Source organism: Ideonella sp. A 288 (assembly GCF_002198735.1).
GTDB lineage: Bacteria > Pseudomonadota > Gammaproteobacteria > Burkholderiales > Burkholderiaceae_C > Pseudaquabacterium.
Map to the genome: position 1 here is coordinate 1 of NZ_MWLO01000148.1, position 57,671 is coordinate 57,671.

The window sequence follows — 57,671 nt, forward strand, 5'->3', positions numbered from 1 at the left end:
CCCTCCTGCCCCCGCCATCGCCAACCCTGCCGGCCGACACGCCCGCACCGCTGCTCATCGGCGTCGACTTCTCGTCCAGCCCGACGCGCCGCAAGCCGGTGGTCGTGGCCATCGGCCAGCACCGCGGCCCGGCGCTGCAACTGCAGCGGCTCGAGCGCTTCGAGTCGCTGGGCGCCTTCGGCGACTGGCTGCGGGCCACGCCGGCCTGGGTCGGCGGCTTCGACCTGCCCTTCGGCCTGCCGCGCGAACTGGTGCAGACGCTGGGCTGGTCCACCGACTGGGCGGCGTGCCTGGCCCACTATGCGGCGCTGTCGCGGCCCGAGATCCGCGACACCTTCGCCGCGTTCTGCGATGCGCGGCCGGTGGGCGGCAAGTTCGCGCACCGCGCCTGCGACGGCCCGGCGGGCTCGAGCCCGTCGATGAAGTGGGTGAACCCTCCGGTGGCCTACATGCTGCATGCGGGCCTGCCGCTGCTGCGCGCGGCCCGGGCCTGGTGCCCGGCCCACGAGCCGGCGCCATCCGCACCGCCGCCGCGCGTGGCGCTGGAGGCCTACCCCGGCCTGCTGGCGCGCGAGGTGCTGGGGCCGCGCTCCTACAAGAGCGACGACCGCGCCAAGCAGACGCCCGAGCGCCTGATCGCCCGCAAGGACCTGGTCGATGCGCTCGAGCAGGGCCGCAGCCGCCTGGGCCTGCGCCTGAAGCTCAGCGCCGCGCAGCGCGACGCGCTGGCCGGTGACGCCAGCGGCGACGCGCTGGACGCGGTGCTGTGCCTGCTGCAGGCGGCCTGGGCGGCGGCCCAGCCCGGGTGGGGCCTGCCCGCCGACGTCGACCCGCTGGAAGGGTGGATCGTCAGCGCCGCGCCGCTGCCCGCGCCACATCCGGCGACCGCGCTGCGGCAAAAGGCTCGGGCCAGCCGTTCGGCGTCCGGCTGACCGGCCTCATGGCGGTGCCATGGCGTCGGGCGCCAGGCGGGCCACCTGCTCGCCGAAGGCGTCCACAGCGGCCCAGTCCGTGAAGTCGACGCAGTCGTGGGCACCGGTGGGCCCGCCGGTCAGCCACATGATGAGCCGGATGACCTGGCGGTCGACTAGGCCATAGCGCGCGTAATCGATCTTGCCGGCGAACACCGCCATCAGCGGCGGCCGCCAGGAGGTCGCGCGATGGAAGCCGCGCATGTAGGGGTTGGTCTGCGGCGAGGCCTTCGCGGGCTTGCGGGCGACCGCGTTGACCGAGAAGAACGCGCAGGGACGGTCGTCCAGCGCGCGGCGATGGCGGCCGATGAACTCGTACAGCGCCGGGCGATGCTTGCCGTAGCGGATGCTGGCCCCGACGACGACGCGGTCGAAGCGCTGCGGGTCGGGCACCGGCGCCTCGCCCAGCGAGGCCAGCGTCACCCCGTGGCCGCGGGCTTGCAGGAGCCCGCGGAGCCGCTCGCAGATCGCCTGCGTGTGACCGTCGACGGTGGAAAAGGCGATGAGGATGCGCGCCATGGCTGGGGTGACCCGTGTGCTGGCGCACAGCGTACCTCCAACGCCGTGGGTCACCGGCGCTGGCGCGCGCTGGCGGGCCGGGGCCCGACCGGCCTCGGCGGCAGGGCCGGACTTCGAGACTGCCTGCTGTGCGAGCGCCTGTTCGCGTGCTTATTCCACGCCTCGGACAGGCACCGGTGACTAGCATTGCATGGTGCGACACGCCGGATTCCGCCAACTTGCCCTCGCCACGGGATGGGCCCTGGCGTCGATGTCGGCCGCCGCCCAGCCCTTCAGCCTGCGGCTCGGCGTCTGGGAGGTGTCGACCTCGCTGGCTGGCAGCCGTGCGCCGACGGTCGTGCGCGCCTGCATCACCAAACCCGACCTGACACCGTTCGTGCACGGCCCCGACACGATCGAGGACGACCCGTGCCGGCCGAAGGACGGTGGCCGGTCGAGCGAGAAGCGCTGGTCGATGGACCTGACCTGCCAGGACGGCAGCCTGATGCACGCCGCGTTCACGCTGGAGCGCCCGGACCGCATCAAGGGGTCGATCGTGCGCATCGGCGGCAGGAAGACGCTGACCCACCGGGCCGAGGTCACCGGGCGGTGGCTGGGGGCCGACTGCAGCGGGGTGCGCTGACGGCGCCCCGCGCCGCGCGTGCCGGGCGATGGTCTGGCCGCGCCCTGGCGCCCGGCATCGCATCCTGACGCCTCAACGGAGCGTCCAGCACTGCGGGTCTGCCGACCGCACGGCCACGCGTCGGCCCTCGCCCCCCCCCCGGCTGCCGATGCCGTCGGACACGCCATTTCAAGCCCCCGACATTCGGGTGCACAGCCTAATTTCGACGCCGGTTTTGGGTTTCGCTGCCTAGAACTCTGTCGCCACACTGTCGTCATCGCCCTGCCCCGCGCCGCCCACCGTGGCACGCCGCAGGCTCCGGTTTCGCTTCAACCCGTTCCACGAAAGGTCCATCATGGCCCAAGCCTCCCTCCGCAGCGTCACCCTGCAGACCATCGAGAACTATCGCCACGCCGCCGAGCAGACCGTCGAGGCCTATCGCGCCAGCGGCATGCGCCTGATCGGTGCCGTCAACAAGCGCCTGGACCGCAGCGTGTACCCGCGCGCCGAGCGCTTCGCGCCGGCCGTCAGCCAGCGCCTGCAGAACGTCAATGGCCGCGTCACCGAGCTGGCCACCAAGGGCCTGGACAAGGTCACCGCCAAGACCGACGAGGTCATCGAGTTCGGCTCAACCACCGCCGCCACGCAGGTGAGCAAGGCCGCCGACCGTGTCGCGCGCTTCGAGCAGCCCGTGGTCGCCAACGGCCTGAAGGCCGCCGCCCGCCTGAGCATGGCCGGCGCGCAGGTGGCGCTGGCGCTGTCGGCCCGCTTGGCCGAAGGCGCGGTGATGCTGGCCACGGCCGCCACCGGCCCGCAGCCGGCGGCCAAGGCCCGTCGTGCCGCCAAGGTGGCCGCGCGCAAGCCGGCCGTGCGCGCCCGCCGCGCGGTGGCCACGATGAAGGAAGCCGCCGCCGACCTGGGCGAGGTGATCGCCTCCAAGAAGACCCGCGCCGTGCGTGCCGCCCGCAAGGCCACGCCGCAGGCCGCGGTGAAGCCGGCCACGCGCAAGCCGCGCGTCGCCAAGGCCGCTGCCGGCGCCGAGGCCTGATCGCCACGACCGGCGCCACGACCGGTGCCACGACGGCATCGCTGGCCACCCGGTGGTGACCCCACTGGTGGCCGCCGTGACGCCTGCTAGGCTCGCCTGATGCACCAGCTCAGCGGTCACGATGCCGGCGTGCTGTGGTCCGACACCACGCACGCCAATGCCAACGTCAGCCTCCTGCACATCTACGACCAGTCCACGGCGCCGGACGGCAAGGTGCGCTTCAAGAGCATCCTGGCGCACATCGCCGGCCGGCTCGACCGGGCGCCGATGTTCCGGCAGAAGCTGCTTCGGGTGCCGCTCGACCTCGACCGGCCCTATTGGGTCGAGGACGACCAATTCGACCTCGAATACCACGTCCGCCACATCGCCCTGCCCAAGCCGGGCGACTGGCGGCAGTTCTGCATCCAGGCCTCGCGCATCCACGCGCGCCCGCTCGACCTGAACCGGCCGCTGTGGGAGATCTACGTCATCGAGGGCCTGGACAGCTTCCTCGACCTGCCCGAAGGCAGCTTCGCGCTGCTGGTGAAGACGCACCTGGCCGCCGTCGGCGTGGCCCACGTGGGCGAGCTGACCCCGCTGCTGCACGACACCAGCGCCACGCCGCCGGCGCCGCCGCCGCCGGCGCCCTGGTTCGCTGAGCCGCCGCCCAGCCGCATGGCGGTGACGCTGCGCGGCGCCCTGCGCACGCTGCGCTCGCCCTCGCGCTGGTCCCGGCCCGTGGCCCACGTGATGCCGTCGGTGCTGGGCCTGGTGCGTGGCCACCTGCTGGCCGATGCGGCCAACGTCACCCGCTTCAATTCGGTCGTCTCGCCGCACCGGGTGTTCGACACGCGTCGTTTCCTCGTCAGCGAGTTCGACGAGATCCGCGCGCTGGTGCCCGGGGCCACGCTGGACGACGCGGTGCTGGCGGTGTGCGGCGGTGCGCTGCGCCTGTACCTGGACGCGCAGGTGGAACTGCCCGAGCACAGCCTGGTGGCCAACGCCCCCCGGGCGTTGCCGGCCGGCAGTGCCATCCACCTGCGCGACCGCACCTGGCTGCGCGTGGCCCTGGGCACCGACCTGGCCGACCCGGTGCAGCGGCTGGCCTCGATCCAGGCACAGACCTCGGCGCCGCCCGTGCCCAAGGGCCGCCGTGGCCGCGCGCCGGTGCCGCCGCTGGCCCACTGCACGCTCACCCCGCTGCCCGGCCCGGCCGGGCCGCAGTACCTGTGCGGGGCGCGCATGACCTACCAGTCCACCATCCTGCCCATCGCCGACGGCATGGGCCTGGTGTTCGCGCTCACCGTGTACGACGGCCGCGTGGTGCTGTCGCCCACCTCGTGCCGCGAGCTGATGCCCGATCCCGAGGTGTTCGCGCAGGCGCTGCGCGACAGCTTCCAGGAACTGCTGGCGCTGGCTCGGGCGGCTGCCACGACATCGGCGAGCCAAGCGCCGCGGTCCAGGGCCCCGCGGCCGGCCCGCACTGCGACCGCCGCGCCTAAACGGGCGCCGCGGCCCCGGCCACCCAGCGATAAGCCGCCCCGGCCAGCCCGCCCGGATTGAAGGGCTTCCACTGGCCTTCGGGCTGGGCCAGCCGGTCGGCCACCACGCACAGCACCATCGCGTTGAAGCCCAGGCCGGTGTGGCTGCCGATGACGCGGATGTTCTCGTGCATGGCCGGGTCGCCGTCGATGGTGGCCTCCTGCGGCGGCACCACGCCGTCGCCCAGCGAATAGAGGCAGCTCGTCGGCACCGGCGGCACCACGCGCTCGCGCAGTTTCTTGGCGCGCGGCTGCATCACGTGCACCGACGGGCCCATCGGGTGCGCCACCATGCGGTACAGCGTCTTCAGCAGCGGCGGCGACTGGCTGCCTTCGGGGTCGACGCTCACCGGGCTGCCCAGCGTGATGACCGAGCGCACGCACTCGCTGGCCTGGTGCGCCGCGTACAGCGCGAACACCCCGCCCAGGCTCCAGCCCACCAGGCTGACCTTGCGGCCGCTGCGGTGGTGCAGGTAGCGGATCTTCTGCTCCAGCGCCTGCGCATGCTTGCGGTGGAAGCCGGTGTTGCGGCCGAAGCCCCAGCTCTGCACGTCGTAGCCGCGGCTGCCAAGAAAGAGCTTCAGCGCCAGCAGCGTGGCCTCGTCGGCCATGAAGCCGGGCATCAGCAGCACCGGGTGGCCGTCGCCGTGCGGTGCCGTCAGCAGCAGGGGCGTGGCATAGGGCAGCACGGCCATCTCGGCCAGCGCGCGCCACTCCATCAGCGAGTGCAGCCGGTGGGGTTCTCCGCGGTGAGGGTGCCGAGTGGCCATGGCCTGTGCAGGGGCGCGGCGACGCAGCCGCAATGCCCATTCTCCGCGCGCCGCCGGACCGCCGGCGTCGCCTGCGTGCCACCGGCGCTGAGCGTGCGCAAATAATCGGCACATGCAGCCGCCCTGGGCCGAGGCCGAACGCTGGTTTGCCAGCCGGGGCTGGACACCGTTCGACTTCCAGCGCGAGGTCTGGCAGGCCATGGCCGCCGGCCGCAGCGGCCTGCTGCACGCCACCACCGGCGCCGGCAAGACCTACGCCGTGTGGCTGGGCGCGCATCGGCGTGAGCCACAGCACGCCCAGCGGCGGCGCGCTGGCCGCCGACACGCACCGTGCGCTGGCCCTGCCACTGCCCGAGCTGGCCCCGCGCTGGACCCTGGGCCTGCGCACCGGCGACACCGCCAGCGCCGAGCGCGCCCGGCAGGATCGCCGCCTGCCCACCACGCTGGTCACCACGCCTGAATCGCTGAGCCTGCTGCTCACCCGCGCCGATGCGCGCGATCGCCTGGGCACCGTGCACACCGTGATCGTCGACGAATGGCACGAGCAAGTGGGCAACAAGCGCGGCGTGCAGGTGCAGCTGGCGCTGGCACGGCTGGCGCGCTGGAACCCGCGGCTGGTGGTGTGGGGCCTGTCGGCCACGCTGGGCAACCTGGAGGGCGCGATGGCCATGCTGCTGGGCCCGAAGCGCCACCGACCGGCGCCACGGCTGGTGCGCGGCCGCATCGACAAGGCCCTGGTCATCGACACGCTGCTGCCGGCCGACCCGGGCCGCTTCTCGTGGGGCGGCCACCTGGGCGCGCAGATGCGCGAGCCGGTGGCCGCCGAGATCGAGCGCAGTGGGCCCACGCTGGTGTTCACCAATGTGCGTTCGCAGGCCGAGGCCTGGTACCAGATGCTGCTGCAGTCGCGGCCCGAGTGGGCCGGCCAGATCGCGCTGCACCACGGCTCGCTCGACAAGGGTGTGCGCGAATGGGTCGAGGCGGGCCTGAAGGCCGGCAGCCTGCGCGCGGTGGTGGCCACCTCGTCGCTGGACCTGGGCGTGGACTTCCTGCCGGTGGAGCGGGTGCTGCAGATCGGTTCGGCCAAGGGCGTGGCGCGGCTGCTGCAGCGCGCCGGCCGCTCGGGCCACCAGCCCGGCCGGCCCAGCCGCATCACGCTGGTGCCCACCCACACGCTGGAGCTGATCGAGGCGGTGGCCGCCCGCCGCGCCGTGGCCGCCGGCCAGGTCGAGCCGCGGCACGCCCCCGCCAAGCCGCTGGACGTGCTGGTGCAGCACCTGGTCACCGTGGCCCTGGGCGGCGGCTTCTTCGCCGACGAGCTCTTCGACGAGGTGCGCAGCAGCTGGAGCTACCGCGAACTCACCCGCGACGAGTTCCAGTGGGCGCTCGACTTCGTCGTGCATGGTGGCCGCTCGCTGGGCGCCTACCCCGAGTTCCACCGTGTCGTCGAGCAGGACGGCCGCTTCACCGTGGTCGACCGCGCCATCGCCATGCGCCACCGGCTGCAGGTGGGCACCATCGTCGGTGAATCGTCGATGCTGGTGAAGTGGTGGTCGCAGGCGGCCAGCGGCGGCGCCTCGCTGGGCCAGGTGGAAGAGAGCTTCATCGCGCGGCTGAACAAGGGCGACCACTTCGTCTTCGGCGGGCGCGTGCTCGAGTACGTGCGCACGCAGGACATGGTGGCCTACGTGCGCAAGGCCACCGGCCGGCGCGGCATCGTGCCCAGCTGGGCCGGCGGCAAGATGCCGCTGTCCAGCGAGCTGGCCGAGGCCACGCTGGCGGTGCTGGCCGGCGTTCAGACGGTGGACTGGGCGGGCGACTCGGTCGACCCCGAGCTGCGCTCGGCGCGGCCGATGCTGGACGCGCAGGCGCGGCTGTCGCACCTGCCCACGCCGACGACGCTGCTGGTGGAACAGTTCCGCTCGCGCGAGGGGCACCACCTGTTCGTCTACCCCTTCGCCGGCCGCCACGTGCACCTGGGGCTGGCCAGCCTGCTGGGCTGGCGGCTGGCACGGCACCGGCCCAACACCTTCAGCATCGGCATCAACGACTACGGCTTCGAGCTGCTGGCGGCCGAGCCGATCGACCTGGCCACGCTGGTCGACGGCAGCGCCTTCGACGGCGGCCCGGCGCTGCTGGTCGACGTGCTGGCCAGCCTGAACAGCAGCGAGCTGGCGCTGCGGCGCTTTCGCGAGATCGCCCGCGTGTCGGGCCTGGTGTTCACCGGCTACCCCGGAGCGCCCAAGAGCACGCGGCAGGTGCAGGCCTCGTCGGGGCTGTTCTACGAGGTGTTCCGCAAGCACGACCCCGACAACCGCCTGCTCGGCCAGGCCGATGCCGAGGTGCTGGCGCAGGAACTGGACCTGGTCCACCTGGCCGCCAGCCTGACCCGCCTGCGCGCGCTGCGGCTCGACGCGGTGCAACTGCGCGCGCCCAGCCCGGTCGCGCTGGCGCTGATGGTCGAGCGCTTCCGTGAGCAGCTCAGCACCGAGAAGCTGGCCGACCGGCTGGCGCGCATCGTCGCCGACGCCCAATCGGTGCTCGACGAGACGGAATCGGCCGACGCGAAGAGAATGGGCGCCACCCCGGCCGGCCGCCGCCGTCGCCGCCGCCCCACCCCACGGGCCACGCCAGAGCCCAAGCCAGGAGACCTGAAATGAAACGACCCCAAGCTCACTGCGTTCGCTACCCCCAAGGGGCGCGACAGTCCCTTCGGGCGGCCGGGCGGTACTGACATGAACATCCCCTCCCTGCAGGACAAGGTCAGCCCCGAAGAGTGGCGGCTGCGCGTCGACCTGGCCGCGGCCTACCGCCTGGTGGCGCTGTACGGCTGGAGCGACCTGGTGTTCACCCACATCAGCGCACGCATCCCCGGCCCCGAGCACCAGTTCCTGATCAACCCCTACGGCCTGCTGTTCGACGAGATCACGGCGTCCAGCTTGGTCAAGGTGGACCAGGCCGGCAACAAGCTCAGCGATTCCCCGTTCCCGGTGAACCCGGCCGGCTTCGTCATCCACAGCTGCATCCACCAGGGGCGCGACGACGCCGGCTGCGTGCTGCACACCCACAGCCGCGCCGGCGTGGCCGTCAGCGCGCAGAAGTGCGGCGTGCTGCCGATCAGCCAGCAGTCCACCTTCGTGCTGCACTCGCTGGCGTACCACGACTACGAGGGCGTGGCGCTGCGCGACGACGAGAAGCCGCGCCTGCAGGCCGACCTGGGCCGCGCCAACTTCCTGATGCTGCGCAACCACGGCCTGCTCACCGTGGGCCCGACGATCGCCGACGCCTGGCTGTCGATGTACACCTTCGAGAACACCTGCCGCATCCAGGTGGATGCCCAGGCCGGTGGCCCGCTGCACCAGGTCGACCCACGCATCGTGGAAGGCCTGGGCGCGGTGATGAAGGTGGCCACCGCGGGCATGGGCGCCAACATCGCCTGGCCGGCGCTGCTGCGCAAGCTGGACCGCACCGATCCGGGCTTCCGCAACTGATCGGCACGGCCACCCGCGCCACGAGCCGCCGCGTCCCATGCCCACCTTCGACGGCGTTCGGCTGGCCACCGCGCGACTGCTGCTGCGCCCCTTGCGCGACGGCGACGCGCCGGGCCTGTGGGCCATCTTCTCCGACGCCCGGGTGATGCGGTACTGGAGCACCCCGCCCTGGACCACGGTGGAGCCGGCGCACGAGATGATCGCGCGCGACCAGGCGGCGATGGCCAACGGCGAGCACCTGCGCCTGGGCATCGAACGCGTCGACGACGGCGCCCTCATCGGCACCTGCACGCTGTTCAACCTGGTCGCCCCCTGCCGCCGTGCCGAGGTGGGCTATGTGCTGGGCTCGGCCGCCTGGGGCCAGGGCTGCATGCACGAGGCGTTGACGGCCCTGCTGGACCACGGCTTCACGTCCATGCACCTGAACCGGGTGGAGGCCGACGTCGACCCCCGCAACACCGCCTCGGCGAGAACCCTCGAGCGCCTGGGCTTCCTCCGCGAGGGCCACCTGCGCGAGCGCTGGATCGTCGGCGACGAGGTGTCGGACAGCGCGCTGTACGGCCTGTTGCACAGCGACTGGCAGGCGCGCACCAGCCCGGGATAATCCGGGCGATGCATTCCCCAGGACCACGACCCTGGCCGACGGCGCTGCGGTGGTCCGCCACCCTGGCCACCGTCCTGGCCGCCGCGCTCGCCACCGCGCCTGCCGCGGCAGCCTTCGACCTGCCGCCGATCGACCGCATCGTGCACTACAGCCCGAAGCTGCCGCTGCAGGTGATGACGGCCGATGGCGTGGAGATCGCGCAGTTCGGCGCCGAGCGGCGGCAGTACGTGCCGCTGGCGCAGACGCCCCGGCTGCTGCAGCAGGCGGTGGTGGCGGTGGAGGACACGCGCTTCCGCGAGCATTCGGGCGTCGACCCCCGGGGCATGGCGCGCGCGGTGTTCAAGCTGCTGTCGGGCGGCCGGCTGGAAGGCGCCAGCACCATCACGCAGCAACTGGTGCGCACCATGCTGCTCACCCGCGAGGTGTCGGCCGAGCGCAAGGCCAAGGAGATCGTGCTGGCGCTGAAGGTGGAACAGGCGCTGTCGAAGGACCGCATCCTCGAGATCTACCTCAACGAGATCTTCCTCGGCCAGCGGGCCTACGGCTTCGCGGCGGCGGCGCAGACCTACTTCGGCAAGCCGATGGACCGGCTCACGCTGGCCGAGACGGCGCTGCTGGCCGGTCTGCCGAAGAACCCCTACTACGCCAACCCGGTGGCCAACCTCGAGCGCGCCCAGGCGCGCATGCGCACGGTGCTGGACCGCATGCACGCCACCGGCGTGATCGACGACCGCCAGCTGGCGGCCGCGCGGGCCGAGAAACTGCACATCCGCTCGCCGCTGCAGCAGACGGTGGCCGCCGCGCACGTGGCCGAGATGGCGCGGCTGGCGGTGGTGCAGCGCTTCGGCACCGACGCCTACTCCACCGGCCTGCGCGTGGTCACCTCGCTGCGCGCCGCCGACCAGCAGGCCGCCCATGCCGCGCTGCGACGCGGCGTGCTGGCCTACGACCGCAAGACCCCGTGGCGCGGCCCGGAAGACCACGAGCGCCTGCCCTCCGGCGACGGCCCCGACCTGGAACGCGCCGCGGCCCAGGCCCTGAAGGACCACCGCGACGACGAGACGCTGCGCGTGGCCATCGTGCTGTCCGCCTCGCCCACCGAACTGCGCGTGCAACTGGCCAGCGGCGAGCGCGTGAGCCTGTCCGGCCCCGGGCTGCGCTGGGCGCTGCCGGGCTTGCAGCCCAAGGCCAAGGCGCCGCTGAAGCTCGAGCGCGGCTCGGTGCTGCGCGTGGCGCAGGACGGCAAGGGCTGGACCATCGCGCAATGGCCCGACGTGGAGGCCGCGCTGGTGGCGCTGGACCCGCAGACCGGCCGCGTGCGCGCGCTGGTGGGCGGCTTCGACTTCACCCGGCAGCCCTTCAACCACGCCACGCAAGGCTGGCGCCAGCCAGGCTCGAGCTTCAAGCCGCTGCTGTACTCGGCCGCGCTGGAACACGGCGTGATGCCCGCCACGCGGGTCGACGACCTGCCCTTCACCGCCGCCAACGGCTGGAGCCCGCAGAACAGTGACGGCCAGTTCGACGGTGCGCTCACGTTGCGCGAGGCGCTGGCCCGCTCGCGCAACCTCGTCAGCGTGCGACTGCTGCAGCAGGTGGGCGTGGGGCCGGTGCGCGACTGGGCCGGCCGCTTCGGGCTCGACCCGGCGCGCCAGCCCGACAACCTGACGTTGGCGCTGGGCTCCGGCAGCGTCACGCCGATGCAGATGGCCCAGGCCTATGCCACCTTCGCCAACGGGGGCTGGCGCCTGAACCCGGTGGTCATCGAGCGCATCACCGACGCGCAGGGCAAGGTGCTGTTCGAGGCGGGGCCGCCCGCCGCGCTCACCGACGCCACACGGGCGATCCCCGAACGCAATGCCTTCGTCGCCGCCAGCCTGCTGAACGAGGTCACCCGCAGCGGCACCGCCGCCCGCGCCCAGGCCCTGCTGAAGCGGCCCGACCTGTACGGCAAGACGGGCACCACCAACGACGCGGTGGACGCCTGGTTCGTCGGTTATCAATCCACGCTGGTGGCCGCCGTGTGGATGGGCCACGACGACCCGCGCAGCCTGGGCGAGCGCGAATCCGGCGGCGGACTGGCGCTGCCGATCTGGATCGACTTCATGGGCGCGGCGCTGAAGGGCGTGCCGGTGGCCCCGCCCGCCGAGGCGCCGAGCGGCGTGCTGCGGCAGGGCAGCGACTGGCTGTATGCCGAATGGCTGGCCGGTGGCTGGGTGGAGCGCATCCCGGCCGACGGCGCCGTGCAGATGGCCGCACCGCCCGCCGCGCTGGCCAGCGCCCCGCCGGGTGCGCCGGCCCTGGCAACCGACGCCCCGGCCGCGTCAGCGCCCTGACCTGCCCGGCTCGGCCACCTGCATGCGGGCGCGGCCGGCGGCCGTCGTCGGCGGAGATCGACCCCTCAGTTCACCTTCACCCAGCGCAGTTCCATCGTGTCGTTCGGCCATTGCACGGCCTTGACGGACTTGGCCATGCCCCAGCTGAGTGTGCGGCGGTACAGCGGGATGTAGGGCAGGTCTTCGGCGATCAGGCGCAGGGCCACGCCGACGCGGGCGCGTCGCCGGGTGAGGTCGGGCTCGGTGCGCACCGCGTCGATCAGCGCATCGAGCTGGGGGTTGCTGTAGCGGCCGGCGTTGAAGGTGCCGCCGCCACCCGAATCCCAGGTGCGGAACAAGGCGTTCAGCGTGGACCACGCGTCGCTCGTGGGGGTCCAGCCGAACTCGATGAAGCTGGCCGTGCCCTGGCTCAGCTTGGGGAAGAACTGGTTGGTGGGCGAGCTGCGCAGGCTGGTGCGGATGCCCACCTGCGCCAGCATGGCCGTCGCGGCCTGGCACACCGCCTCGCGGTAGAAGACGTTGACGCAGTCGAGCGTCACGCCGAAGCCCTGCGGGTAGCCGGCCTCGGACAGCAGCGCCCTCGCGCGGGCCGGGTCGTAGGGGATGCGCCTGTCCAGCTCGGGCAGGTGGCCGTCGACCAGCGGCGACACGAACGAGCCGGTGGGCACGGCCTGGCCGCGCAGCACCTTCTGCACGATCAGCTCGACATTCAGCGCATGCGCCACGGCCTGGCGCACACGCCGGTCCTTGAAGGGGTTGCGGTGCTTCACGTCGCCCTGGACGAGCTCGTCGCGTGCCTGGTCGAAGGTGAAGTACTGGGTGCCGATGTCGGTGACGGACAGCACGGTCAGCCGCGGGTCGGTCTTCAGCCGGGCGACGTCCTGGAACGGCGGGTCGAGCACCAGGTCGACCTCGCCGCTGGTCAGCGCCGCCAGGCGCGTGGCGTCGGACTTGATGGCAATGTACGTGGCCCTGTCGACATTGCCGGTGCGCGGATCGGACGCGCCCCACCAGCCGGCATGGCGCTCGAGCACGGTGCGCACGTCGGGTTCATAGCGGGCCAGCCGGTACGGGCCGGTGCCCATGGCGTGGCGCACGGCATGGGTCTCCTGCTTGGCGTTGAAGTCCTGCGCGCGCTCGACGCCATGGGTGCTGGCCCAGGCCTTGCTCATCATCGCGACGTAGATCAGCTTGTCGGGCCACACCGCATCGGGCGTGGCCAGCTGGAAGTCGATGGTCAGTGCATCGACCTTCTTCACCGCCACCAGCCCCTTGAGCGTGAACGAGCGCTGCGAGCCCGGCCCCAGCGCGCGCTCGATCGAGAACACCGCATCGTCGGCGGTGAAGGCCGATCCGTCGTGGAACTTGACGCCGGGTCGCAGCTTGAAGCGCCAGGTGGTGGGGCCGACGGCCTGCCAGGACACGGCCAAGGAGGGCTCGATGGCAAATCGCTCGTCGCGGTTGACCAGGCATTCGTACACCTGGAAGGCGATGCGCGAGTGGTACAGCAGCGCCAGCGCGTGCGGGTCCATCGTCTGCGGGTCGAAGGCGCTGGCCACACGCAACGCAGCGGCGCGGGCCCCGCCGACCCACGGCCCCGCGAGCAGCAGGGCGAGCATGAGCCCTGTCACGAAACGGCGGCTGTCGGTCATCGGTGCTCCCGGAGGCGCCCCGTCGGGCGTGCTGGCCATTGTGCGTGCGTCCTCAAGTCGGCCCGTGGGAAGGTCGATAACCCTCCGAAGTGGCACGCACCTGCCAGGCACCGGCATCTTCCTTTCAGGCTCACGATGAACATGAACAACGACCAGGCGGTGTTCGACGCCGAGGCGATGCTCGATGCCGAGCGCAGCGCCCGCAGGGCGGCCGAGGCCGATGCCATGCGGCTGCGCAAGGAGCTGTTCGACACCAACGTCGAACTGCAGACGCTGATCGTCGGGCTGGACACGGCGGTGGCCGAGCGCACCGCCGAGATGCTGGCCGCCCGCGACCAGGCCATCGCCGCCGACCGCGCCAAGAGCGCCTTCCTGGCCAACATGAGCCACGAGATCCGCACGCCGCTGACGTCGATCATCGGCTTTGCCGAACTGCTGCTCGACCGTCGCAACACCGCCATCGGCCGCGGCGAGGCGCTGAACACCATCCTGCGCAACGGCCGCCACCTGCTCGACCTGATCAGCGACATCCTCGACCTGTCCAAGATCGAGGCCGACGGCCTGGAGCTCGAGGTGCAGGACGTCTCTCTGGCCGAGCTGCTGGACGAGGTGGAATCGATGATGGGCCCGCGCGCCCGCGAGAAGGGCCTGCAGTTCCACGTGGTGCCGCACCTGCCGGTGCCCTGCTGCGTGCGCGGCGACATGGTGCGGCTCAAGCAGATCATCGTGAACTTCTGCAGCAACGCGCTGAAGTTCACCGAGACCGGCGCGGTCGAGATCGAGGTGCTGTACGACGTGCCCGGCCGCCGGCTCGAGATCGCCGTGGTCGACAGCGGCATCGGCATGACGGCCGACGAGATCGACCGGCTGTTCCGCCCCTTTGCCCAGGCCGACGTGTCCACCACCAGGCGCTTCGGCGGCACCGGCCTGGGCCTGTACATCTGCAAGCAGCTCGCCGAGCGCATGGGCGCGACCATCGAGGTGCGGGCCGTGCCCGGCGAGGGCAGCCGTTTCGCGCTGTGCCTGAGCGTCGAGGGCGACCCGCCGGACGTGCCCCTGATCGACGACCCGGGCGTGTTCACCCGCTCTCGCGATGCGCATGCGGCTGAGCAGGACGGCTGGATCCCGTCGCTGCAGGGCCATGTGCTGCTGGCCGAGGACGGCCTGCACAACCAGCGCCTGATCGGTGCACTGGTCGAGGCCACCGGGGCGCAGCTGACCATCGTCGACGACGGCGAGAAGGCCTTCGAGGAAGCGCTGGGCGGCGACTTCGACCTGGTGCTGATGGACATCCAGATGCCGGTGATGGATGGCGTGGCCGCCACCGAGCTGCTGCGTGCATCGGGCTACTCGGGGCCCATCGTCGCGCTCACGGCCAACGTCATGCGCTCTGACCTCGAGCGCTACCGCCGGGCCGGCTGCACCGACGCGGCCGGCAAGCCAATCGACCGCCGCCGCCTTTACAGCCTGATGGCACGCCACCTGAAAACCCTGGCCGACGGCGACCATGCGCCGCAGACCCACGACAAGACGACCGCAGTGCTGCAGCGCCTGGCCGCCGAGTTCCGGGCCGATCTGCCCGGAGTCATCGACTCGATGGAGAAGGCCCTCGCCGGCCAGCAATGGGCCGTGCTGCGCGGGCAGGTGCATGCCCTCAAAGGCTTGGCCGGCTCGGTGGGCTTTCCGCAACTCACGCGGCTGGCCCAGCCCGTGGAAGCGGCCATTGCCGCCGACTGCTTCGACGAAGCCCAGCTGCGCTGCGCGATGCTGCTGGACGCGGCACGCCAATCCCTGGAGAACACAGAATGACCACGGCCGCCGACCACCCCCTGGTCGCGCACGGCGACCCGGCGCCGGAAAGTGCCCCGACACACCGCTGCGATGTGCTGATCGCCGACGACACCGGCGCGTCGCGCGAGATCCTGGCGTCGCTGCTGCGGCAGTCGTGCCCCGAGATCACCATCCGCGAGGTGCGCGACGGCACCGGGGCGCTGGCGCTCTGGCGCCAGCTGCTGCCGCGCGTGACCTTCCTCGACATCGACATGCCGGGCCAGAACGGGCTGACGGTGCTGGAGACCATCCGCTCCGGCCATCCTTCAGCCTTCATCGCGATGGTCTCGGGCAACAGCTCGCCGGACAACGTGCGCAAGGCGCTGTCGATGGGCGCCAGCGGCTTCATCGTGAAGCCCTACAAGCCCCAGCGCGTCATCGACGTGCTCGAGCGCTACGGCAGCCTCAGCGGCCACAAGCTCGTGACCAGCGGTTGACCAACAGGCCGGGCCGGCCAGCCGCAAGCCCGCTCAGGTGTGGCGCGGCGGCAGGCTGCCCACCGGCGCGCCGGCGGCCTTCCAGGCGCTGAAGCCGCCGCCGACGTGGGACACGCCCTGCAGCCCCATCTGCTGCAGCGTCAGGGCCGCCAGTGCCGACCGCCATCCACCGGCGCAGAACAACACATAGCGCGTCCCCGGCCGGTTGAACACCGGCTTGTGGTACGGCGACTGCGGATCGACCCAGAACTCGAGCATGCCGCGCGGGGCATGGAAGGCGCCGGGCAAGGTGCCCTCGCGCTCGAGTTCGCGCACGTCGCGCAGGTCGACGAACACCACGTCGTCGCGGCCGTGCAGCGCAAGGGCCTGGTCCACCGAATGGGTGGTGATCTGGGCCAGGGCCTCGTCGACCATGGACTTCACGGACTGGATCGTCGGCATCGTCTGCTCCTGCACACACGGGGACGGCCACCCGCCGCCCTGCTGTCGATTGTGGCGGTGCGGCGGGCCGGCGCCCAGGCCCGGCGGCGCGCCCGGCGATGCTGCGCTGCCGCGCGACCGAGGCGATAGACTTCGCCGCACCCAACCCCTGACCCCAGACCCGGGAGACCCGCCGCCCATGTCCACCTTTCGATTCCAGCGCCGTGCCATCGGCGCGCTGCTGAGCCTGGTGCTGGCCGCGCTGCTGCCGCTGCAGGCCGCGCAGGCCCAGACCAAACCCACGCGCACCGACCCCGGCCCCGCGCCCGAGTCGCTGCTGTGGGTGGGCAACAGCTTCTTCTACTTCAACAACAGCATGCACAACCACTTCGGCCGGCTGGTCAGCTCGGCCGGCACGGGCGCCCGCATGCGCAGCACCTCGGCCACGCTGAGCGGCGCCGGCCTCGATTGGCACGACATCGAATCGCTGCTGCGGCCCGACGGCCTGGGGCGCTACTCGTTCGTCGGCGACAACGAGATCCGCTTCAACAAGGCGGGCCGCCAGTACGACGCCGCGATCATGATGGACTGCAGCCAGTGCCCCGTGCACCCGAAGCTGAAGGACGCCTTCCACGGCACGGTGGCCAAGTTCTCCAAGGCGCTGGTGCGCGACGGCGTGCGCCCGGTGCTGTTCATGTCCTGGGCCTACAAGGACAAGCCCGAGATGACGGCCACGCTGGCCGAGCAGTACACGCTGGCCGGCAACGCCAGCGATGCGCTGGTCATCCCGGCCGGCCTGGCCTGGGCCAAGGCCATCTCGCGCCGCCCCGACGTCGAGCTGTACGACCCCGACAAGCGCCACCCCAGCCTGGCCGGCACCTACCTGTCGGTGTGCACCGTGTACGCCACGCTGTTCCGCAAGTCGCCGGTCGGCCTGCCCTACACCGCCGGCCTGCCGGCCGACGTGGCCACCGCGCTGCAGACGGCCGCCTGGGACACGGTGCAGGAGTACCTGGCCAAGCCCTGATCACCGGGCGCCCGCCGCGCGCCGGCGGGCGGCCTGCGCTCAGCCACCCAGGGTGAAGTCCACCAGCTTCGGCAGGCAGTGGCCCTGCAGGTCGAAGCGCTCCACCACCGTGCGGCGCGCGGCTTCGCGCAGCGGCGCCATCTGGGCGCGGTGCTCCAGCGCATGGGCGATGGTCTCGGCCAGCGCCTGCGGGTCGAAGAAATCGGTGAGCAGGCCGTTGTGGCCATGCTGGATGACCTCTTCCACCGGCGCGGTGCGCGAGCCGACGATCAGGCAGCCGATGCTCATGGCCTCGAGCAGCGACCACGACAGCACGAAGGGGTAGGTCAGGTACACGTGCGCGGCCGACACCTGCATCAGCTGCGTCAGCACCGCATGCGGCAGTCGGCCGACATAGTGCACCCGGCCCATGTCCAGCCCCGCCGCCACCTCGTCGAGGAAGGTCTGGCGCCAGGTCTTGCCGTTGGTGGGCGCGGCGCCGTAACTGACCTGGTCGCCGCCGACGATCACCACCCGCGCATGGGGCCGCAGCTTCTGCAGGATCGGCAGCGCGCGCATGAAGATGTGATAACCCCGATACGGCTCGAGCTGCCGGGCGACGAAGGTCACCGTCTCCTGGCCCACGGTGAGCGCCACGCCCTGGCGCTGCAGGTGCACGCTGGCCTTGGGGTTGGGCGCGAACTTGGCGGTATCGATGCCGTCGTGCACGACGCTGATGCGCGGCCAGGCCCAGGCCGGGTGCTGGTCGCGCTGGAACTCGGTGGGCGAGAGGTTGGCGTCCGACACGCTCAGCGCGTGCAGCAGGTGGGTGTTCTTCAGCCGCGCGCGCTGGCGCGCCTCGGGCGTGGGGCGGCTGAACTCGGGGTCGAAGGCCAGGTCGCCGGTGTCACCGCCGTAGTAGTACTCGGCATAGCTGAGCAGCCGCGCGGTCGGGAACACGTCGCGCAGGAACATCGCCTCGCCCCAGCCGGGGTGCGAGAACACCACGTCGGGCACCTGGCCGTCGGCCTTGCGCTGCTCGAGCAGCGCGGCCACCGCGCGGCCGCGCACCAGCTTGGTCTCCAGTTCGGCCAGGCCCGGCTCGGTCTTGGCCACCGCGCTGGCCCCGGCCTTGGGCTGGTGCAGCAGGTGCTCCACACCGGCCAGCAGGTGGTCGGGCTTGTGGCTGCCCAGGCCGGTGACCTGGTGGCCGCGGCGCGCCAGTTCGGGCGCGAGGTGGCGGAACTGGCCGGGGAAGTTCTGGTGGACGAACAGGATCTTCATCGTCGCGGGTGCGAGTGCGGGGGGTGGCCGCACATCATGGCAGCACCAGGATGTCCAGCCCCAGCGACCCCGGGTGCGTGCCCACGCCCAGCAGCGCGATGACCACGCCCGCAGCGCCGACGCCCTCGCCGTCGGCGTCGTAGGTGATCGCCCCGCTGGCCGGGTTGTAGGCGGTGAAGGCGTTGGTGTCCGGATCGATGGCGGTGCCCACCGCCCCGGCCAGCGCCGTGAAGGTGGCCGCCGACAGCGCCAGCTTGTCGGTGCCGGGCGCGAAGTCGGTGATGGTGTCCACCGCCGTCAGCGCGCCGGCCCCGGCGAAGGTGAAGCGATCGCCGCCGCTGCCACCGGTGAGCGTGTCGGCACCGTCGCCACCGGCGATCAGGTCGTTGCCCTCGCGGCCGTCGATCTGGTCGTTGCCGGCCAGGCCGCTGAGCACGTCGCCGCCCAGGTAGCCGATGATCGTGTCGTTGCCCGCGGTGGGCGCGACCACCATCGACCGGATCACCACCGAGGACCACTGCGTGCCGTTCGGGAACACGACGCGCTCGATCGTCGGCACGCCGTTGGCGAAGTAGTCCCGCACCTCGATCTGGTCGGTGCTGCCGCTGATCTTCAGCAGCAGTGCGTCGCCCACCCGCGAAGGCAGCAGGTTGGCCGTGGTCACGCCCGCCTCCAGCAGGATCTGGTCGACGTCGACATTGGCCGGCAGGTCGCCGCTGCCCACGGCGTAGACCGGGCCCACGCCGCTGACCAGCGCCGTGCCCCAGGTGGCCGCCGGCAGGGCCTCGAACACCGTGTCGGCACCGCCGCCCGGGCCGAAGCGGTAGACATCGCTGCCGGCGCCACCGCTGAGCATGTCGTTGCCCGGCCCACCGGCCAGCGTGTCGGCGCCCTCGCCGCCGGCCAGCCAGTCGTTGCCGGTTCCGCCGACCAGGCTGTCGGTGCCCGCGCCGCCGAACAGCGTGTCGGCGCCGCCCAGTCCCGACAGGCTGTCGGCCCCGCCGCCGCCGGACATCCAGTCGGCCGCATCCGCAACAACCTGGTCGCCCGTGTGGGTGTCGTTGACGGCCTGGCCGACAAAGACCCGGCCACCACTGTCGAAAACCGCCGCCTTGGCAGCCATCTCCGCCTGCGTGAAGACCTGGCCAGAGGCCAGGCGCAGCTGGTCGATGGTGCCCGGAGCGATGCCGTCGCCCTGGAAGAAGCCGGTGACCACGATCTGGTCCACCGAGGCGCCCACGCTCACCTGCACCACCAGGTCGTCGAAGCTGTAGAAGCCGCGCGAGAAGGCCACGTTGGCGTCCACGATGCCCGCACCGAGCACGATGCTGTCGATGCTGCCGACGAGGGTGTCGTTCTGCTCGATCAGGTCGAGCCCGCCGCCCAGGCCGAAGGCGTAGGTGTCGCTGCCCGCGCCGCCGTCGAGCACGTCGGTGCCCGGGCCACCGGTGAGCGTGTCGTTGCCCGCCTCGCCGGCCAGCGTGTCGCTGCCGGCGCCGCCGGTCAGGCTGTCGGCGCCGGGCGAGCCGATGGTGGCGATCAGGTCGGCCAGGGTGACCGTAGCGTCGTTGAACTGCACGCTTTCGACCCCCGACACGAGCACCCGGCCGGCGGCGTGGGTGAACAAGGTCTGCGTGGCGCTGGGACGCGTGACCACGCATTCCACCGCCTCGACGGAGGACAGCAACAACGTGTCGATTCCTTCGCCGCCGTCCACCGTGTCGGAACCTCCTTCCGGGAAGAAGCCGTCGTCGCCGCCGGCACCACTCATCGAGTTGTTGCCACCGTGGCCCTGCAGCGTGTTGGCCAAGGCATTGCCGAGCAGGTGGACGGGCACGGCGTCGTCCGCGAACACGGCAATGTTCTCGACGCCCGCCGGCAGCGAATAGGTGGCAGTGGCGATGGGTTGGAAGATTACGACGTCGACGCCGTCGCTGCCCGGGGCGGTTTCGTTGACGATCTCGGTGGGCAGGGTCAGGAAGTAGCGGTCATTGCCACTGCCGCCGGCCATGTTGTCGATACCGTCTCCGCCGTCCAGCAAGTCGTTGCCTGCGCCGCCGACCAGCAGGTTGGCTGCGGCATTGCCGAAGAGATTGTTGCGCAAGTCGTTGCCGATCAAGCCGACCGGGATCGCGGCCGCAGCGGTGACCACTGCGTGGTCGACATTCGGCGGCAGCGTGTAGGCGCCAGCGGCACTGAAGCGCACGTTGACCGTATCGAAGCCTTCACCGATGGCCTCCACCACCAGGTCGCCGGCCACGTCGACTTCGAAGGTGTCGTCGCCCTTACCGCCGACGAGGCTGTCCACGCCCGCGCCGCCGATCAGCGTGTCGTTTCCGTCCAGCCCCAGCAGGGTGTCGTTGCCGGCCAGGCCGTCGATCGAGTCGGCGTCGGCGGTGCCGGTGAGTGTGTCGTTGAAGGGGCTGGGCGCGTTGGCGATGAGCGTGGCCAGGTCGCGTGTGCCGTCGGTGAACTGCACCTGCTCGATGTTGCGCACCAGCGTGTCGCGCACGCCCGCGGCCTGGCCGACGGGCCGGAACAGCGTGTCGGTGACCGTGGGGCGCAGGATGAGGTAGCCGGCCAGCGCACTGTCGAGCACCAGCAGGTCGGTGTCGGCGCCGCCGTCGGCGGTGTCGTTGCCCTTGCCGCCGACCAGGGTGTCGTTGCCGGCGCCGCCGACCAGGCTGTCGTTGCCCTTGCCGCCCGAGAGGCGGTTGTCGTTGCCGTCGCCGGTGAGGACGTCGTTCAGGTTCGAGCCGTCGAGGTGCTCGAGGGCCGACAGCGTGTCGGTGCCCTGGCCGGTGGCGGTGCCGGTGGCCAGGTTGGCGGTCACCGCGCTGCCCAGACGAGCGAAGCTGGCCGTGTCCTGGCCCTTGCCGCCGTTGATCGCATCGTTGCCGGCGCCACCGTCGAGCAGGTTGTCGGCATCGCTGCCGGTGATCGTGTCGTTGAACGGCGATCCGGTGACCTGCTCGATGCCCGCCAGCGTGTCGGTGTCGCCGCCGCTGGTGGCCACGCCGCCGGCCAGGTTCACCAGCACAGCGAAAGGCAGGTCGTCGAAGCTGATGCGGTCGGTGTTGGTCCCGCCGTCGAGCAGGTCGCTGCCCTTGCCGCCAGTGAGCAGGTCGTCACCGCCCTCGCCGCGCAACGTGTCGTTGCCCTGGCCGCCCTGCAGCGTGTCGTTGCCGCTGCCGCCGAGCATGGAGTCGTTGCCGGCATCGCCGTCGACCGAATCGGCGCCGCTGGAGCCCTGCACGGTGTCGTCCAAGCCGGTGAGGGTGAAGGCTTCGATGCCCGACAGGGTGTCGATGTCGGGAGCGCTGGTGGCCAGGCCGGTGACCAGGTCCAGCGCCACACCGTCGGTCGATAAGCCCATGAAAACGCGGTCGAATCCGCCACCACCGACGACCGAATCGCTGCCGCGATGGAGGGTGAATTCGTTGCTGGCGCCATCGCCGACCAGCGTGTCGTCGCCGTCGGTCCCCACCAGCGCCTCAATGCCCACCAGAGTGTCGTTGCCCGGACCGGTGGCCAGGCCGCTGACGAGGTTGGCATTGACGCCAGCGAACAAGAAGACGACCGTGTCGAATCCAGGACCGCCCTGAAGCAGTTTGTCGCCCAGAGCGGCTTCCAGGCGGTCGTTGCCATCACCGCCATCCAGGGTGTCGTTGCCAGTGTCGCCATCCAGCGTGTTGGGGCCCGCATCGCCCACCAGGACATCACCGAAGGTTGTCCCCACCACGCGCTCGATGCCCACCAGCGTGTCGATGCCCGACCCGTCGGTGGCCAGACCGGTGGCCAGGTTGACCGTCACCGGCTCGCCGTTGCCGAGGTAGTCCGCCGTGTCGAGATCAGCGCCACCGACCAGGCGATCGCTGCCGGCGCTCCCGGTCAGGTAGTCCGACCCGGCGCCGCCGTCCAGCGTATTGGCACCGGTGGTGCCGATCAGCCAATTGTCGAGGGCATTGCCGATGATGCTGAGCGGCACTGCGCCGGAAAGGTTGGCATGGGCATACTCGACACCCGCCGGCAGCACGTAGGTGCCCGCCGCAGCGAATACCAGGAGCACCCCGTCGTTGCCGTCGCTGCCCGCCGCGGTTTCGTTGACCACGTCGGTCGGCACGTTGACCCGGTAGCTGTCATGGCCTGGACCGCCGGCCATCACATCGCTGCCCAGTCCGCCGTCCAGTACGTCGCCCCCAGGCCCACCCTGCAGGTTGTTGGGCATCGCATTGCCGATGAGCACGTTGTTCAGTTCGTTGCCCACCAGATTGACGGCCACCGCCGAGGTGACGCTGGCACGCTCCACGTTGGCCGGCAGCGTGTAGGTGCCGGCCACCGCGAAGCCGACCTCGACCCAGTCGGTGCCGCTGCTGCCGACGCTGGTCTCGTCGACCACGTCGGCCAGCACGTCAATGCGGTAAACGTCGTCGTCCGCCCCGCCCACCAGCGTGTCGATGCCGGGGCCACCGACCAGGGTGTCCCTGCCACCCCGGCCTTCGATGCGATCGTTGCCGCCCAGTCCGTCGATCAGGTTGGCGGTGTCGTCGCCGATCAGGGTGTCGGCATTTGCCGTGGCGTTGGTGTCGAGCAGGAGTTGCAGGTTGCGCAGCGCATCGGCAAACTGCACGTCCTCGACATTGCGCACGGTGACGGTCTGGCCCGCGGTGGCATCGATGAAGGCCACGTCGGTGGCGTTCAGGCGGCTGATCGCGTAGCGGGCCTGTGGCTGCGGCAGCACCAGCGTGTCGGTGTCCAGGCCACCGTCGACGGTGTCGTTGCCGAAGGCCGCGTCGAGCGTGTCGTTGCCCGCCTCGCCGACCAGGCTGTCATGGCCCTTGCCGCCGATCAGGCGGTTGGCCAGGCCGTCTCCGGCGAGGGTGTCGTCACCGCTGCTGCCTTCGAGGTTCTCGATCCCGAAGAGGCTGTCGGTGTCGCCGCCCAGGGTGGCCACCCCGGTGGCCAGGTCGGCATGGACCGCCTGCTCGAAGCTCGCCGTGTCGATGCCACTGTCACCGATCAACTGGTCGCTGCCCTTGCCACCGGCGAGCGTGTCGTCGCCCGGATCGCCCAGCAGCGCGTCGTTGCCGCCGGAGCCTCTCAGCCAGTTGCCACCCGCGTTGCCCCAGAGGGTGTCGTCGTGGCTGGTGCCGATGACGTTCTCGATGCTCGAGAGCGTGTCGGTCTCGCCGTTGATGGTGGCAGAGTTGAACAGCAGGTCGACATTGGCAAACGCCGGAGCGCCGCTCAGGTCGAGCCAGTCGCTTCCAGGGCCACCGTCGAGCAGGTCGGCGCCGATGCCGCCGTTGAGGGAGTCGTCACCCTCGCCGCCACGCAGCGTGTCGGCGCCCTTTCCGCCAGTGAGCTGGTCCGCGCTGCCGAAGCCCTCGATCGAATCGTTGCCATCGCTGCCGTCGAGCACATCGGCGTTCGCGCTGCCCGCCACCGTGTCGTCGAAGCCGGTCAGCACGACCTGCTCGATGCCGCTGAAGACATCGTTGCCGCCACCGCCGCTGGTGGTGCCGGCGACCAGGTCGACGGACACGCCGGCGCTGGCCCAGCCCAGGTTGAGCATGTCGAAACCCAATCCGCCGACGATGATGTCGTTGCCCGGCCCGGGTTGGAATTGGTTGGGCTGGTCATTGCCGGTCAGCAGGTCGTCGTGGAACGATCCCTGGATGTGCTCGATGCCCACTAGCGTGTCGGTGCCTTCGCCGGTGGCCAGGCCGGTGGCGAGGTTGACCTGCACGCCCTGCGGGGAGCTGCCGTACACCACCCAGTCCTCGTCGAGCCCACCCACCACCCGGTCGTTGCCGGCGCCCGGCGACAACTGGTCAGGCCCAGCACCGCCGTCGAGAGTGTTGTTGCCGGCATTGCCGTACAGGGCATTGGACAAGGCGTTGCCGACGAGGCTGGCGGCCACGCCTGCCACATCCGTCAACATCGCGGCTTCGACCCCGGCCGGCAGCGTGTACGAGCCGGCCAGCGCCAGGTTCAGCTCGACGAAATCGTAGCCATCGCTGCCCACGGCCGTTTCGTTGACCACGTCGGCCACCACGTTCAGGCGATAGAGGTCGTTGCCCGCACCGCCGGCCAGGGTGTCGGTGCCTGCGCCGCCGTCCAGCGTGTCATCGCCCGCCGCGCCGGTGAGGCTGTTGCCGAGCGCGTTGCCGATCAGGTGGTTGGCCAGCCCGTTGCCGACCAGGTGCACCGCCACCGCCGAGGTGACGGTGGCGTTGTCGACGTTCGGCGGCAGGGTGTAGGTGCCGGCCAGCGCGAAGCCGACCTCGACCCGGTCGACGCCTTCGTCGAGGGCCTCGACCACCTGGTCGGCCAGCACGTCGACGCGGAACACGTCGTTGCCGGGGCCGCCGATCAGCGAATCGATGCCCGTGCCGCCGATCAGGGTGTCGTGGCCGCCCAGGCCACTGAGGGTGTCGTTGCCGCCGAGTCCGTCGATGACGTCGTCGCCCGCATTGCCAAACAGGTTGTCGGGCCCGCCGGTGGCCACGCCGCTGATCAGTATGTCGGACAGGTTGCGCAGGCCATCGGCGAACTGCACCTGCTCGACATTGCGCACGATCAGGCTCTGGCCGGTGGCCGCCTGGGCGATGACCAGTTCCGTGGCGCTGGTCGGGCTCAGGGTGTAGGCCGACAGCACCTGGGACAGCACGAGGATGTCGCTGTCGGCGCCACCGTCGACGGTGTCGTTTCCGCCATCCGGCTGCAGGATGTCGTTGCCGCCACCGCCGGCCAGGCTGTCGTTGCCGAGGCCGCCATTCAGCCGGTTGTCGGAGCCGTCGCCGGTGAGCGTGTCATTGCCCTTGCCGCCCTGCAGGGCTTCGATGCCCTGCAGGCTGTCGGCCTCGATCCCGGTGAAGGCCAGACCGGTGACCAGACTGGCTTCCACCGCGTCGCCGAAGCGCGCGGTGTCGAAACCTTCGCTGCCGACCAGCGTGTCGCTGCCGGCGCCGCCGTCGAGTGTGTCGTCGCCCTTGCCCCCCGTGAGCGAGTCGGCCCCCGACGAGCCGGACAGGTCGTTGGAGTTGCTGTCGCCGACGAGGGTGTCGTTGAACAACGAGCCACGGGCGTGCTCGATCGACGACAGCAGGTCGATGTCGCCGCCATGGGCAGACTGGTCGACCGCCAACTGCACGAGGACCGGTGCGGTGGCGTAGAAGTAGTCGACCGTGTCGACGCCGAAGCCGCCGTCGAGCAGATCGCCGCCAAGCCCGGCGAGGAGGTAGTCGGCGTCGTCGCCCCCTCGCACGGTGTCGTTGCCGGCGCCGCCGTCGAGGAAATCGAGGCCGATGGAGCCCGTGATCGAGTCGGCGCCATCGCCGCCGGCGAGGTCGTCGTTGCCCTTGCCGCCTGCCAGGGTGTCGGCGAAGCCCGACCCCACGACGGCCTCGATGCCGACCAGCGTGTCCTGCCCCTCGCCGACGGCCAGGCCGGCGGCCATGTCCACGTTCACCGCGGTCAGCGAGAAATCGAACAGGGCCCGGTCGAAGTCAGCCCCGCCGACCACCGAGTCGTTGCCCAGTCCGGGCCGCAGGTCGTCCGGGCCGGCGCCGCCGTCGATCGTGTCGTCACCGGCGGCGCCCATCAGCAGGTTGCCCGAGGTCGAGCCGACCAGGCTGTCGTCGAATCCGGTGCCAACGAGGTTCTCGATGCCGACGAGCGTGTCGTTGCCGGCGCCGCCGCTGGCCAGCCCGGTGGCCAGGTTGGCCTGCACCGCGGTGCCGGCGCTGCTGTAGTCGGCCAGGTCGGTGTCGGCGCCACCGTCGAGTCGATCGTTGCCCGGGCCGCCCACCAGCACGTCGCCTCCGGCCCCGCCGCTGAGCGTCTCGCCAGCCGGGCCACCGTACAGGAAGTTGACCAGGGCGTTGCCGGTGAGGTTGACGGCCAGCGCCGCCGCATGGGTGACGCGGGCCAGCTCCACGCCGGAGGGCAGCGTGTAGCTGCCGGCCAGTGCGAGATTGAGTTCCACGGTGTCGAAACCGTCGCTGCCGGCGGCGGACTCGTTGACCACGTCGGCCACCACGTTCAGGCGATAGGTGTCGTCACCCGCGCCGCCCAGCAGCGTATCGGTGCCGGCGCCGCCGTCGAGCGTGTCGTTGCCGCCATTGCCGACCAGACTGTTGCCGACGGCATTGCCGACGAGCAGGTTGTCCAGCGCGTTTCCGGTGAGGTGCACCGCCACCGCCGAGGTGACGGTGGCGTTCTCCACCTCGGCGGGCACCACGTAGGTCCCGGCCAGCGCGAAGCCGACCTCGACGCGGTCGGTGCCGCCGCTGGGCGCGGTGGTCTCGTCGACCACGTCGGCCAGCACGTCGATGCGGAACACGTCGTCACCCTTGCCGCCCACCAGCGTGTCGATGCCGGGGCCACCGACCAAGGTGTCGTTGCCGCCGAGGCCGCTGATGCTGTCGTTGCCGGCAAGGCCGTCGATCGAGTTGGCGTTGTCGTCGCCGGTGAGGGTGTCGTTGCCGGTGCTGGGGGTGTTGGCCACCGTCGCAGCCACCTGCGCGGCCGTGCGCGTGCCGTCGGCGAAGGCGAAGAACTCGGTGGTGCGCACCGTCACGTCCTCGGCGCTGGCCGCACGCAGCAGTCGGATGTCGCCGGCCACGGGCACGGAAATGACGTAGGCCGCCAGGCTGTTGGCCAGCACCACGGTGTCGGTGCCGAGGCCGCCGACCACGGTGTCGACGCCGGTGCCGGCGTCCAGGCGGTCGTCGTTGTCGCCACCGGTCAGCGAGTCGTTGCCCGGGCCGCCCAGCAGCGTGTCGTTGCCGATGCCACCGTCCAGCACGTCGGCACCTTCCAGCCCGAGCAGGCTGTCGGTGCCGCTGGCGCCGGTGAGCGTGTTGCCGGCGGAGTTGCCCTCCAGCGTGTCGGCGAAGGCGGAACCGATGGCGCTCTCGATGACGGCACCGTAGGCGATGGTCAGCGTGTCGCGCACGCTGCTCTGGCCGTTGGAATAGGCCACGCCGATCTGTGACCACTTGCCGGGGGTGAGGTAGATCGTGGTGGACTGGGCTTGCGTGCTGGCACTGATGGTGTCGGCGCCGCCCGCGTCCCAGATGGTCTCGAACACCGACGCGCCGGCCGCCCACGAATAGACGTCGTTGCCGGTGCGGTAGGTGGTGTTGGCACCGTACATGAACTGCAGGGCCAGGATGTCGTTGACCATCAGCGTGGACGGGTACACGGCATTGGTGTAGCCGGCATTGACGGGCTGGCCGTCGTAGCCGCGGTAGCTCATCACCGTGTACTTCATCTGGTCTTCGCCGGGCACGGCCGCCAGGTTCGCAGGCGCATCGTGCGGATGCAGCAGCCCCACGGCGTGGCCCAGTTCGTGCAGGAAGGTGTGGTAGCCGTAGTTGCCCACGGCAGGCGTCAGGTAGCCGGCGTTGTTGGGGCCGAACCAGATGTCGCCGCCACTGGCCGCGCTGAACGGATAGTAGGCAAAGGCCGTGCCGACCCCGGCCGAGCTGGTGTTGTTGAAGCGGATGTCGCCTGCGGTGGTGGCATTGTCCGCGAGGGCCGAGAACGTGAGCTTGCTCACCGCTGCGTAGCTGGCCATCACCGCCAACGCCGCCGTGGCCTGGGTGGGGTTGAGCGTGGTGCGGTTGACAACGGTGCTGCCATCCTCGTAGTTGTAGGCCGACGCGCCGGCCCCCAGGCTGTAGGTCAGCGCCACGGCGCTGCCCATCGTGACGCCGCCCCACTTCTGGCCGACCAGCAGGTTCTGGATGCTCAGGTCGGTACCGCCTTCGGTGGTGGCGCTGAACGAGGTGTAGGCCACCCGGGACGCGGTCACGCCGTTGCCACCTCCGCCGAAGCTGGACGCGTCGGTCCCCGGCACCACCAGCGATCCGTCCGACTGGCGTGCGTCGTCCCCCAGGGTGGGCCCCGCCTCGGCGCGGGTGGCGCCGGTGGCCAGCGAAAAGCATCCGCCGCACGCGCAGCGCAGTCCGATGTAGGGTTCTGCCGCGCCGTCGGCGGTGCCGAGCGGTGCACCGAGCTGCCAGCCCTGCACCGATCCGTAGTCGATCGACAGGATCGGGTTGAGGTCATCGGCCACTGTGGTGGTCGTGGACGCGTTCTGGCTGCTCATGCGGGCTCCCTGGTGTTGGATGGTGCGGCCTCCGCGGGGCCGGTCACCGATGCCGGCCGTTGGGCCGGACGTGTGATTCTCAATGGGGTGCGGCGCCCGAAACCTGAACGCCGACCAAGGCCTGCCACTCCAGCCCCAGCCGCCGCCGGGCCATGGCCACGATGCGCTCGTTGGCCAGCAGCTGCGCGCGGGTCAGGCCCAGGGCATGCACGTCGACGAACTCGCCCGGGGGCAGGAAGAAATGGTCCTTCAGCGTGCCCTCGTGCAGCAGCCCCACCCGCAGCGAGTTGTGCAGCGCCTCGGGGTTGGCCGCGTAGACGTAGGAGTAGAGCTTGTTCAGCCGCGCCAGCGCGAAGGCGAAGTGATAGACCAGCAGCATGGCCATGACCCCATGCGTGGCCGCCGCCGGGCCGGTGAAGCCCAGCGAGACCTCGGCCTTGGCATTGCCCAGGCTCAGGCTGGTGAGCGAGGCCAGGCCCAGGCGCCGGTCGTCGCGGTCGCAGACGATCCAGTGCACCGCCTGCAGTTCCACCGGCGACTGCAGCCCGGCGCGGGCCAGCGCCCGTTCGAGGTCGCCGCTCCAGGAGGCCTGGCGGTTGTAGCGGCGGGCGAACTCTCGGTCCTCGAAGCACTGGCGGTAGAAGGCCGCGTCCCCGGCCTCGGTGCGGCGCAACCGAACCCCGCCGCCGGCCAGCGGCGCCCACCAGAACGGCGCGGCGCGGTACTGCCAGGCGCGCAGGCGCCTGACCAGCGCGGCGTCGGCCGGCGCACCGCTGGCGCCCGCCTGCGCGGCCAGTTGCTGCCCCAGGCCCTGCAGGGCCTGCCGCACCTCGCCCCACCGGGCTTGCGCCGCCGCGGCTTCCACCGGCGCGAAATCGACGGGCGCAAGGCCCGTCAAGACCGCCTCCCCTCGGCGATCCCCTCACTGCGTGCTGCCACGTCCGATCCCTCCTGGCGCCGCCCTCACGGCAGCACGAGGATATCCGCTCCCAGCGCCGCCGGGTGCGTCACCGTGCCCAGCAGCGCGATGACCACGCCCGCGGCGCCCACGCCCTCGCCGTCGGCGTCGTAGGTGATCGCACCGGTGGCCGGGTTGTAGGCGGTGAAGGCGTTGGTGTCCGGATCGATGGCGGTGCCCACCGCCCCGGCCAGTGCCGTGAAGGTGGCCGCCGACAGGGCCAGCTTGTCCAGCCCCGGCACGAAGTCGGTGATCGTGTCGGTACTGGCCAGTGCCCCGGCACCGCTGAAGACGAAGCGGTCGGCCCCGGCCCCACCGGTGAGCAGGTCTGCACCGTCGCCGCCGTTGATCGTGTCGGCGCCTTCGCGGCCATCGATCTGGTCGCTGCCGGCCAGGCCGTTGAGCGCGTCACCGCCCAGGTAGCCAACGATCGTGTCGTTGCCCGCCGTCGGCGTGATGAGCTTGGTGCGCACGGTGGCCGGCGTCCACTGCACGCCATTGGAAAAGACGATGCGCTCGATCGTCGACACGCCATTGGCAAAGAAATCGCGCACCAGCACCGAATCGCCCGTGCCGCTGACCGACAGTTCCAGCGACTCGCCGAAGCGGCTGGGCACCAGGTTGGCGGGCGTGATGCCAGCGCCGAGCAGCAGCAGGTCGAAATCGGCCGCGCGCGGCAGGTCGCCGTCGCCCACCGCATAGACCGGGCCCACGCCGCTGTCGAGTGCGCCGCCCCAGGTGGCGACGGGCAGGGCCTCCTCGATCAGGTCTTCGCCAGCCCCAAGGCCGAACACGTAGACATCGCCGCCGGCACCGCCGCTCATCGTGTCGTTGCCGGTGCCGCCGTTGAGCAGGTCGGCACCGTCGCCGCCGGCCAGACGGTCGTTGTCGCCACCGCCCTGCAGCGTGTCGTTGCCGGCGCCGCCGAACAGGGTGTCGTTGCCGAGCAGGCCGGCCAGGCTGTCGTTGCCGCTGCCGCTGGAGATCCAGTCGCCTGCTGCGCCGAGCACGTCGCCGGTGAGCGTGTCGTTGCCGACCAGGCCGACGAAGACATGGTCGCCGCCGTCGAAGGCCACCGCCGCCGACGCCATCTGGGCCCGCGGGACGACGATGTTCGGGGCGATGCGCAGTTCGTCGATGGTGCCCGGGTGGATGGCGTCGCCCTGGAAGAAGTTGACCACCACGATCTGGCCGGCCACCCCGCCCGTGCCGATGTTGACGACCAGATCGTCGACGCCGAACGAGCCGCGCGAGAAACTGACATCGCCCTGCGCGATGCCGGCGCCGAGTTGCACCACGTCGATGCTGCCGGCCACGGAGTCGTTCTGCTCGATCACGTCGAGGCCACTGCCCAGGTTGTAGGTGTAGGTGTCGCTGCCGTCGCCGCCGTCGAGCAGGTCGTTGCCGGGGCCGCCCACCAGGCTGTCGTTGCCGACACCGCCGGCCAGCGTGTCGCTGCCGGCGCCACCATCGAGGGTGTCGGCGCCGCCCCCGCCGCCGATGTCGTCGTCCCCTGCGCCGCCCGTCAACGAATCGGGGTCGGGGGAGCCGATCAACGCGATCAGGCTGGCCAGCGACACGGCCGGCGCCACGCCGAACTGCACCTGTTCCACCTCGCTGACGAGCGCCGTACCGCCCGGCCCGGTGAACAGCGTCTGCGTGGCGCTGGGCCGACTGAGGGTGTAGTCGACCGCATTGCCGGGCAGTTGCAGCAGGTCGATGTCGGCGCCGCCGACCAGCGTGTCGTTGCCCGGCGATCCGACCAGCGTGTCGTTGCCCGCCGCGCCGGTGATCGAGTTGTTGCCGGCATGGCCCTCCAGCCGGTTGGGCAGCGCATTGCCGCCAATGCCGATGGCCAGGCCCGCCGCGGCGTTGGCCACGGCATGCTCGACGTTGTCCGTCAGCGTGTAGGCGCCGAGTGCAGTGAAGGCCAGCACCACGGTGTCGATGCCGGCGCTGCCGGCCACGGTCTCGTTGACCAGGTCGGCGGCCGCGTTGAGCACGTAGCGGTCGTTGCCGGCGCCGCCGACCAGCGTGTCGATGCCGGCACCGCCGTCGAGCGTGTCGTTCCCGGCGCCGCCGACCAGGCTGTTCGCGACCGCATTACCGACGATGACGTTGTCCAGGCCGTTGCCCACCACGCCGACGGCCAGGGCCGAGGTGACATTGGCGTTCTCGACATGGTCCGGCAGCGTGTAGCTGCCCACCGCCGCGAACGCGACGTCGACCGTGTCGGTGCCCTCGTTCAGCAGCTCGACGATCACGTCGCCTGGCACGTCGACCACGTAGCGGTCGTTGTCGGCGCCGCCGATCAGCGAATCGATGCCGGGGCCGCCGATCAGCGTGTCGTTGCCGGCGAAGCCACTGATCGTGTCGTTGCCGGCCAGGCCGTCGAGGCTGTCCGGGCCGGGCGTGCCCAGCAGGGTGTCGTTGAAGGTGCTGGGCGCGTTGCCGAGCACCACCGCCAGCGACTGCGTGACATCGGTGAACCGGAGCGTCTCGACGTTGCGCAGGGTGACGTTCTCCTGCGTCGCCGCGTTGACCAGCAGCACATCGGTGGCATTGGGCCGGGTGATGGTGTAGCTGGCCAGCGCGCCGGCGAACACCGCCGTGTCGCCGGGGGTGGCGCCACCGTCGTCGGCGCCGCCGTCGAGCGTGTCGACACCAGCGCCGGCGGTGAGCGTGTCGTTGCCGGCGCCGCCCGAGAGGCTGTCATTGCCGCCCAGCCCGTCGATGTCGTTCGGGCCGGCATCGCCAGTGAGAATATCACCGAAATTGAGCGAACCTCGCAGGTTCTCGAAGTTCAGCAGCACGTCGATGCCGTCGGCGCCGGACGAACTGCCGGTGACCAGGCTCACGGTGACGCTGCCGTTGGCCAGGCGGTAATCGGCGCGGTCGATGCCGTCGCCGCCGTCGAGCGAATCGTCGCCCTGGTTGCCGCGCATGGCCTCGCCATCGGTGCTGCCGGTGACGGTATCGTTGCCGCGGCCGCCGACGATGAACTCGACGCCGGTGAACACATCGGTGCCCAGGCCGGTGGCCGTGCCGGTGCCGGGGGCGCTGAAGCTCACCGTGACGGGAGTGTTCTGGCTGTCGTAGGCCAGCAGGTCGATGCCGTCGCCGGCGTTGATCGTGTCGTTGCCGAGGCCGGGCCAGAAGTAGTTCAGCGCCGCGGCCGAGCCGGTGATCGAATCGTTCTGCGCCGAGCCGATCACGCCTTCGATGTCGACCAGGGTGTCGTTGCCCTCGCCGGTGGCGATGTTGGTGACGAGGCTCACCGTCACGCCGGCCGCCGAGCCGCCGAAGTCGGCGAAGTCGAAGAACACCTGCGTGCCGCCGACCAGGGTGTCGTTGCCGTCGCCGCCGCGCAGCGTGTCGTCGCCGCCGTTGCCCACCAGCGAGTCGTTGCCGCCCATGCCGTCGAGCGTGTTGGCGCCGTCGTTGCCGGTGAGGGTGTCGGGCGAGCCGATCGAGCCGCGAAGGTGCTCGATGTTGGACAGTACGTCGTTGCCATCGGCGCCGGTCGAGGTGCCGGAGACCAGGCTCACGGTGACGCTGCCATTGGCATTGCGGTAGTCGGCACGGTCGCTGCCGTCGCCGCCGTTGAGCGTGTCGTCGCCACGCCGCCCGCGCAGGGTCTCGTTGGCCGCGCTGCCGGTGATGACATCGCCATTCTGGGAGCCGAACAGGCCTTCGATGCCGGTGTAGACGTCGGTGCCGAGACCGGTGGCGGTGCCTGCGTTCGGGCCGCTGGGCACGAAGGTGATCGGGTTCGGCGAATCGCTGAAGTCGATGATGTCGAACGCGCCGTTGCCGGTGACGGTGTCGTTGCCGGCACCGAGCTGGAAGAAGGTGAGCGGGCCGGAGCCCACCACGCTGTCGTTGCCCGGCGAGCCGAACACGCCCTCGATGCCGATCAGCACGTCGGTGCCGTGGCCGGTGGCGGTGCCGTTGGCCAGGTTCACCGTGACGCCGACGGGCGCGCTGCGGTAGTCGGCGAAGTCGATGCCGCCCGAGGGTTCGGCACCGCCGTCCAGCGTGTCGTTGCCGGCGTTGCCGGCGAGCGTGTCCTCGCCGTCAGCGCCCGACAGGCTGTCGGCAAAGGCACCGCCAGTGAGCACGTTGAAGAGGCCGTTGCCGGTGAGGGAGACGAGCGCCGCCGCCGCGGCCTCGATGCGCCCGTTCTCGACGTTGTCGGGCAGGGTGTAGGACGTGTTGATGTCCGAGATCACGACGACCGTGTCGATGCCTTCGTTGACGGCCTCGTTGGCCAGGTCGCCGTTGAAGCCGACGAGGTAGGTGTCGTCGCCCTGGCCGCCGACGGCCGTGTCGGCACCGAAGCCACCGTCGAGGGTGTCGTTGCCGATGCCACCGACCAGGCTGTCATTGCCGTTGCCACCGAGCAGGGTGTCCAGGCCGGCGCCGCCGTCGAGCGTGTCGTTGCCGCTGGCCCCGTCGAGCTGGTTGTTGCCGCCGTCGCCGGTCAGCGAATCGTTCTGGAACGAGCCACGCAGGTTCTCGACGCCCACCAGCGTGTCCGTGCCGGACGCCGTGAACGCGCGGCCGGTGCTCAGGTTCGCCGTCACGCCCGTCTGTTCGGTGATGAAGCGCACCAGGTCGATGCCGCCGCCGCCCACGATGGAGTCGGCGCCGAGATAGCCTTCGAGGTTGTTGTCGCCGTCGTTGCCGATCAACGTGTCGTTGCCGGCCGAACCGCGGGCGCCCTCGATGCCCGCCAACGTGTCGGTGCCCGATCCTGTGACGGTGCCCAAGGCCAGGTCGATCGTCACCGGGCCCGCCGAGTTGGCGTAATAGGCGATGTCGAGGCCGTCGCCGCCGGTGATCGAATCGTTGCCGCCCTCGCCGGTGAAGATGAGGTCGTCGCCGGGGCCCGCGTCGACGATGTGGTTGCCCGAGCCGAGGCCGATGGAATCGGCGCCATCGCCCGCGATCACCGTGTCGTTGCCGTCGCCGGTGTCGAAGCCGTTGCTGCCGGCGTCGCCGACCAGGCTGTCAGCGAAGGCGCTGCCCGTCACGTTCTCGATGCCCGACAGCGTGTCGGTGCCGGCCGCGCCGGTGGCGCTGCCGGTGACCAGGCTCACGGTGACGGCGCCGCCCGCGTCGGCATAGGACACCTCGTCGAGGCCCACGCCGCCAGCGATCGAATCGTTGCCCAGGCCACCGACGAGGAAGTCGCTGCCGTCGCCGCCGTCGAGCGTGTCGTTGCCCTTGCCGCCGAACAGCCCGTCGTTGCCGAGGGCGCCGGCCAGGCTGTTGTTGCCGTCGGCGCCTTCGATCACGTTGTCCAGCGCATTGCCGGTGACGTTGATCGCCAGCGAGCCGGACGCGACGATGCGCGCGTTCTCGACGCTCACCCCCAGGGTGTAGGGGCCGGCCACGCCGAAGGCGAGGTCGACGCGGTCGATGCCGCTGCTGCCCACCGCGGTTTCATTGACCACGTCGGTGGACGCGCTCAGCACGTACACGTCATCGCCGCCGCCGCCGGCCATCACGTCGGCGCCCGCGCCGCCGTCCAGCGTGTCGTTGCCGAGGCCGCCGCTCAGGTTGTTGACCACGGCATTGCCGACCAGCACGTTGTCGAGTTCGTTGCCAACCAGGTTGACCGCCCCGGCCGAGGTGACCGTGGCGTTCTCGATGTTGGCGGGCAGGCTGTAGATGCCGAGCGCCAGGCCGACGTTGACGCGGTCGATGCCGCCGCTGTCGTTGCCGTTGTCCTCGACCTCGTCGACCAGGTCGGCCAGCACGTCGATGCCGTAGACGTCGTCGCCCGCACCGCCGCGCAGCGAGTCGTTGCCGATGCCGCCGATCAGCGTGTCGTGGCCGCCCAGGCCGACCAGCGTGTCGTTGCCGCCCAGGCCGTCGATCAGGTTGTTGCCGGCGTCGCCGGTGAGCGAATCGTCGCCGCTGTCGGCGGCTGCGTTGATCACGTCGACGATGGGCTTGGTGCCGTCGGTGAAGGCGATGAACTCGATGTTGCGCGCGGTGATCGCCTCCTGGGTGGCCGGGTTCACCAGCACCAGGTCGGTCGCGTTCGGCCGGGTCAGGGTGTAGGCGGCGAAGGCGCCCAGCACCACCAGCGTGTCGCCTTCGGCGCCTGCCGGCGCGTCGGTGCCGCCGTCGACGGTGTCGTTGCCGGTGCCGGGCTCCAGTCGGTCGATGCCGGCACCGCCAGCGAGGCTGTCATTGCCGGCGAAGCCCTCCAGCGTGTTGGCCGCGGCGCTGCCGGTGATCGTGTCGTTGAAGTCGCGCGAGCCGCGCGCCCATTCGATGTCGATCAGCGTGTCGGTGCCGCCGAAGCCGTCGGCAGCGGTGCCGGTGGCCAGGTTGACGTTGACGCCGGCCGGGCTGTTGCGGTAGCTCACCACGTCGATGCCGCCGTTGCCGTCCATGCTGTCGTTGCCGCCGCGGCCGTCGAAACCTTCCAGCGGCGCGGTGTCGCTGCCGGTGAGGGTGTCGTTGAAATCGGAGCCGCGCGCGGCCTCGATGCGCAGCAGCACGTCGGTGCCGATCAGCCCGTTGGCGCCGATCACGCCGTCGCTGGCCGAGCCGGGATTCGTGTCGTTGAGCACCACCACCACGGCCTGCGTCGAGCTGCGGTAGTCGGCGATGTCGTAGCCCTGGCCGCCATCGATGGTGTCGTCGCCGCCGCCGCCACGGAAGAGTTCAGTGACGCTGAAGTCGGTCTGTACCGTGCCGTTGGCGACCACGCCGCCCACCAGCGAATCGCCGAAGCCGCTGCCCAGCACGCCCTCGATGTTGGCGAAGGTGTCCGTGCCGTCCTGGCCGTCGCCCGCGCTCCCGCTGACCAGGTTGACGGTGACGCCGATGCTGGCCGACTGGTAGTTCAGCAGGTCGAAGCCGCCGCGGCCGTCGATCGAGTCGTTGCCGGCGCGGCCGTCGAACACCTCGCTGTAGTCGGTGCGGTCACTGCCGCGCAGCGTGTCGTTATGGCCCGAGCCGCGCACCTGATTGAAGTTGGTGAGGACATCGTTGCCGGCGCCCCCGCTGGCCGTGCCGGCGCGCAGGTCGACCACCACCGCCGCGCCGGCATTCTGGTAGTTCACCCGGTTGCTGTCTCGCTGCAGCAGGCTGTCGATGAGGACCCCGCCATTGAGCGTGTCGTCACCGACCCCCCCTTCGACCTGCTCGAACTGCAACGCGCTGCTGCCGAGGTAGGTGTCGGATTGCCCCGACAGCGTGAAGAACTGGAAGTTCGAGAAGGTGTCGTTGCCACCCAGGCCGTCGGCCGCCGTGCCGGTGCCCACGCTGCCATCGCCGCTGATGCCGGCCATGTTGACGTTGACCGCAGCGGTGGCGTCGCTCCAGCTCAGCGAGTTGCCGTCGGTGGAGTTGATGCGGTCGGTCATCACGCCGCCGTCGAGCGTGTCGCTGCCGGCATTGCCGCGCATGAAGTCGCCGCCGGCTTCGCCGCGCAGCAGGTCGTTGCCGTCGCCGCCGAAGAGCGAGTCGTTGCCTGCGCCACCGAGCAAGGTGTCGCTGCCCTTGCCGCCGCTGAGCACGTCGTTGCCGCCCAGGCCGCTGAGGCTGTTGGGCCCGTCGCCGCCCGTCAGGTTGTTGGCCAGTTCGGTGCCAGTGACGTTGACCGCCAGCGCCCCCGACTGCACGGTGGCGTTCTCGACGCCGACCGGCAGCGTGTAGCTGCCGAGCGCGCCGAATTGCAGCAGCACGATGTCGGCGCCGTCGCTGCCGGCGGCGGTCTCGTTGACCACGTCGGCCGGCACGCTGAGCACGTACTGGTCGTTGCCGGCGCCGCCGGCCAGGGTGTCGATGCCGGCACCGCCGTCGAGGGTGTCGTTGCCGCCGTTGCCGGTCAGGCTGTTGGCGGCCGCGTTGCCGACCAGACGGTTCGCAGCGTCGCTGCCTATCAGGTGGACGGCAATGGTCGGCCCCGAGGTCACGGTGGCGTTCTCCACATTGGCCGGCAGCGTGTAGGTGCCGGCCAGTGCCAAGCCGACATCGACGCGGTCGGTGCCGCCGCTGTCGCTGCCGTTGTCCTCGACCTCGTCGACCACGTCGGCGAGTACGTCGATGCCGTACACGTCGTTGCCCTTGCCGCCGCGCAGCGAATCGGTGCCGACGCCGCCGGTCAGCGTGTCGTCGCCGGCCAGGCCCACCAGCGTGTCGTTGCCACCGGCGCCGTCCAGCGCGTCGGGGCCATCGGTGCCGGTGAGGCTGTCGGCCGCGCTGCCGCCGGCCAGCGCACGAAGCTCGGCGAAGGTGCGGGTTTCGGAGCTGGCGTCGAACGTGAAGACCACGGTCTCGACGCTGTCGCGCAGGGTGATCACCTGGCCCAGCGCCCCGGTCAGGCGCAGTTCGGTGGCACTGACCTCGACCACCGCCACCGTGGACAGTGGCCCGAGCATCAGCAGCATGTCGTTGCCGATGCCGCCGTCGATGGTGTCGTTGCCGCCGCCGCCGGAGAAGGTGTCGTCGCCGTCGCCGCCCGACAGGCTGTTGTTGCCGATGCCGCCGGAGATGCCGTTGGCCAATGCGTTGCCGGTGACGTTGACAGCCGCCGCCGACGCCACCATGGCCGTCTCGACGTTGGCGGGCATCGTGACGGCACCGGCCGCGGTCAATGCATATTCAACATAGTCAGCGCCCTCGCCGACGTTCTCCACCACCACGTCGGTGAGCGATTCCACCGAATACGCGTCATCGCCCTGGCCGCCGACCATGCTGTCGACGCCGGCACCACCGATCAGAGAATCACGCCCGGCACCGCCGATCAGGGTGTCGTTGCCGGCGGCACCGACGAGGTAGTCGTTGCCGCCGGCTCCGTCGAGCGTGTTGGCGCCGGCATTGCCGGTGAGGCTGTCGTCGAAGTCGTTGGCGCCGCGCACGTGCTCGATGTTGAGCAAGGTGTCGCTGCCACCGAAGCCGTCGGTCGTGGCCGTGCCGGCCCCGAGGTCGACCACCACGCCACCGCCGTAGAAGTAGTCGGCCTGGTCGGGGCCGCCTCGGCCGTCGATCGTGTCGTTGCCGTTGCGGCCCTCGAAGCTTTCGAGCACCAGGCCATCGCTGCCGGTGAGCGCGTCGTTGAACTGCGAGCCGCGCACCTGCTCGATGTTGAGCAGCGTGTCGGTGTTGCCGTAGCCGTCGCTGGCGCTGCCCGCGGCGCCGATCGTCACGTTGGCACCGGCCGGCGCGTCGAAGTACGACACCCAGTCGACACCGCCCTGGCCGTTGATCGTGTCGTTGCCCGAATCGCCGATGAAGCGCTCGACCAGGTCGGTGCGGTTGGTGCCGGTGAGCAGGTCGGCAAAGTCGCCGCCGCGCACATGCTCGATGTTGCTGACCGTGTCGATGCCGCCCTGGCCGTCGGCCACGGCGATGGTGGCACCCGCGCCACCCAGGGCGACGGTGACGCCGACGGTGGCGTTGTCGTAGCGGATCCAGTCTTCGCCGCCGCGGCCGTCGATGCTGTCGCTGCCGGCGGCGGGGCGGAACTGCTCGCTCCAGGCCGTGGCGTCGCTGCCCAGCAGCGTGTCATCGAAGGCCGAGCCCTGGATCTGGTTGATGTTGAGCAGGGTGTCGGTGCCGGCGCTGCCGCTGGCGGTGCCGGCGGCCAGATCGACCGTGATGCCGACCTGGCTGGCGCCGACCTGGGGCGCACTGGAGTAGCTCACGCGGTTGGCATTGCGGCCGTCGGTGAGGTCGGTGATGGCGCCGCCGTTGATCACGTCGTTGCCGGTGCCGCCTTCGAAGAGTTCGAAGATGCGCGCCGTGCTGCCGGTGATCGTGTCGTTGTTCGGCGAGCCGATCACGAAGTTGATGTTGCGCAGCGTGTCGGTGCCGCCATGGCCATCCAGCGCAGTGCCGCTGCCGGTGCTGCCGTCGCCGGTGATGCCCGACAGGTTCACGGTGACGACCCCCGGCGACAGCGCGTAGCTCACCCAGTTGGCATCGCGGTAGTTGCCTCGGTCTGACACCGGTGCGCCGTCGATGGTGTCGTTGCCGGCACCGCCTTCGAACGTGTCCTGCGAGGTCAGCACGATGCTGCCGGTGATGCTGTCGGCAAAGGACGAGCCCAGCACCGCGTTGACGCCGATCAGCGTGTCATTGCCTTCGGCACCGCTGCTGCTGCCGGTGCCGAGGTTGACGGTGACCGGCCCGCTGGCGCCGCTGTAGAAGGCCCAGTCCAGTCCCCCGCCGCCGTCGAGCGTGTCGTCACCCAGGCCGCCAGTGAGGGTGTCGTTGCCGTTGCGCCCTTCCAGACGGTTGGCACCGCCGTTGCCGGTGATGTTGTCGCGAAGTGGCGACCCGAAGACGCCCTCGATGTTGACCAGCGTGTCGGTGCCGCCCAGGGGGTCGGACGCAGTGCCCGTGGTCAGGTTGACGGTGGCGCCGAGTTGAAGGGGGTTGGTGACGAAGCTGCCATTGAAGTTGTCGAAGCGCACGATGTCGACGCCGCCGCGGCCATCGATCGAATCGTTGCCGGCGTTGCCTTCGAACTGCTCGGCCCGTACCGCGTCGTTGCTGCCCAGCAGCGTGTCGTTGCCGCTGCCGCCGCGCACGGCGCTGAAGTTCAGCAGCACGTCGCTGCCGGCACCGCCGGTGGCGGTGCCGGCGATCAGGTCGACCGTGACCGGGAGGGTGGCAAAAGCGTAGCTCACGCGGTTGGAGTTCGCCGGGAACAGCACGTTGTCCATGGCCCCGCCATCGATCGTGTCGTCGCCGCCCACGCCCTGGAACATCTCGAAGCTGGCCGCGGTGCTGCCCAGCATGCTGTCGTTCTGCGGGCTGCCGATGAAGTAGAAGAAGTTCGAGATGGTGTCGGTGCCGCCGGTGCCGTCCTGCACCGTGCCGCTGCCGGTGCCGCCGTTGCCGCTGACGCCCGACAGGTCCATCGTGATGCCGGTGCCGCCCACGTCTTCGTACGAGATCTGGTTGCCGTCGGTGAAGTTGATGCGGTCGGTGATGGTCCCGCCGTCGACGGTGTCGCTGCCGGCCCCTGGGCGGATGTTGTCCGCGCCGGCGCCGCCCAGGATGCTGTCGTTGCCGGCGCGGCCCTCGATGAAGTTGGCGCCGGCATCGCCGGTGAGCGTGTCGTTGAAATCGCTGCCGTTGATGTTCTCGATGCCCGACAACGTGTCCAGGCCGGCGCCGCCGCTCACCTGGCCTGTCAGCAGGTTGACGCTGACGCCGGCACTGGTGTCGCTGAAGAAGTAGTCGGCGGTGTCGATGCCCGCGCCACCGACCACGCTGTCGTTGCCCGCGCCGGGGGTGATGTAGTCGTTGCCGTCGCCGCCCTGGATGGTGTCGTTGCCGGCGTCGGCGCGCAGTTGATCGTTGCCGGCGCCACCGTCGAGCAGGTCGCCGCCGTCGCCGCCGTACAGGCTGTCGTTGCCATTGCCGCCGAGCAGGCTGTCGTTGCCGCCGTTGCCGAACAGTTCGTCGTTGCCGTCGAGGCCGTTCAGGCTGTTGTTGCCCGCACCGCCCTCCAGCCGGTTGGCCTGCGTGTTGCCCGTCAGGTGGATGGCCAGCAGGCCCGCTGCGGTGACCGTGGCGTTCTCCACCGCGGTGGGCAGCACGTAGGTGCCCGCCACGGCGGTGGCCACGTTGACCTGGTCGACGCCATCGCTGCCGGCGATGGTCTCGTCGACGACGTCGGTGAACACGTCGATGAGGTAGGTGTCGTTGCCGGCGCCGCCGCGCAGCGTGTCGATGCCGCTGCCGCCGTCGAGCAGGTCGTTGCCAGCCAGGCCAAGCAGCAGGTCGTTGCCGGCCAGGCCCTGCAGGGTGTCGTCGACATCGGTGCCGTCGAGGGTTTCACCAATTGCCGTGCCGATCTTGAGTGCCATGACGCCGCCCTGAGTCTGAAGGTGTGTGCCGGTGATCCCTGATCCGTCGCCCGGCCGCCACACGCTCAGGTGGTGCACCAGCACACGAATCGCCCGCGCGGAGCATAAGCGCGACTTACGTCATGAAACATCCACACGGTTCAGGAGCCCCCCCGAAACGGGGAGTGGCGTGACCCTGCGCACGGTCCCGACCCGCGGTCATCTCGAGGGTTTACCCGCAGCATCCACCGACCCTGCCCTCCCGGGCCGGGTCGGCGCCGCGACTCAGGGCAGGACCAGCAGGTCGGGCCCCAGCGCGGCCGGGTGGCTGCCCACGCCCAGCAAGGCGAGGATCACCGGCGCGCCCAGGCCGGCCCCGTCGGCGTCGTAGCTGAAGGCACCGGTGGCGGGGTTGTAGTCGACGAACGGACTGGTGTCCGGATCGATCGTGGTGCCCACCGCACCGGCCAGGGCGGTGAAGGTGGCCGCCGACAGGGCCAGCAGGTCCACGCCGGGCTCGAAATCCGTGACGGTGTCGGTGGACACCAGCGACCCGGCCCCGGCAAAGACGAATCGGTCGCCATCGGCGCCGCCGGTGAGCGTGTCGGCCCCGTCGCCCCCCACCAGCGTGTCGGCGCCGTCACCGCCCAGCACCGTGTCCGCACCCTCGCGGCCGTCGAGCGAATCATTGCCGCCCAGGCCCTTCAGCACGTCGCCGCCCAGGTAGCCGACCAACGTGTCGTCGCCGGCGGTGGGCGTGATGGCCTTGGTGCGCACCGTGGCCGCCGACCACTGCACGCCGTTGGCAAAGACGATGCGCTCGATCGTCGGGGTGCCGTTGGCAAAGTAGTCCTGCACGACGACCGTGTCGGCAGTGCCGGCGATCGACAGGCGCAGGTTGTCGCCCACGCGCTGCGGCAGCAGGTTGACGCTGGTGACGCCGGGGCCGAGCAGCAGCAGGTCGGTGTCGGCCAGGCGCGGCACGTCGCCGTCGCCCAGCGCGTACACCGGGCCGGCGCCGCTGTTGACCGCCCCGCCCCACAGCGCCGGGGGCAAGGTCTCGTGGATCACGTCCTGCCCGCTGCCGATGCCGAAGGAGTAGACGTCGCTGCCGGCGCCGCCGCTCAGCGTGTCGTTGCCACTGCCGCCAATCAGTACGTCGGCGCCATCGCCGCCGGCCAGCAGGTCGGCGCCGTCCACGCCGGCCAGCACGAAGAAGCTGCTGCCGCCGTGCAGGGTGTCGTTGCCACTGCCGCCGAACAGCGTGTCGTCGCCGTTGAGGCCGGACAGGCTGTCATTGCCGCCGCCGCCGAAGATCCACTCGGCCACCGCGGGCACCACGCTGCCGTTGATGGTGTCGTTGGCGGCCAGGCCGACGAACACGTGGTTGCCACCGTCGAAGCTCACCGCGCCCGCGGCCATCTGGGCCTGCGTGATCACACCCGTGGGCGACAGGCGGATCTGGTCCACCGTGCCGGCCCGGATCAGGTCGCCCTGGAAGAAGCCGACGATGATCACCTGGCCGGTGTCGCCACCGGCGGTGACGTTGACCACGAGGTCGTCGACCCCGAAGCCCCAGCGCTCGAAGCTCACGTCGGCCTGCGCGATGCCGGCGCCGAACTGCAGCGTGTCGATGCTGGCGGCCAGGGTGTCGTTCTGCTCGATGACGTCCAGCCCGCTGCCCAGGTTGTAGAGGTAGGTGTCGCTGCCTTCGCCGGCGTCGAGCAGGTCGTTGCCGGGGCCGCCCACGAGGGTGTCGTTGCCGATCTCGCCGGTCAGCGTGTCGGCGCCGTCGCCGCCACTCACGCTGTCGGCGCCGCCCCCGCCGAAGATCACGTCGTCGGTCTCGAAGCCCGTCAGCGTGTCGGCCACTGGCGTGCCGATGAGGGCGATCAGGCTGGCCAGCGTGACCGCGGGCGCCGCGCCGAACTGCACCCGCTCCACCTCGGTGAGCACAACCCTGCCGATGGGGCCGGTGATCACGGTCTGCGTGAGGCTCGGCCGTGCGATCGCGTACTCGATGGCGGTGCCGGGCAGTTGCAGCAGGTCGTTGCCCAGGCCGCCGACCACGGTGTCCACGCCGGCCGAGGCCACGAAGGTGTCGTCGCCGGCCGCGCCAGTGAGCGAGTTGTTGCCATCATGGCCCTGCATCACGCTGGCCAGGGCATTCCCATTGACCGCGATGGCGCGGCTGGCCAGGCCGATGACCTCGGCGTTCTCCACGCTGGCCGGCAGGCTGTAGGCGCCAGGGGCCGAGAAGGCCAGCACCACCGTGTCGATGCCGTCGCTGCCCGGTGCCGTCTCGTTGACCACGTCGGTGGGCACGCTGAGCAGGTAGCGGTCGTTGCCGGCGCCGCCCGCCATCGTGTCGACGCCCGGGCCGCCGTCGAGCGTGTCGTTGCCCAGGCCGCCGCTCAGGTTGTTGGCCCCCGAACTGCCGGAGATCACGTTGTCGAGCGCGTTGCCCACCACGCCCACCGCCACCGTGGGCAGCGCGTTGACGGTGGCATTCTCGACGTGGTCGCGCAGGGTGTAGACGCCCGGCGCCGTGAAGGCCAGTTCCACCGTGTCGGTGCCGCCCAGCGCCTCTTCGACGACGAAGTCGGCCACCACGTCGAGCACGAAACGGTCGTCGCCCTCGCCGCCCACCAGCGTGTCGATGCCAGGCCCGCCGCTGAGCGTGTCGTTGCCACCGAAGCCGCGGATGATGTCGGCGCCGGCCAGGCCGTCGATCAGGTTGTCGTCCTCGTCGCCCTCCAGCGGGTCGTTGAAGGCGGTGGGCACGTTGCCGAGCAATTGCACGATGGACTGGGTGCCATCCGTGAACTGCAGCGACTCGACGTTGCGCAGGACCACGTGCTCCTGTGTCGCCGCATTGGCCAGCACCACGTCGGTGGCGTTCGGCCGGGTGAGCGTGTAGTTGGCGAAGTCGGCCAGGAAGACCACGGTGTCCCCCGTGCCGCCGAGGTCGAAGCCGCCGTCCAGGGTGTCGTTGCCGGTGCCGGCGATCAGCGTGTCGTTGCCATCGCCGCCGGACAGGCTGTCATTGCCCCCGAGGCCGTCGAGCCGGTTTGCACCGGCATTGCCGATGAGCGTATCGCCGAAGGTGAGCGTGCCGGCGAGGTGCTCGATGTTCAGCAGCAGGTCGGCGCCGTCGGGGCCGGCGGAGCTGCCGGTGGCCAGGTTGGCCAGCACGCCGGCGGTGGCCAGGCGGTAGTCGGCGGTGTCGTTGCCGGCGCCGCCATCGAGGGTGTCGTTGCCGGCGTTGCCGCGCAAGGTCTCGGCGGCGGTGCTGCCGACCATCGCATCGGCGCTGGTCGACCCCTGCACCACCGCGATGCCGCTGAAGGTGTCGGTGCCCAGGCCGAGCGCCACGCCGCTGCCCGGGGAGATGAAGTTCACGGTGACCGGGACGGGCTGTTCGCCGTAGGCCAGCACGCCGCCCCCGCCAGCGATGACGATGTCGTCGCCGAGGTCGGGCCGGAACACGATGCCCGCGGGTCCGGAGCCGTCGAGCAGGTCGTCGAAGCGCGACCCCCACAGCCCCCCGATGCCGACCAGCGTGTCGGTGCCGGAATCTGTGAAGGCCCGGCCCGCCTGCAGGTCGACCGTGACACCGGCCGACTCGGTGCTGTACCGCACCAGGTCGAGGCCGCCGCCGCCGACGATGGAATCGCTGCCCAGGCCGCCCTCGAGCGTGTTGTCGCCGCCGTCGCCGGTGAGGGTGTCGTTGCCGGCAGAGCCGATGGCGGCCTCGATGCCGATCAACGTGTCGGTGCCGGCCCCGGTGGCCAGGCCGGCGAGCAGGCTCAGGTCGATCGGACCGGTGGCTGCACTGAAGTCTGCTGCGTCCGACCCGGCGCCGCCGTCGATCCAGTCGTCGCCGCCGTTGGCGGTGGCCAGCAGGTCGTCGCCGTCGCCGCCCGTCAGGCTGTTGCTGCCGTCACCGCCGTCGACGGTGTCCTGCCCTGCGCCGCCCGACAGCGTGTCGTTGCCGTCGCCGCCGCCGAGCCGGTTGTCGGCCGCACTGCCGGTGATCGAGTCGGCCTGCGCACTGCCCTCGACCTGCTCGATGCCGACCAGGGTGTCCACGCCCGCACCGCCCGTGGCGGCACCGGTGAGCAGGTTCACGGTGACGCCGGTGGCGGCGCCGACGTAGCGCACCAGGTCTTGCGTGCCGGCGCCGCCGTCGAGCAGGTCGTTGCCGTCGCCGCCGTCGAGCGTGTCCCGGCCCTCGCCGCCGAGCAGGGTGTCGTTGCCCTTGCCGCCGCTCAGCGCATCGTCGCCGGCCAGGCCGCTGAGGCTGTTGTTGCCGGCGCCGCCCTCGATCGCGTTGGCCAGTGCATTGCCGGTGACGTTGATGGCCAACGCGCCGGACGCGGTGATGCGCGCGTGCTCGACGTTGGCGCCCAGCGTGTAGGGGCCGGCCGCGCTGAAATTGAGTTCCACGCGATCGATGCCGCCGCTGCCCGGCGACGTCTCGTTGACGCCATCGGTGGGTGCGTTGAGCCGGTAGACGTCGTCGCCGGCGCCGCCGATCATCGTGTCGACGCCCAGGCCGCCATCGAGCGTGTCGTTGCCCGCCGCGCCGGTGAGGCTGTTGCCCACGGCATTGCCGACGAGCAGGTTGTCGAGTTCATTGCCGAGCAGGTGGATGGCCACGGCTGAGGTGACCGTGGCGTTCTCGACCTTGGCCGGCAAGGGGTAGGTGCCGGCCACCGCGAGGCCGACCTGGACACGGTCGATGCCGCCGCTGTCGTCGCCGTTCTCTTCGGTCTCGTCGACCAGGTCGGCCGCCACGTCGATGCCGTAGACGTCGTTGCCCGCGCCGCCGCGCAGCGAATCGGTGCCGGCGCCGCCGATCAGCGTGTCGTTGCCTTCGAGGCCGACCAGGGTGTCGTCGCCGCCGAGACCGTCGATCAGGTTGTCGTTGCTGTCGCCCTCGAGTGAGTCGTTGGTCAGCGCGCCGGCCGCGGCGTCGTTGACGTCGGCGATCGGCAGCGTGCCATCGGTGAACTCGATGAACTCGATGGCGCGCGCGGTGATCGCCTCCTGCGTGGCCGGGTTCACCAGCACCAGGTCGTTGGCGGTGGGCCGCGTCAGCGAATAGCTGGCAAAGCTGCCCCGCACCACCAGCGTGTCGTCGTCGGCGCCGCCATCGACCGTGTCGATGCCGGTGCCTGCGTCCAGTGTGTCGGCGCCGGCGCCGCCGGACAGGCTGTCGTTGCCGCCCTGCCCTTCCAGCTGGTTGGCACCGGTGCCGCCGGTGAGGGTGTCGGCGCCATCGCGCGAGCCGCGCACCCATTCGATGCCCGCCAAGGTGTCGTTGCCACCCCAGCCGTCGGCCGCCACCGCACCGGTGGCCAGGTTGACGTTGACGCCGGCGGGGCTGAAACGGTAGTCGGCCAGGTCGAGGCCGCCGCGGCCGTCCATGCTGTCGTTGCCACCGCGGCCTTCGAAGCTCTCGATCGGCGCGGTGTCGCTGCCGGTGAGCGTGTCGTTGAAGGCAGAGCCGCGCACGGCCTCGATGTTCCGCAGCACATCATTGCCGCCCAGGCCGTCGGAGGCCGTGCCATCGGCCGTGTCGGCCAGCGTGACGCCGACGCCCGCGGAGGAACTGCCGTAGTCGACGCGGTCGAAGCCCTGGCCGCCATCGATGAGGTCGTTGCCGGCGCCGCCGCGGAACACCTCGATCAGCGCCAGGTCGCTGCGGTCGGTGCCGTTGTCCGAGTTGCCGCCACTGAGCGTGTCGTCCGCCTCGCCGCCGAAGACACCTTCGATGCCCGACAGGGTGTCGATGCCGCCGAGGCCGTCGGTGGCCAGGCCGTCGACCAGGTCGACGTCCACAGACCCCGCCCCGGCATGGTCGTAGCGCACGATGTCGAAGCCGCCACGGCCGTTGATCGAGTCGTTGCCGCCGCGGCCCTCGAAGGTTTCGGTGTAGGCGGCGGTGGCGCTGCCGCTCAGCACGTCGTCGTGGTCGGACCCGCGCACGGCGCTGAAGCGGCTGATCGTGTCGCTGCCCGTGCTGGCCCCGCCCACGGCCGTGCCGGCCAGCAGGTCGACCGTCACCCCCGACAGCGCCGACGCGTAGCTGACGCGGTTGCCATCGCGCAGGTTGAGCGTGTCGAGGATGGCCCCGCCATCCAGCGTGTCGTTGCCCGCGCCGGCATCCACCGATTCGAACACCAGTGCCTGGCTGCCGAGGAAGGTGTCGGCGTGGGCCGACAGCTCAAAGAAGCTGACGTTGACCAGCGTGTCGGTGCCGCCGAAGCCGTCGTTGGCGGTGCCGCTGCCGGTGCCGCCATCGCCGCCGAGGCCCGACAGGTTGACCTGGACCGCCAGCGGCGCCGCGCCGTAGCTGAGCAGGTTGCCGTCGGTGTACTCGATGCGGTCGAGCACGGCGCCGCCGTCGATGCTGTCGTTGCCCACGCCGCCCAGGATCAGGTCGGCGCCGGCCTCGCCGCGCAGCGTGTCGTGGCCCGCGCCGCCGACCAGCGTGTCGTTGCCTGCGCCACCGCTCAGGCTGTTGGGGCCATCGTTGCCGGACAGCAGGTTGGCCGCGCTGTTGCCGGTCACGTGGATCGCCAGCAGGGTGCCCGGCCCGGTGATCGAGGCGTTCTCGACCGAGGCGGGCAGCGTGTAGCTGCCGGCCGCCGCGAAGCGCAGTTCGACCCGGTCGAGGCCGCTGCTGCCCGCGGCGGTCTCGTTGACCACGTCGGTGGGCACGTTGAGCAGGTAGACGTCGTCGCCGGCACCGCCGGCCATCACGTCGTTGCCCAGCCCGCCGTCGAGCGTGTCGTGGCCGGCACCGCCGCTGAGGCTGTTGACCGCGCCGTTGCCGACCAGCACGTTGTCCAGGCCGTTGCCGACCAGGTGGATCGCCACGGCGGACGTGACGGTGGCGTTCTCGACGTGGTCGGGCACGGTGTAGGTGCCGGCCAGCGCCAGGCCGACGTCGACGCGGTCGGTGCCGGCGCCGACGGCCTCGGTGACAAGGTCGGCCAGCAGGTCGATGCCGAACACGTCGTCGCCCTCGCCGCCCACCAGCGTGTCGGTGCCCGCGCCGCCGATCAGCGTGTCATTGCCACCGAGCCCGTCGAGGCTGTCGTTGCCAGCCCCACCGTCCAGCAGGTTGGGGCCGCCGTCGCCGGTGAGCACATCGGGGTCGGGACTGCCGGCCAGCGCGGCTAGGTCGGCGATGGCCCGGTCGACATCGGTGAAGGACACCGTCTCAACATTGCGCAGCAGGATGTTCTCGCCGGTGGCCGGGTTGACCAGGCGCAGGTCGCCGGGGGCAGGCCGCTGCAGCGCGTAGGCGCTGAAGGCGCCCAGCACGCCGAGCACGTCGCCGGCACCAACGCCACCATCCACCGTGTCGGCCCCCGTGCCGGCCGCGAGGGTGTCGTTGCCCTCGCCGCCCGACAGGCTGTTGTTGCCGGATCCGCCGGTGATGACGTTGTCGCCGCCATTGCCGGTGACGTTGATGGCCGCGGCGCCGGCCACGACGGCCCGCTCGATGCCCTGCGGCATGACGTAGGTGCCTGCCGCGGTGAAGGCCAGGCGCACGGTGTCGACACCGTCGCTGCCCGGCGCGGCTTCGTCGACCAGATCGGCCGCCACGTCGATCTCGTAGACGTCGTTGCCCGCGCCACCGGCCAGCGTGTCGATGCCGACGCCACCGACGAGCGTGTCGGCACCGATGCCGCCGAGCAGCACATCGTTGCCCAGCCCGCCGGCCAGGGAGTCGTTGCCTTCGCCGCCGGCCAGCGTGTCGAGGCCGGCACCGCCCTGCAGGTGATCGTCGCCCGCCGCGCCGTCGAGGCTGTTGTTGCCTGCGCCGCCGATCAACACGTTGTCGCCGGCATTGCCGGTGACATGGATGGCCAGCGCCGCGGCGGCGGTGACCGAGGCGTTCTCGAGGCCGTCCGGCAGCACGTAGGTGCCCGCCAGCAGCAGCGCGAGATTGACCTGGTCGACGCCATCGCTGCCCGCTGTGGTCTCGTCGACCAGGTCGGCCAGCACGTCCAGCACATAGGTGTCGTTGCCTGCGCCGCCGCGCATCGAGTCGGTGCCGGTGCCGCCGTCGAGCAGGTCGTTGCCGGCCAGCGCGTCCAGCGTGTCGTTGCCGGCCAGGCCGCGCAGGGTGTCGTCCGACGTGGTTCCAGGCAGGCTCTCAGACGCCGGTGTGCCGTTGATCAGTGCCATGTCGATATCCAAGCGCGAAGCAGAAGTCAATCCGTGTGAGTGGGCGCAAGGCAGGAAAAGTTCACGCCAAGGTCGCGCACGTGCCGTGCCGATGGACCGCAGCATAGGGCGATATCGCGCGTTCGAAGATCATCCGACAGTCTAGGCACCCCCCAGGACGTGGGAACGCCTGGTAACAAAATGGGTGATTGGTCAGATCGCGACGACCGTCAGCCAACCGAACCGGCGATGGTCACGCGGTCCGGGAAGCCGGCCTTGATCGGGCTCAACGGCCCACGTCGGCGTGCACGGCGTCGGCCAGCAGGCGGTAACCCGCAGCACCCAGGTGCGTGTCGTTGGGCAGGTACAGGTCGCGCGTGGCGGGCAGCGCGGCACGCAGGCGCGCCTGGATGGCCACGTGCCGGATGCCGGCCGCGTCCATCGCACCCCAGGCGTCGACGGCCGCGGGCACGGCCTCGGCCGGGCGGGCCAGGTAGGGCGCGTAGATCGACGACTTGTCGGGCACCACCACCATGCGCATCGTCACGCCGCCGGCCTGCAGATCGTCCTGCAGACGCCGCACGCGCTGCAGTGGCGCCTGCAGCCGCTCGGCCGACCAGTCGCGCTTCTGGTCGTCGTCCACCAGGGTCAGCAGCCGGTCGCTGCGTCGGTTGGTGAACAGGTCGGGCCGGGCCAGCGGCCACACCACCGTCTGCTGCCGCAGGGTGCGGTGGTCGAAGCGCTTGCGCGTGGCCTGCCAGGCGACCACGGCGTAGTGGGGGTCGGGCGGGGGCCACCACACCACCGGCAGCAGGTTCTGGATGCGTTCGTCCGCCGTGGCCAGCGGGGCCACTGCGGCCGGCGCCACGGCGCACGGTGCATCGAGGGTCATCAGGCGGTGGCCCCAGCTGCGCTCCACGGTCTGCACCACCAGGTGGTGCAGACCCGGGTACCGGCCGCGCAGGCCCTGGGCCCAGGCGGCCAGGCAGCCCGGACCGCCGATGTCGTCCCAGGTGAAGCTGATCACGTCGCGCTGGCCCCGCAGGTCCATCCAGGGCGATTGCCAGAGGTTCCAGCGCGAGAACGAATCGCCCAGCACCACCACCCGGGCCTGCGCCGGATCGGCGCGGTGCAGTTGCAGCGCGTCCTCGGCCGAGGCCCGCGACGGCGCGAAATCGCGCTCGGCCAGCCGACCCAGCCTCGTGAGGTCGCCGCGCACGGCGCCCAGGTGCTGGCTCAGCGCCACCATCAACACCAGCGGCAGCAGCATCGCCACCGCGAAGGACGCGAGGTAGCCGTTGCCAGCGTGGGACGATCGGCTCGCGGTCATCTAGAACTGGAAGTACAGGAACGGGCTGTTCTTCGAGAAGAACAGCATCGACACGCCCAGCGTCGCGCCCATGGCCACGCCCCAGCGCGGCGTGGCGCGCCAGGCCGGCAGGCGCGGGCCGGCCGACGGCGCGCGGTCGACCCACTCCACCGTGTTGGGCAGCCACCAGGCCACGGCCAGCGCCAGCAGCAGCCCGACGTGCCCGGCGGCGCACAGCTCGGGCCAGGCCAGGTGGCCCAGGTCGGCCATGCGCGCCCACAGGGCCCAGGTGGTGGGCAGGTCGGCCGCCCGGAACGGCACCCAGGCCAGCACCACGAACAGGAAGGTGAATAGCCGGCCGGCCCAGGCCTGGCCAGGCAGCGTCGGCAGCGACAGGCCCGCCGCCAGCGCCCGCCAGGCGTGGTTGACGATCAGCCCCAGGCCGTGCAGCGCGCCCCAGAGCACGAAGTTCCAGCTGGCGCCGTGCCACAGACCGCCCAGCAGCATGGTGAGGAACAGGTTGACGAAGCGCCGGGCCTTGCCGCGCCGGTTGCCGCCCAGGCCGATGTAGAGGTAGTCGCGCAGGAAGGCCGACAGCGTCATGTGCCAGCGGCGCCAGAACTCGATCAGGTTGCCGGCCTTGTAGGGCGAATCGAAGTTGATCGGCAGCGTGATGTTGAACATCCGCGACAGGCCCACCGCCATGTCCGAGTAGCCCGAGAAATCGAAGTACAGCTGCAGCGCGTAGGCCAGCGCGCCCACCCAGGCGGCGGCAGTGGACACCGGCTGGCCCTGGGCCGCCGCGTCGAACACCGGCGTGGCCAGCAGGGCCAGGTGGTCGGCGATCACCACCTTCTTGAACAGGCCGATGGCGAAGATGGCCAGCCCGCTTTCCATGTTGGCGCGCTGCGGCCGGAAGTTCTGCGGCCAGCCGAACTGCGGCATCATCTGCTGGTGGTGGATCACCGGCCCGGCGATCAGGTGCGGGAAGTAGGTGACGAACAGCAGGTAGCGCAGCGCATCGGCCTCGCGCGCCAGGCCGCGGTGGATGTCCACCAGGTAGGCGATCTGCGTGAAGGTGAAGAACGAGATGCCCAGCGGCAGCACCAGGTCGACCAGGCCGGTGTGCGTGGACAGCAGCGCGTTGGCCGTGCCGATCAGGAAGTTGGTGTACTTGTAGTAGCCCAGCAGCAGCAGGTTGGCGGTGACGGCCGCGACCAGCAGGCCGCGTGATCGCGCGCTGGTCGTGCCCTCGGGCGTCCAACGCGACAGCAGGCGCCCCAGCAGGAAGTTGGCCGCCGCCGAGGCCAGCAGCAGCCACAGCAGCCGCGGGTTCCACCAACCGTAGAAGAACAGCGACGCGGCCGTCAGCCACAGCAGCGCCGGCCACTGCCCCCACCGCGCCGCAGCGAAGAACAGCAGCCAGACCACCGGCAGGAAGCCGAAGATGAACTCGAACGAGTTGAAAAGCATGTGGGGCGGGAGTGTGCCAGCGATGCGCCATCGCGCGCCGCAGGGTCGGGGTCAGACGCGCTGTTTGCGGTACAGCAGTTCCTGGAAGTGGCCCTGGCACAAGAAGGCCTGCTCCTCGATGCGCAGCGGGACATCACCCTGGAACGGTTCGGCCGCGCGGTCGCCCTGCACTGTCGCCCAGGCCTCGATGGCGGCGGCCCACGCCGCCACGTCGCCGGCCGGCAAGGGTCGGCCGACGCCGTAGCGGCGCGCCGATTCGGCCTGCGCGCCCAGGTCGCTCACCAGGCAGGGCAAGCCCAGCACCGCGGCATCGTGCACGGGCAACGAGAAATCCAGCGGCACCCGGCTGGGCACGCACACCGCGTCCACGGCGCCGGCCAGCGACAGCAGCCCGGGCCCCTGCGCGGGCTCCAGGCGCACCCGCGGGTCGGCGGCCGCCATCGCGGCAAGGGCCGGCGCGCGGGACGGCATCGACGGGCCGGTGCACAGCACCCTCAGGCGAAGCTCGGGCCGGTCGACGCGCAGGAGGGCCTGCAGCAAGGCCTGCACCCCCGACCGGTGGTCGAGCGGATCGGCGATGCACACCAGCGTCGGCGTCCGCGTCTCGGCCATGCCGATGGCATGCGCCTGCAGCAGACCGAGCAGATCGACGCCGTGCGCCAGCGTGCGGACCGCCAGGTCGGGCAGCGCGAGGCGCCAGCGCGCGGCCGCATGATCGGACGGCGCAAGGCACAGGTCGACCTGCCGCAGCAGCCGCTGCGACGCCGCGTCGACCGGCTCGCTCGGCAGACCGGCCAGGCCCAGGAGCAGAGGTCGCTCGGCCGACGGCAGCCAGCCCAGGCACATCAGCATAGGCGGCGTCACCACGGCATGGGCCACGTCGAACCGCGCCATGGGCAGCCAGTGCGCCAGCGGGTCGTCGACCGTGCCGGGGCCGTCCAGGTCCCAGCGCAGCAGCGGCACGCCATCGAGCAGGTGCAGCGGCGCGTCCGCCTCGAGGCCAGGCACGACCTCGGGCGCCGCGGCACAGGCCGCCGACGGCAGTGCGCCGGCGGCGCGCATCGCGACGACGACCAGCACCTGATGCCCTTCGCGCTGGGCCATGCGCGCCAGGGCATGGGCCGACTGCACCGGCAGGCCGGTCTGCCAGGGTCCGAGCGAATCGGTGACGAAGAGGATTCGCATCAGACCCCGGCGGACAAGGTGGCGGCCATGCGGTCGAGCCAGCGCCGCTCGGCGTCGGGGCACGGCTTGTCGCGCCGGTCGAGCACCAGCACCGCCATCGTGTGGCCCAGCGTGGCCGCGAAGGCCTTGGCCGCGGCGGCGATCCATTCGGCGCGCAGGCGCGCGTCTTCGCCGCGGTAGGCCTGCGCGGCACAGTGGTTGAAGTGGCCGAAGCGGGCCACGAAGTCGTCGACGATGTAGCGGGCCGACCGCTGCACCGCCGCGCCGGCCTCGCCCGGCCACCCCTGCACCGAAGCGAGCTGGTCGCGCAGGAAGGCGTCGAGCCGCGCATCGTCCAGCTCGAGCGGGCCGGCTGGCAGCATGCCGTCGATCGGCAGATCGCGCAGCCGGGCCAGCCACGCGGCCGCGGCGTCGTGCATCGAGCCGCCCGCCCCCGAGGCAGCCATGTGCCGCGACCACGCATCGACCTCGCGCCCCAGGTGGGCGGCACCGGCCACCAGGCCTTGCGCCGATTCGCAGCGCGGCAACTGGAAGTCGTCGAACACATCGACGAGGAACCGGATGTCGACGAAGGTGCGCCGCAGGTAGTACCAGGCGCTGCGGTTGTGCGAGTGGATCACCTTCACGGAGGCGAGCATGGCGATGCGCCGGCCATCGCGGATGAACCGCACGCCAAGGTCCATGTCCTCGGCGTAGCTGCCGCGGTAGCGGTAGCCCAGGAACAACTCGCGCGGCACCAGGCACGACACATCGCTGAGCTGGCCCATCGAGCGCAGGCTCTCGTGGTCGGTGCCCTGCAGATGGCCGATGCGGTCGCGCAGGCGGCAGCCGAGGAAGTCGTAGTAGCTGCCGATGCCGACCTCGTACATCAGGTCGCTGTCGCCCCGGCAGTACTCGGTGCAGGACACCGCGGCCAGGCCTTCGTCGCGGTGGTCCAGCAGGTAGCTCAGCAGGCCATGGACCCACAGGCGGCCGATCGGGTAGGCGTCCTGCACCATGAACAGCAGGAACTCGCCACCGGCCTGCTCGGCACCCAGGTTGCGCGTGCCGCTGTGGCTGAAGGTTTCGGGCGCGATCTCGATCACGCGGGCGCCAGCGGCCTGGGCCATGGCCACCGTGCCGTCGGTCGAGCCCGAGTCGATGACCAGGATCTCCAGCGGCGGCACGCCCTCCTGCGCGCGCAGCTTGCGCAGCAGCAGCGCAAACTCGGGCCCGGCGTTGAGCGTGGGCAGGATGACGGTGACCGAGGCCGCCAGCGCGTGCGGAGGGGTCTCGAGCAGTTCGGGGTGCAGGCGCGGCGGCAGGGTCGGCGCTGCCGCCGGCGGCGCATCGGCCGAGCGCTGCTGCCGCGCACGCCAGATCTGCCCCGATCGTTTCAGATAATGCGGCAGCCGGGCGACCACACCGCGCAGGCCCCAGCGGCCGAGCTCGCGGCGCATCAGCCGCGCGCCGTCCTGCAGCAGGGCCGAGGCGAGGCTGCGCGGATGGCTCATTGGTCCCCCTTGGCCCTGCGGGCCGTCCCCCCGAGGGGGAGCGAGCGCCTCCGGAGCGGCCGATCGGCGCTCATTTCGACCCCCTTGGCCCTGCGGGCCGTCCCCCCGAGGGGGAGCGAGCGCCTCCGGAGCGGCCGATCGGCGCTCATCGCACGATCTCGCGCACCGCGCGGTCGAAGGCGTCGATGCTGCAGTCGCGCGCCACCGCGGCCAGCAGCGCCGCGCGCTGGGCGGTCCACACGCCCTCGTCGCGGTGCAGGCGGACGCAGGCCGCCGCGAAGGCTGCCGGGCCGTCGCCCACCTGCACGTCGTCGGCCCAGCCCAGTTGCCGGGCGATCAGCGGCGTGACCACCATGGGCAGGCCGCGCGAGGCCGCCTCGTGCGCCTTGTGCGGCACCCCGGCGGCATAGCGGGTGGGCACGATGAAGACACGGCGCGCGTCGAAGTAGCCGTCCAGCGCGTGCACGCGGCCGTGGATGCGCACCGACCCGCTGGCCATCGCGCGCACCGTGGCGGACTCGCACACCCCCACCACGTCCAGCCGCGCCGCCGCGCCCAGCGCGGCCTGCACCGTGGGCCACACCTCGCGCAGGAACCACAGCAGGCTGTCGCCGTTGGGGCAGTCGTCGGCGGTGATGGCGCCGACGAACAGGAATCCGCTGCGCGCACCGAAGTCCGGTGCCGAGGGCTGCGGCGCCAGCGCGTGGCCGAGCACGACCACGTCGGTGCAGCCGGCCTCGCGGTAGTGCCGGGCCTCGTCCTGCGAGACGGCCACGATGCGCTCGGCATGGCGTGCCAGGGCCAGCTCGTCCTCCAGCATCGCGCGCGCCTTGGCCGGCGGCAGCGGCTGGCCCAGCACACGGGCCTTCTCGGCCTCGCGCAGCGAGAACAGTGCCTCGGCGTCATACACCAGCCGGGTGCCGGCAAACCAGTCCGGGTGCGAGGCCCGCAGTGCGTCGACCACTGCCATGTTGTGCGGGCGGCTGACGAGCATCAGGTCGTGGTGGCCAGCCCGCGCGGCCAGGAAGGCCGTCAACCCGGCCACGCCCTGGTCGAGGATGACCTCGATGCGCTCGTCCAGCGCCTGGTGCACCTCGTCCCAGCGGCCGTCGGCGAACACCAGCGGGTAGTAGGTGACCGCATGGCCTTCGGCCGCGATGCGGTTGGCCAGCATGGCCGCGCGCGGGTAGCCGCGGCCCAGCTGCGGGAAGGGCACGCGGTCATCGACGATCAGGATGCGGCGCGCGCCGGGCCGCAGGATCTGCCGCGCGGCCAGCACCTGGCCGGGCGACGATTCCGGCCGTGCGCTCAGGTAACCCGCATGGCGAGCGACGAAGAGCTCGCGGTTGCGGGCCTGCAGCGCCATGGCCCGGCCGCTGCCCACGTCGCTGGCGAACTCGAAATGCTTGATGCGCACCGCAGGGTCGCAGACGATGCGGTGGCCGGCCTCCCACAGGCGCACGCAGAAGTCGCTTTCCTCGTAGTAGGCGGGCGCGTAGACGTCGTCGAAGCGGCCGAGCCGCTCGAACAGCTCGCGCCGCACCATCAGCAGCGCGCCGGAACAGTAGTCCACGTCGCGCACGAAGCGATAGGCCGGCGCGTCGGGCGAATCGCCGCGGCCGTAGCCCAGGCAGCTGCCGTCGCGCCAGACGATGCTGCCGGCCTCCTGCAGGCGGCCGTCCCACAGCAGGATGGGGCCACCGACGGCGCCGACGTCGGGCTCGCGCTCCAGCCGCGCCACCGCGTGGGCCAGCGTGTCGGGCTCGACCACCGCGTCGTTGTTGAGCAGCAGCAGGTGGCGGCCCTTCGCATGGCCCGCGGCCAGGTTGACGGCGCGCAGGAAGCCCAGGTTCTCGTCCTGCGGCAGCAGCGTGGCGCCGTCCAGCCGTGCCAGCAGCTGCGGCATGCGGTCGCTCGACGCGTTGTCGACCACCAGCGTCTCGAAGCTCACGCCGCGCGACGCGGCCAGCGCACGCAGGCACAGCAGGCTCAGCCCCGCCTGGTTGTAGAGCACCACCACCACGCTGACCTGCGGCTCGGCATCGCCCGCCTGGCCGCCCTGGTGCAGCCGCACACGCTCGTCGCCGGCGAGGAAGGCGCTGAGCTGGGCCTCGGCCTCGGCGCGCACCGCCTCCTTGTCAAGCGTGGGCCCGGTGGGCGCCGCGGCCACCGGCGCGGCCGCGGCCGCCTGCAGCCAGCGGCCGCCGAAGCCGCTGGTGGCCAGCCAGACCTTGAGCCGCTGCTTCTGCCGGCTGGACAGTGGCAGCGCCCGCGCGACGCGGCCGACCACCGCACGCGGCGTGACGCGCTGCGCCATCGCCCTGGCCCGGCGCAACGGCTCGGTGATGCGCCAGGACAGCGAGTGCGTGATCTCGTGGTTCAGCGCCAGTTCGGCGCGCAGCTGGGTCTCGAGGGCGTCGTGCGCACGCTGCAGGTCGCGCAGGCGCTGGTCGCGCTGGTCGACCTGATCGCGCAGGCCGCGGGCCTGCCCGTCGAGGGTCTGCACCTCGCCGGCAAGCCGGCGCACCTCCGCCTCCACCTCGGCCCGCTGCTGCTCGAGCGCCAGGCCCCGGCTGCGCTGCAGCTCACCGAAGGTGGCGATGCGGTCGAGCTGCCCCGCATCGAGTCGCGCCAG

At 71.3% G+C, this 57,671-nt stretch carries 24 protein-coding genes and 1 pseudogene (1 of these 25 running past the window's edge); 11 read left to right on the forward strand and 14 right to left on the reverse strand.

The genetic code is table 11. The annotated features are described in order from the left end of the window. The first annotated feature begins 26 nt into the window (after positions 1–26). Positions 27–932 (forward strand): DUF429 domain-containing protein, encoded by a 906-nt coding sequence (locus tag EOINJALH_RS25040; protein ID WP_088285478.1) that lies wholly within the window; start codon positions 27–29, stop codon positions 930–932. 6 nt (positions 933–938) lie between these two features. Here EOINJALH_RS25040 and hemG read toward each other — a convergent pair whose 3' ends face one another. Next, complete coding sequence (gene hemG, locus EOINJALH_RS25045; protein WP_088285317.1) at positions 939–1,490, reverse strand: menaquinone-dependent protoporphyrinogen IX dehydrogenase; 552 nt, start codon at positions 1,488–1,490, stop codon at positions 939–941. A gap of 250 nt (positions 1,491–1,740) precedes the next feature. Between hemG and EOINJALH_RS25050 the strand changes: the two genes are divergently transcribed. The 3 genes from EOINJALH_RS25050 (at position 1,741) to EOINJALH_RS33365 (ending at position 4,681) form a co-directional block, all read left to right on the forward strand. Then, the gene (locus EOINJALH_RS25050) at positions 1,741–2,112 is read left to right on the forward strand and encodes a DUF3617 family protein (protein WP_158219889.1); all 372 of its coding nucleotides are present in this window, start codon (positions 1,741–1,743) and stop codon (positions 2,110–2,112) included. A 334-nt stretch (positions 2,113–2,446) separates the two neighbouring features. Continuing rightward, positions 2,447–3,139, forward strand: a complete 693-nt coding sequence (locus EOINJALH_RS25055; RefSeq protein WP_088285321.1) for a hypothetical protein — start codon at positions 2,447–2,449, stop codon at positions 3,137–3,139. A 99-nt stretch (positions 3,140–3,238) separates the two neighbouring features. Beyond that, positions 3,239–4,681 carry a wax ester/triacylglycerol synthase domain-containing protein gene (locus EOINJALH_RS33365; protein ID WP_088285323.1) on the forward strand — a complete coding sequence of 481 codons (1,443 nt, stop codon included), beginning with the start codon at positions 3,239–3,241 and terminating at the stop codon, positions 4,679–4,681. Here the strand turns inward: EOINJALH_RS33365 and EOINJALH_RS25065 are convergent. Continuing rightward, complete coding sequence (locus EOINJALH_RS25065) at positions 4,617–5,429, reverse strand: triacylglycerol lipase (RefSeq protein WP_088285325.1); 813 nt, start codon at positions 5,427–5,429, stop codon at positions 4,617–4,619. The genes EOINJALH_RS33365 and EOINJALH_RS25065 overlap by 65 nt on opposite strands. 112 nt (positions 5,430–5,541) lie before the next feature. Here EOINJALH_RS25065 and EOINJALH_RS25070 point away from each other — a divergent pair. The 4 genes and pseudogenes from EOINJALH_RS25070 to EOINJALH_RS25085 all read left to right on the forward strand — a co-directional run bounded on the left by EOINJALH_RS25070 (position 5,542) and on the right by EOINJALH_RS25085 (position 11,857). After that, a pseudogene (locus EOINJALH_RS25070) lies at positions 5,542–8,089 on the forward strand (ligase-associated DNA damage response DEXH box helicase). 75 nt (positions 8,090–8,164) lie between these two features. Continuing rightward, complete coding sequence (locus EOINJALH_RS25075) at positions 8,165–8,920, forward strand: class II aldolase/adducin family protein (RefSeq protein ID WP_088285327.1); 756 nt, start codon at positions 8,165–8,167, stop codon at positions 8,918–8,920. 37 nt (positions 8,921–8,957) lie between these two features. Then, on the forward strand, positions 8,958–9,524 hold the full coding sequence (locus EOINJALH_RS25080) for a GNAT family N-acetyltransferase (RefSeq protein ID WP_088285329.1): 567 nt from the start codon (positions 8,958–8,960) through the stop codon (positions 9,522–9,524). An 8-nt stretch (positions 9,525–9,532) separates the two neighbouring features. Next, positions 9,533–11,857, forward strand: a complete 2,325-nt coding sequence (locus tag EOINJALH_RS25085) for a penicillin-binding protein 1A (RefSeq protein ID WP_088285331.1) — start codon at positions 9,533–9,535, stop codon at positions 11,855–11,857. A 65-nt stretch (positions 11,858–11,922) separates the two neighbouring features. On the opposite strand, the gene EOINJALH_RS25090 is transcribed toward EOINJALH_RS25085, so the two are convergent. Then, complete coding sequence (locus EOINJALH_RS25090; RefSeq protein ID WP_158219890.1) at positions 11,923–13,509, reverse strand: ABC transporter substrate-binding protein; 1,587 nt, start codon at positions 13,507–13,509, stop codon at positions 11,923–11,925. Between the two features lie 135 nt (positions 13,510–13,644). Between EOINJALH_RS25090 and EOINJALH_RS33370 the strand changes: the two genes are divergently transcribed. Together EOINJALH_RS33370 and EOINJALH_RS25100 are read left to right on the forward strand one after the other, a co-directional pair. Beyond that, positions 13,645–15,318, forward strand: coding sequence for an ATP-binding protein (locus EOINJALH_RS33370; RefSeq protein ID WP_088285335.1), 1,674 nt, complete (start codon positions 13,645–13,647; stop codon positions 15,316–15,318). Next, positions 15,315–15,776 (forward strand): response regulator transcription factor, encoded by a 462-nt coding sequence (locus EOINJALH_RS25100; protein WP_088285337.1) that lies wholly within the window; start codon positions 15,315–15,317, stop codon positions 15,774–15,776. The genes EOINJALH_RS33370 and EOINJALH_RS25100 overlap by 4 nt, the downstream gene beginning before the upstream one ends. Positions 15,777–15,809: 33 nt before the next feature. Here the strand turns inward: EOINJALH_RS25100 and EOINJALH_RS25105 are convergent, their stop codons facing one another. After that, positions 15,810–16,217 carry a rhodanese-like domain-containing protein gene (locus tag EOINJALH_RS25105; RefSeq protein ID WP_088285480.1) on the reverse strand — a complete coding sequence of 136 codons (408 nt, stop codon included), beginning with the start codon at positions 16,215–16,217 and terminating at the stop codon, positions 15,810–15,812. A gap of 178 nt (positions 16,218–16,395) precedes the next feature. On the opposite strand from EOINJALH_RS25105, the gene EOINJALH_RS25110 reads away from it, so the two are divergent. Then, positions 16,396–17,223 (forward strand): hypothetical protein, encoded by an 828-nt coding sequence (locus tag EOINJALH_RS25110; RefSeq protein WP_088285339.1) that lies wholly within the window; start codon positions 16,396–16,398, stop codon positions 17,221–17,223. 39 nt (positions 17,224–17,262) lie between these two features. Here EOINJALH_RS25110 and EOINJALH_RS25115 read toward each other — a convergent pair whose 3' ends face one another. The 10 genes from EOINJALH_RS25115 to EOINJALH_RS25195 all read right to left on the reverse strand — a co-directional run. Then, a complete protein-coding gene (locus EOINJALH_RS25115) occupies positions 17,263–18,486 on the reverse strand; it encodes a glycosyltransferase (protein WP_088285341.1) in 1,224 nt (407 codons plus the stop codon). A gap of 34 nt (positions 18,487–18,520) precedes the next feature. After that, complete coding sequence (locus EOINJALH_RS32960; RefSeq protein ID WP_144290161.1) at positions 18,521–28,606, reverse strand: calcium-binding protein; 10,086 nt, start codon at positions 28,604–28,606, stop codon at positions 18,521–18,523. 79 nt (positions 28,607–28,685) lie between these two features. Beyond that, the gene (locus EOINJALH_RS25140) at positions 28,686–29,504 is read right to left on the reverse strand and encodes a GNAT family N-acetyltransferase (protein ID WP_088285343.1); all 819 of its coding nucleotides are present in this window, start codon (positions 29,502–29,504) and stop codon (positions 28,686–28,688) included. A 65-nt stretch (positions 29,505–29,569) separates the two neighbouring features. Beyond that, entirely contained in the window at positions 29,570–41,410 is an 11,841-nt protein-coding gene (locus EOINJALH_RS32975; protein WP_088285346.1) for a calcium-binding protein, read from the reverse strand. 264 nt (positions 41,411–41,674) lie between these two features. Then, complete coding sequence (locus tag EOINJALH_RS31410; RefSeq protein ID WP_158219891.1) at positions 41,675–49,597, reverse strand: calcium-binding protein; 7,923 nt, start codon at positions 49,595–49,597, stop codon at positions 41,675–41,677. A gap of 265 nt (positions 49,598–49,862) precedes the next feature. Further along, a complete protein-coding gene (locus EOINJALH_RS25175) occupies positions 49,863–50,906 on the reverse strand; it encodes an alginate O-acetyltransferase AlgX-related protein (RefSeq protein ID WP_088285348.1) in 1,044 nt (347 codons plus the stop codon). Further along, a complete protein-coding gene (locus tag EOINJALH_RS25180; protein WP_088285350.1) occupies positions 50,907–52,358 on the reverse strand; it encodes an MBOAT family protein in 1,452 nt (483 codons plus the stop codon). Between the two features lie 51 nt (positions 52,359–52,409). Continuing rightward, positions 52,410–53,543, reverse strand: a complete 1,134-nt coding sequence (locus tag EOINJALH_RS25185; protein WP_088285352.1) for a glycosyltransferase — start codon at positions 53,541–53,543, stop codon at positions 52,410–52,412. Next, complete coding sequence (locus EOINJALH_RS25190) at positions 53,543–55,036, reverse strand: glycosyltransferase family 2 protein (protein WP_088285354.1); 1,494 nt, start codon at positions 55,034–55,036, stop codon at positions 53,543–53,545. The genes EOINJALH_RS25185 and EOINJALH_RS25190 overlap by 1 nt, the downstream gene beginning before the upstream one ends. A gap of 145 nt (positions 55,037–55,181) precedes the next feature. Beyond that, on the reverse strand, positions 55,182–57,671 hold the 3' portion of the coding sequence (locus tag EOINJALH_RS25195; RefSeq protein WP_158219892.1) for a glycosyltransferase. The gene runs 672 nt beyond the window's last position; 2,490 of the gene's 3,162 nt are visible here — the last part of the coding sequence; its start codon lies off the right edge, out of view; it ends in the stop codon at positions 55,182–55,184.

Bases quoted from the DNA above. Each gene is read 5' to 3' on its own strand.
- hemG (WP_088285317.1), bottom strand. From the start codon at position 1,490: ATGGCGCGCATCCTCATCGCCTTTTCCACCGTCGACGGTCACACGCAG.
- EOINJALH_RS25050 (WP_158219889.1), top strand. From the start codon at position 1,741: ATGTCGGCCGCCGCCCAGCCCTTCAGCCTGCGGCTCGGCGTCTGGGAG.
- EOINJALH_RS25055 (WP_088285321.1), top strand. From the start codon at position 2,447: ATGGCCCAAGCCTCCCTCCGCAGCGTCACCCTGCAGACCATCGAGAAC.
- EOINJALH_RS33365 (WP_088285323.1), top strand. From the start codon at position 3,239: ATGCACCAGCTCAGCGGTCACGATGCCGGCGTGCTGTGGTCCGACACC.
- EOINJALH_RS25065 (WP_088285325.1), bottom strand. From the start codon at position 5,429: ATGGCCACTCGGCACCCTCACCGCGGAGAACCCCACCGGCTGCACTCG.
- EOINJALH_RS25075 (WP_088285327.1), top strand. From the start codon at position 8,165: ATGAACATCCCCTCCCTGCAGGACAAGGTCAGCCCCGAAGAGTGGCGG.
- EOINJALH_RS25080 (WP_088285329.1), top strand. From the start codon at position 8,958: ATGCCCACCTTCGACGGCGTTCGGCTGGCCACCGCGCGACTGCTGCTG.
- EOINJALH_RS25085 (WP_088285331.1), top strand. From the start codon at position 9,533: ATGCATTCCCCAGGACCACGACCCTGGCCGACGGCGCTGCGGTGGTCC.
- EOINJALH_RS25090 (WP_158219890.1), bottom strand. From the start codon at position 13,509: ATGACCGACAGCCGCCGTTTCGTGACAGGGCTCATGCTCGCCCTGCTG.
- EOINJALH_RS33370 (WP_088285335.1), top strand. From the start codon at position 13,645: ATGAACATGAACAACGACCAGGCGGTGTTCGACGCCGAGGCGATGCTC.
- EOINJALH_RS25100 (WP_088285337.1), top strand. From the start codon at position 15,315: ATGACCACGGCCGCCGACCACCCCCTGGTCGCGCACGGCGACCCGGCG.
- EOINJALH_RS25105 (WP_088285480.1), bottom strand. From the start codon at position 16,217: ATGCCGACGATCCAGTCCGTGAAGTCCATGGTCGACGAGGCCCTGGCC.
- EOINJALH_RS25110 (WP_088285339.1), top strand. From the start codon at position 16,396: ATGTCCACCTTTCGATTCCAGCGCCGTGCCATCGGCGCGCTGCTGAGC.
- EOINJALH_RS25115 (WP_088285341.1), bottom strand. From the start codon at position 18,486: ATGAAGATCCTGTTCGTCCACCAGAACTTCCCCGGCCAGTTCCGCCAC.
- EOINJALH_RS32960 (WP_144290161.1), bottom strand. From the start codon at position 28,606: ATGAGCAGCCAGAACGCGTCCACGACCACCACAGTGGCCGATGACCTC.
- EOINJALH_RS32975 (WP_088285346.1), bottom strand. From the start codon at position 41,410: ATGGCACTCAAGATCGGCACGGCAATTGGTGAAACCCTCGACGGCACC.
- EOINJALH_RS31410 (WP_158219891.1), bottom strand. From the start codon at position 49,597: ATGGCACTGATCAACGGCACACCGGCGTCTGAGAGCCTGCCTGGAACC.
- EOINJALH_RS25175 (WP_088285348.1), bottom strand. From the start codon at position 50,906: ATGACCGCGAGCCGATCGTCCCACGCTGGCAACGGCTACCTCGCGTCC.
- EOINJALH_RS25180 (WP_088285350.1), bottom strand. From the start codon at position 52,358: ATGCTTTTCAACTCGTTCGAGTTCATCTTCGGCTTCCTGCCGGTGGTC.
- EOINJALH_RS25185 (WP_088285352.1), bottom strand. From the start codon at position 53,543: ATGCGAATCCTCTTCGTCACCGATTCGCTCGGACCCTGGCAGACCGGC.
- EOINJALH_RS25190 (WP_088285354.1), bottom strand. From the start codon at position 55,036: ATGAGCCATCCGCGCAGCCTCGCCTCGGCCCTGCTGCAGGACGGCGCG.